The sequence below is a fragment of the endosymbiont of Ridgeia piscesae genome (assembly GCF_001443665.1).
In the GTDB taxonomy this organism is placed as follows: domain Bacteria; phylum Pseudomonadota; class Gammaproteobacteria; order Chromatiales; family Chromatiaceae; genus Endoriftia; species Endoriftia persephonae.
Genome location: NZ_KQ557137.1, coordinates 1 through 57671 on the forward strand (window position 1 = coordinate 1; position 57671 = coordinate 57671).

At 60.5% G+C, this 57671-nt stretch carries 47 protein-coding genes, 5 tRNA genes and 1 riboswitch (1 of these 53 running past the window's edge); of the genes, 17 read left to right on the plus strand and 35 right to left on the minus strand.

Annotated features, from left to right (window positions below):
• From Ga0074115_RS15860 to Ga0074115_RS11375, 17 genes are all read right to left on the minus strand, one after another.
• The coding region (locus Ga0074115_RS15860) for a GTP-binding protein (RefSeq protein WP_001978617.1) at nt 1–95 on the minus strand (95 nt) is incomplete at its 3' end.
• Between the two features lie 21 nt (nt 96–116).
• Nucleotides 117–2210 (minus strand): elongation factor G, encoded by a 2094-nt coding sequence (gene fusA / locus Ga0074115_RS11300; RefSeq protein ID WP_057956235.1) that lies wholly within the window; start codon nt 2208–2210, stop codon nt 117–119.
• A 42-nt stretch (nt 2211–2252) separates the two neighbouring features.
• A complete protein-coding gene (rpsG, locus tag Ga0074115_RS11305; RefSeq protein ID WP_060528529.1) occupies nt 2253–2723 on the minus strand; it encodes a 30S ribosomal protein S7 in 471 nt (156 codons plus the stop codon).
• Nucleotides 2724–2752: 29 nt separating this feature from the next.
• Entirely contained in the window at nt 2753–3127 is a 375-nt protein-coding gene (rpsL, locus tag Ga0074115_RS11310; protein WP_005965391.1) for a 30S ribosomal protein S12, read from the minus strand.
• Between the two features lie 272 nt (nt 3128–3399).
• Nucleotides 3400–7614, minus strand: coding sequence for a DNA-directed RNA polymerase subunit beta' (gene rpoC, locus Ga0074115_RS11315; protein ID WP_060528530.1), 4215 nt, complete (start codon nt 7612–7614; stop codon nt 3400–3402).
• 15 nt (nt 7615–7629) lie between these two features.
• Nucleotides 7630–11706: a DNA-directed RNA polymerase subunit beta gene (rpoB, locus tag Ga0074115_RS11320; protein ID WP_005965394.1), complete on the minus strand. Its 4077-nt coding sequence runs from the start codon at nt 11704–11706 to the stop codon at nt 7630–7632.
• A 195-nt stretch (nt 11707–11901) separates the two neighbouring features.
• The gene (gene rplL / locus Ga0074115_RS11325; protein WP_005965396.1) at nt 11902–12276 is read right to left on the minus strand and encodes a 50S ribosomal protein L7/L12; all 375 of its coding nucleotides are present in this window, start codon (nt 12274–12276) and stop codon (nt 11902–11904) included.
• A gap of 52 nt (nt 12277–12328) precedes the next feature.
• Nucleotides 12329–12856, minus strand: a complete 528-nt coding sequence (gene rplJ / locus Ga0074115_RS11330; RefSeq protein WP_006475793.1) for a 50S ribosomal protein L10 — start codon at nt 12854–12856, stop codon at nt 12329–12331.
• A gap of 240 nt (nt 12857–13096) precedes the next feature.
• Nucleotides 13097–13792 carry a 50S ribosomal protein L1 gene (rplA, locus tag Ga0074115_RS11335; protein WP_060528531.1) on the minus strand — a complete coding sequence of 232 codons (696 nt, stop codon included), beginning with the start codon at nt 13790–13792 and terminating at the stop codon, nt 13097–13099.
• Between the two features lie 3 nt (nt 13793–13795).
• Entirely contained in the window at nt 13796–14227 is a 432-nt protein-coding gene (gene rplK / locus Ga0074115_RS11340; protein ID WP_057956236.1) for a 50S ribosomal protein L11, read from the minus strand.
• A gap of 158 nt (nt 14228–14385) precedes the next feature.
• Complete coding sequence (nusG, locus tag Ga0074115_RS11345) at nt 14386–14919, minus strand: transcription termination/antitermination protein NusG (RefSeq protein ID WP_060528532.1); 534 nt, start codon at nt 14917–14919, stop codon at nt 14386–14388.
• A gap of 2 nt (nt 14920–14921) precedes the next feature.
• Nucleotides 14922–15260 (minus strand): preprotein translocase subunit SecE, encoded by a 339-nt coding sequence (gene secE, locus Ga0074115_RS11350; protein ID WP_232433061.1) that lies wholly within the window; start codon nt 15258–15260, stop codon nt 14922–14924.
• Between the two features lie 70 nt (nt 15261–15330).
• Nucleotides 15331–15406: transfer RNA gene (locus Ga0074115_RS11355), tRNA-Trp, on the minus strand.
• 51 nt (nt 15407–15457) lie between these two features.
• Entirely contained in the window at nt 15458–16648 is a 1191-nt protein-coding gene (gene tuf, locus Ga0074115_RS11360) for an elongation factor Tu (protein WP_060528534.1), read from the minus strand.
• Nucleotides 16649–16714: 66 nt separating this feature from the next.
• A tRNA-Thr gene (locus Ga0074115_RS11365) sits at nt 16715–16790 on the minus strand.
• Between the two features lie 41 nt (nt 16791–16831).
• A tRNA-Gly gene (locus Ga0074115_RS11370) sits at nt 16832–16905 on the minus strand.
• 50 nt (nt 16906–16955) lie between these two features.
• Nucleotides 16956–17040 (minus strand) — tRNA-Tyr (locus tag Ga0074115_RS11375).
• 256 nt (nt 17041–17296) lie between these two features.
• Between Ga0074115_RS11375 and Ga0074115_RS11380 the strand changes: the two genes are divergently transcribed.
• From Ga0074115_RS11380 to Ga0074115_RS11425, 10 genes are all read left to right on the plus strand, one after another.
• Nucleotides 17297–19075, plus strand: a complete 1779-nt coding sequence (locus tag Ga0074115_RS11380) for a tetratricopeptide repeat protein (RefSeq protein WP_198295071.1) — start codon at nt 17297–17299, stop codon at nt 19073–19075.
• Complete coding sequence (ispE, locus tag Ga0074115_RS11385) at nt 19072–19926, plus strand: 4-(cytidine 5'-diphospho)-2-C-methyl-D-erythritol kinase (protein WP_057956151.1); 855 nt, start codon at nt 19072–19074, stop codon at nt 19924–19926. Before Ga0074115_RS11380 ends, ispE begins: the two co-directional genes overlap by 4 nt.
• Nucleotide 19927: 1 nt before the next feature.
• Nucleotides 19928–20002 (plus strand) — tRNA-Gln (locus Ga0074115_RS11390).
• Nucleotides 20003–20105: 103 nt separating this feature from the next.
• Nucleotides 20106–21059 (plus strand): ribose-phosphate diphosphokinase, encoded by a 954-nt coding sequence (locus Ga0074115_RS11395; protein WP_005966635.1) that lies wholly within the window; start codon nt 20106–20108, stop codon nt 21057–21059.
• A 146-nt stretch (nt 21060–21205) separates the two neighbouring features.
• Entirely contained in the window at nt 21206–21817 is a 612-nt protein-coding gene (locus tag Ga0074115_RS11400) for a 50S ribosomal protein L25/general stress protein Ctc (protein ID WP_060528545.1), read from the plus strand.
• A 48-nt stretch (nt 21818–21865) separates the two neighbouring features.
• Nucleotides 21866–22459, plus strand: a complete 594-nt coding sequence (pth, locus tag Ga0074115_RS11405) for an aminoacyl-tRNA hydrolase (RefSeq protein WP_057956167.1) — start codon at nt 21866–21868, stop codon at nt 22457–22459.
• Nucleotides 22460–22557: 98 nt separating this feature from the next.
• On the plus strand, nt 22558–23313 hold the full coding sequence (locus Ga0074115_RS11410) for an outer membrane lipoprotein-sorting protein (protein WP_057956154.1): 756 nt from the start codon (nt 22558–22560) through the stop codon (nt 23311–23313).
• 15 nt (nt 23314–23328) lie between these two features.
• A complete protein-coding gene (locus Ga0074115_RS11415) occupies nt 23329–24573 on the plus strand; it encodes an ABC transporter permease (RefSeq protein WP_060528535.1) in 1245 nt (414 codons plus the stop codon).
• Entirely contained in the window at nt 24566–25816 is a 1251-nt protein-coding gene (locus Ga0074115_RS11420; RefSeq protein WP_057956156.1) for an ABC transporter permease, read from the plus strand. The genes Ga0074115_RS11415 and Ga0074115_RS11420 overlap by 8 nt, the downstream gene beginning before the upstream one ends.
• A 4-nt stretch (nt 25817–25820) precedes the next feature.
• Entirely contained in the window at nt 25821–26663 is an 843-nt protein-coding gene (locus tag Ga0074115_RS11425; protein WP_006475785.1) for an ABC transporter ATP-binding protein, read from the plus strand.
• Nucleotides 26664–26876: 213 nt separating this feature from the next.
• On the opposite strand, the gene Ga0074115_RS11430 is transcribed toward Ga0074115_RS11425, so the two are convergent.
• Both Ga0074115_RS11430 and thiC read right to left on the minus strand, forming a co-directional pair.
• Nucleotides 26877–27653, minus strand: coding sequence for a Crp/Fnr family transcriptional regulator (locus tag Ga0074115_RS11430; RefSeq protein ID WP_057956158.1), 777 nt, complete (start codon nt 27651–27653; stop codon nt 26877–26879).
• Nucleotides 27654–27791: 138 nt separating this feature from the next.
• Nucleotides 27792–29681 carry a phosphomethylpyrimidine synthase ThiC gene (gene thiC / locus Ga0074115_RS11435; protein WP_060528536.1) on the minus strand — a complete coding sequence of 630 codons (1890 nt, stop codon included), beginning with the start codon at nt 29679–29681 and terminating at the stop codon, nt 27792–27794.
• 36 nt (nt 29682–29717) lie between these two features.
• Nucleotides 29718–29811: riboswitch (TPP riboswitch) on the minus strand.
• Nucleotides 29812–30148: 337 nt separating this feature from the next.
• Here thiC and Ga0074115_RS11440 point away from each other — a divergent pair.
• Nucleotides 30149–30817 (plus strand): protein-L-isoaspartate O-methyltransferase family protein, encoded by a 669-nt coding sequence (locus Ga0074115_RS11440; RefSeq protein WP_057956160.1) that lies wholly within the window; start codon nt 30149–30151, stop codon nt 30815–30817.
• A gap of 66 nt (nt 30818–30883) precedes the next feature.
• Entirely contained in the window at nt 30884–31462 is a 579-nt protein-coding gene (locus Ga0074115_RS11445; protein ID WP_060528537.1) for an isochorismatase family protein, read from the plus strand.
• Here the strand turns inward: Ga0074115_RS11445 and waaA are convergent.
• The 4 genes from waaA to hldE all read right to left on the minus strand — a co-directional run bounded on the left by waaA (nt 31459) and on the right by hldE (nt 36294).
• Complete coding sequence (waaA, locus tag Ga0074115_RS11450; protein WP_057956162.1) at nt 31459–32733, minus strand: lipid IV(A) 3-deoxy-D-manno-octulosonic acid transferase; 1275 nt, start codon at nt 32731–32733, stop codon at nt 31459–31461. The genes Ga0074115_RS11445 and waaA overlap by 4 nt on opposite strands.
• On the minus strand, nt 32733–33515 hold the full coding sequence (locus Ga0074115_RS11455) for an aldo/keto reductase (RefSeq protein WP_057956163.1): 783 nt from the start codon (nt 33513–33515) through the stop codon (nt 32733–32735). The genes waaA and Ga0074115_RS11455 overlap by 1 nt, the downstream gene beginning before the upstream one ends.
• Entirely contained in the window at nt 33506–34684 is a 1179-nt protein-coding gene (locus Ga0074115_RS11460; RefSeq protein ID WP_060528538.1) for an FAD-dependent oxidoreductase, read from the minus strand. The genes Ga0074115_RS11455 and Ga0074115_RS11460 overlap by 10 nt, the downstream gene beginning before the upstream one ends.
• A 185-nt stretch (nt 34685–34869) precedes the next feature.
• Nucleotides 34870–36294: a bifunctional D-glycero-beta-D-manno-heptose-7-phosphate kinase/D-glycero-beta-D-manno-heptose 1-phosphate adenylyltransferase HldE gene (gene hldE, locus Ga0074115_RS11465; RefSeq protein WP_198295072.1), complete on the minus strand. Its 1425-nt coding sequence runs from the start codon at nt 36292–36294 to the stop codon at nt 34870–34872.
• A 125-nt stretch (nt 36295–36419) separates the two neighbouring features.
• Here hldE and msbA point away from each other — a divergent pair, with 125 nt between their 5' ends.
• Nucleotides 36420–38159 (plus strand): lipid A export permease/ATP-binding protein MsbA, encoded by a 1740-nt coding sequence (gene msbA, locus Ga0074115_RS11470; RefSeq protein ID WP_060528539.1) that lies wholly within the window; start codon nt 36420–36422, stop codon nt 38157–38159.
• On the opposite strand, the gene Ga0074115_RS11475 is transcribed toward msbA, so the two are convergent.
• The 10 genes from Ga0074115_RS11475 to Ga0074115_RS11520 all read right to left on the minus strand — a co-directional run bounded on the left by Ga0074115_RS11475 (nt 38156) and on the right by Ga0074115_RS11520 (nt 49559).
• Nucleotides 38156–39298 (minus strand): glycosyltransferase family 9 protein, encoded by a 1143-nt coding sequence (locus Ga0074115_RS11475; protein WP_232433062.1) that lies wholly within the window; start codon nt 39296–39298, stop codon nt 38156–38158. The genes msbA and Ga0074115_RS11475 overlap by 4 nt on opposite strands.
• Nucleotides 39291–40130, minus strand: coding sequence for a glycosyltransferase family 2 protein (locus Ga0074115_RS11480; protein WP_232433063.1), 840 nt, complete (start codon nt 40128–40130; stop codon nt 39291–39293). The genes Ga0074115_RS11475 and Ga0074115_RS11480 overlap by 8 nt, the downstream gene beginning before the upstream one ends.
• A complete protein-coding gene (locus Ga0074115_RS17180; protein WP_082626930.1) occupies nt 40127–42094 on the minus strand; it encodes an O-antigen ligase family protein in 1968 nt (655 codons plus the stop codon). The genes Ga0074115_RS11480 and Ga0074115_RS17180 overlap by 4 nt, the downstream gene beginning before the upstream one ends.
• 5 nt (nt 42095–42099) lie before the next feature.
• Complete coding sequence (locus Ga0074115_RS11490) at nt 42100–42966, minus strand: glycosyltransferase family protein (RefSeq protein WP_057957110.1); 867 nt, start codon at nt 42964–42966, stop codon at nt 42100–42102.
• Nucleotides 42967–42979: 13 nt separating this feature from the next.
• A complete protein-coding gene (gene waaC, locus Ga0074115_RS11495; RefSeq protein WP_057957109.1) occupies nt 42980–44014 on the minus strand; it encodes a lipopolysaccharide heptosyltransferase I in 1035 nt (344 codons plus the stop codon).
• Nucleotides 44011–45033, minus strand: a complete 1023-nt coding sequence (waaF, locus tag Ga0074115_RS11500) for a lipopolysaccharide heptosyltransferase II (RefSeq protein WP_060528540.1) — start codon at nt 45031–45033, stop codon at nt 44011–44013. Before waaF ends, waaC begins: the two co-directional genes overlap by 4 nt.
• Before the next feature lie 15 nt (nt 45034–45048).
• On the minus strand, nt 45049–45237 hold the full coding sequence (locus Ga0074115_RS11505) for a zinc-finger domain-containing protein (RefSeq protein WP_057957108.1): 189 nt from the start codon (nt 45235–45237) through the stop codon (nt 45049–45051).
• 27 nt (nt 45238–45264) lie between these two features.
• Nucleotides 45265–46188, minus strand: a complete 924-nt coding sequence (locus Ga0074115_RS11510; RefSeq protein WP_060528546.1) for a branched-chain amino acid transaminase — start codon at nt 46186–46188, stop codon at nt 45265–45267.
• Between the two features lie 23 nt (nt 46189–46211).
• Entirely contained in the window at nt 46212–49058 is a 2847-nt protein-coding gene (glnE, locus tag Ga0074115_RS11515) for a bifunctional [glutamate--ammonia ligase]-adenylyl-L-tyrosine phosphorylase/[glutamate--ammonia-ligase] adenylyltransferase (RefSeq protein WP_060528541.1), read from the minus strand.
• A gap of 84 nt (nt 49059–49142) precedes the next feature.
• Nucleotides 49143–49559, minus strand: coding sequence for a hypothetical protein (locus Ga0074115_RS11520; RefSeq protein ID WP_005960851.1), 417 nt, complete (start codon nt 49557–49559; stop codon nt 49143–49145).
• A 271-nt stretch (nt 49560–49830) separates the two neighbouring features.
• Between Ga0074115_RS11520 and Ga0074115_RS11525 the strand changes: the two genes are divergently transcribed.
• Complete coding sequence (locus tag Ga0074115_RS11525; RefSeq protein WP_087959774.1) at nt 49831–51876, plus strand: right-handed parallel beta-helix repeat-containing protein; 2046 nt, start codon at nt 49831–49833, stop codon at nt 51874–51876.
• 166 nt (nt 51877–52042) lie between these two features.
• The gene (locus tag Ga0074115_RS11530) at nt 52043–53755 is read left to right on the plus strand and encodes a right-handed parallel beta-helix repeat-containing protein (RefSeq protein WP_060528542.1); all 1713 of its coding nucleotides are present in this window, start codon (nt 52043–52045) and stop codon (nt 53753–53755) included.
• A 149-nt stretch (nt 53756–53904) separates the two neighbouring features.
• Here the strand turns inward: Ga0074115_RS11530 and groL are convergent, their stop codons facing one another.
• On the minus strand, nt 53905–55560 hold the full coding sequence (gene groL, locus Ga0074115_RS11535; protein WP_060528543.1) for a chaperonin GroEL: 1656 nt from the start codon (nt 55558–55560) through the stop codon (nt 53905–53907).
• Nucleotides 55561–55641: 81 nt separating this feature from the next.
• The gene (gene groES, locus Ga0074115_RS11540) at nt 55642–55932 is read right to left on the minus strand and encodes a co-chaperone GroES (RefSeq protein ID WP_005960857.1); all 291 of its coding nucleotides are present in this window, start codon (nt 55930–55932) and stop codon (nt 55642–55644) included.
• Nucleotides 55933–56231: 299 nt separating this feature from the next.
• On the opposite strand from groES, the gene Ga0074115_RS11545 reads away from it, so the two are divergent.
• Nucleotides 56232–57062: an ABC transporter substrate-binding protein gene (locus Ga0074115_RS11545; protein ID WP_057956951.1), complete on the plus strand. Its 831-nt coding sequence runs from the start codon at nt 56232–56234 to the stop codon at nt 57060–57062.
• Nucleotides 57059–57671: the 5' portion of a FecCD family ABC transporter permease gene (locus tag Ga0074115_RS11550; RefSeq protein WP_057956952.1), read on the plus strand. Its footprint extends 383 nt past the window's final position; 613 of the gene's 996 nt are visible here — the first part of the coding sequence; it begins with the start codon at nt 57059–57061; its stop codon lies beyond the right edge, outside the window. The genes Ga0074115_RS11545 and Ga0074115_RS11550 overlap by 4 nt, the downstream gene beginning before the upstream one ends.

Genomic DNA, 57671 nt, shown 5'->3' on the forward strand with positions numbered 1-57671 from the left:
ATCGCTGCAGTCAAGGTGGTCTTACCGTGGTCAACGTGACCAATGGTGCCCACATTAACGTGCGGCTTTGTGCGTTCGAATTTTTCCTTGGACACAGTTCTTACCCCTATACCCGGTTACTGTTTCTTAATCACGGCGTCGGCGACGTTAGCCGGCACCTCTGCATACTTGGCGAATTCCATACTGTAGGTCGCCCGCCCCTGGGTGGCTGAGCGCAGGTCGGTCGCATAACCGAACATCTCGCCCAACGGCACCTCGGCCTTGATCTGTTTGCCGGCGGCCCCATCCTCCATGCCATGAACGATGCCACGACGACTATTGAGATCGCCCATTACATCACCCATGTACTCTTCCGGCGTCACCACCTCAACCTGCATGACCGGCTCTAGCAGTACAGGCTTGGCATTTTGCACCGCTTCACGCAGGCACATCGAGCCGGCAATCTTAAACGCCATCTCGCTGGAGTCAACGTCGTGATAGGATCCGTCATACAAGGTGACTTTGATGTCGACCATCGGATAGCCGGCTATTACACCATTCTCCATCGCCTCTTGCACGCCTTTATCGACGGCCGGAATGTATTCACGCGGCACCGAACCACCGACGATCTCGCTCACAAACTCGTAGCCAGCGCCAGACTCACGCGGCTCGACACGCAGATAGACATGGCCATATTGCCCACGTCCGCCCGACTGCCGCACGAACTTGCCCTCCTGCTCGACCGCGCTGCGAATGGTTTCGCGATAAGCGACCTGCGGCGCACCAACATTTGCTTCGACCTTGAACTCGCGCTTCATGCGATCGACGATGATGTCGAGGTGCAGCTCACCCATCCCAGCAATGATCGTCTGGCCCGACTCTTCATCGGTGGAGACGCGAAACGAGGGATCTTCCTGCGCCAACTTCGACAGCGCGACCCCCATCTTCTCTTGGTCTGCCTTGGTGCGGGGCTCCACGGCCACCGCGATCACCGGCTCAGGAAACTCCATGCGCTCCAGAGTGACCACCTGCTTGAGATCACACAGGGTATCGCCAGTGGTAACCTGCTTGAGGCCTACTGCTGCCGCAATATCGCCTGCGCGCACCTCTTTTATCTCCTCACGGGAGTTGGCGTGCATCTGCAGGATGCGGCCGATGCGTTCCTTCTTTCCCTTTACCGGATTGAAGACGCTATCACCAGACTTCAACACCCCAGAATAGACCCGAAAAAAGGTCAGCGACCCAACAAATGGATCGGTTGCAATCTTGAAGGCTAGCGCCGCAAACGGCTCATCATCCGATGCGTGGCGCTCTTCCTCGGTCTCGCCATCATCCAACACACCACGAATAGCTGGCACGTCGACCGGCGAGGGCATCAACTCGATTACTTTATCGAGCACTGCCTGAACACCTTTGTTCTTAAATGCGGACCCCAGCGTGACTGGAACAATCTCTAGATTTAGGGTGCGCAGTCGCAACCCTTCAATGACATCCGCTTCAGAGAGATCACCCTGCTCCAGGTACCTCTCCGTCAACTCTTCGTTGGCCTCAGCAGCCGCCTCGACCATCCGCTCGCGACACTCATTGCAGGTATCGATGAGATCATCCGGAATCGCCTCATAGGTGAAATCCACACCCATGTTATCTTCGCTCCAGACAATCGACTTCATCTTAATCAGGTCGACCAGACCTTCGAAGCCCTCTTCCGCCCCGATCGGCACCTGGATCGGCACCGGATTCGCGCCAAGGCGCTTTCCAAGTTGCCCGACGACACGAAAGAAGTCTGCCCCCATGCGATCCATCTTGTTGACGAACGCCATCCGGGGTACGTGGTATTTATTCGCCTGCCGCCAGACCGTCTCTGACTGCGGCTCCACCCCGCCGACCGCGCAGAGCACAAACACCGCGCCGTCCAGCACCCTCAAAGAACGCTCCACCTCAATGGTGAAATCAACGTGCCCGGGGGTATCAATAATGTTAATGCGGTGCTCATCAAACTGCCGAGCCATACCGCGCCAGAAGCAGGTAGTGGCTGCAGAGGTGATGGTTATCCCGCGCTCCTGCTCCTGCTCCATCCAGTCCATTGTGGCCGCGCCATCATGCACTTCACCGATCTTGTGCGAAACACCGGTGTAGTATAGGACGCGTTCGGTCGTCGTCGTCTTACCAGCATCAATGTGCGCCATGATGCCAATATTGCGATAACGCTCGATTGGAGTTTTCCGTGCCACAATAAGACCTGTTTGTAAAAGAGCGAGCAGAAAAAGTTCTGCTTACCAGCGATAGTGCGAGAACGCCTTGTTTGCCTCAGCCATACGATGAGTGTCATCGCGCTTCTTCACCGCGGCACCCTTGTTTTCAGAGGCATCCACCAACTCCCCTGCGAGACGCCGAGCCATCGACTTCTCAGAGCGCTTGCGTGCCGCATCGATCAACCAACGCATCGCCAGCGAATTGCGTCGACTCGGACGCACCTCCACCGGAACCTGGTAGGTCGCACCACCAACACGGCGGGACTTAACCTCAACCGCAGGACGAACATTCTCCAGCGCCATCTCCAGCACATCCAGAGGCTCACCACTACGCTTCTCAGACATCTGATCGAGCGCACCGTAGAGAATCTTCTCGGCGACCGATTTCTTGCCATCAACCATCACCATGTTGATGAACTTCGCCAGCAGTTCACTTCCGAACTTTGGATCAGGAAGGGTCTCGCGTTTGGCTGCTACTCGTCTTCTTGGCATTGCTCTATCTCAACTCAAAATTCAGCTGTTTAGCTCTTGGGCCGCTTGGCACCATACTTGGAACGACCCTGACGCCGACTCTCAACACCGGAGGTATCGAGACTGCCGCGCACCACGTGATAACGCACACCGGGAAGGTCCTTCACACGACCACCACGAATCAGCACCACCGAGTGCTCCTGCAGGTTGTGACCCTCACCACCGATGTAGGTGGTTACCTCGTAGCCATTGGTGAGGCGCACACGAGCCACCTTACGCAGTGCCGAGTTCGGCTTTTTCGGCGTAGTGGTATAAACACGTGTACACACACCACGGCGCTGCGGACACGCCTCCAGGGCCGGCACATTACTCTTCTGGACTTTCCGTTTTCTGGGCTTACGCACCAGCTGGTTAATCGTCGCCATCTACTCCGTCTCCAAGGACGTTGACACTTGCATATCACACAAAACAAAGGAGAAGCCGACACCCACCGGCCGCATTCACAGCACCGGAACGATCGAATTCTCTGGCAATTAACTTCGCCCCAACCACCGCACCCGCGATGACTTAGCGCGTCAGAAGCGACAGGTCGGCATAGGCCGACCTGTCACAAAGACGGCGCATTCTATGCACCGTTCGCACGCTTGTCAAGCTTCAGCAAAGAAAGCCTGCCCAAGCCGGCCAAAAGAGGTGCTGATTACTCCACTTCCGGGGTGTTCAGCGCCTCCTTAAAGGCCTGCTCCACCTCTTCCGCCACCAACTCAGGCTTAATCTCCTCCTCCATCGCCACCTCCATCCGCTTACGACGGCGATCCTTGTGATAGGAGAGGCCGGTACCTGCCGGAATCAAACGGCCGACAATGACGTTCTCCTTAAGCCCATTAAGGCTATCGCTGGAGCCACGCACCGCCGCCTCAGTTAGCACTCGCGTGGTCTCCTGGAAGGAGGCCGCCGAGATGAAGGACTCGGTTGCCAGCGAAGCCTTGGTGATGCCCAGCAGGAGCGGCTCATAGAGCGCTGGATGCTTGCCATCTTTACGCAGCTGCTCCGCCTCCTCCAACAGAGAAGCCTTCTCCACCTGCTCGCCCTTGAGGTATTTGCTGTCGCCCGAACTGACGACCTCGACCTTACGCAGCATCTGGCGGATGATCACTTCGATGTGCTTGTCGTTGATCTTCACGCCCTGCAGCCGGTAGACGTCCTGAATCTCCTTGACCAGATATTCGGCAAGGTCAGTTACGCCCTTCAAGCGCAGGATGTCGTGCGAATTGAGCTCGCCATCGGAGATCACATCGCCCTTCACCACATGCTCACCTTCAAACACGTTGACGTGCCGCCATTTCGGAATCAGCTCTTCATGCTGTTCGCCTTCCGAATCGGTCACCACCAAACGCTGCTTGCCCTTGGTGTCCTTACCAAAACTGACGGTACCGGTAGCTTCGGCGAGGATCGCCTGATCCTTCGGCTTGCGCGCCTCGAACAGATCTGCAACACGCGGCAAACCACCAGTGATATCACGGGTCTTGGAGGACTCCTGCGGGATACGCGCCAACACGTCACCAACGCCCACTGCGGCACCATCCTGCACACCGACAATCGCCTCAGACGGCAGAAAGTAGTGGGCAGGGATATCGGTGCCAGCGATATTCAGGTCATTGCCTTCGGCATCAACCAGTTTGACCATCGGACGGATATCCTTGCCCGCCGCAGGCCGCTGTTTTGGATCTATGACCACCAGCGAGCTAAGGCCCGTGACATCGTCCACCTGACTCTGCACGGTGACGCCGTCGACGAAGTCGACAAACACCAGGGTGCCCTCCACCTCGGTAATAACCGGGTGAGTATGCGGATCCCAGTTGGCGACGATCTGACCGCCTTCCACCGGCGACTCGTCGGCCACCTGCAGGGTTGCACCGTAGGGCACCTTGTAGCGCTCGCGCTCACGCCCTACCTCATCAACTACGGTCAGCTCACCGGAGCGTGATGTCGCCACCAAGTGCCCTGCCGCATGCTTGACCGTCTTGATGTTGTGCAGCCGCACAGTACCGCCGGTCTTCACCTGAATATTGTTGACTGCCGCAGAACGTGACGCGGCGCCACCGATATGGAAGGTACGCATGGTCAGCTGGGTGCCGGGCTCGCCGATCGACTGGGCAGCAATAACACCAACCGCCTCACCCTGATTCACCCGATGACCTCGCGCCAGATCTCGACCATAACACTGGGCACAGACACCGACCCGGGCCTTGCAGGTGATGGCAGAACGCACCACTACCTGGTCAATACCAACCCGCTCCAGGGTATCAACCCACTCCTCATCGAGCAGTGTGCCGGCTTCGCAGACCAGCTCATCGCTGCCGGGGCGGTAAAGATCGACGGCGGTTACGCGTCCGAGGATACGCTCGCGCAACGGTTCGACCACGTCACCACCTTCGATGATCGGCTGCATCACCAGCCCCTCTTCAGTGCCGCAATCTTCCTCCAGCACCACCATGTCCTGCGCCACATCGACCAGTCGACGCGTCAGGTAACCGGAGTTAGCCGTCTTCAGCGCGGTGTCGGCCAGACCCTTACGTGCGCCATGGGTGGAGATGAAGTACTGCAGTACGTCGAGCCCCTCACGGAAGTTGGCGGTGATCGGTGTCTCAATGATCGAGCCGTCGGGCTTGGCCATCAGGCCTCGCATACCCGCCAGCTGGCGAATCTGGGCAGCGGAACCACGCGCGCCAGAATCCGCCATCATGTAGACCGAGTTGAAGGAGTCCTGTTCAACCTCGTTGCCCTCATGATCGGTGACCTTCCGCTTGCCGAGCTTAGCCATCATCGCCTTGGCCACCTGGTCATTAGTGTGGGACCAGATATCCACCACCTTGTTGTAGCGCTCGCCGTTGGTCACCAGACCGGAGATGTACTGATTCTCGATCTCCTTGACCTCCTCCTCCGCCCGCGCCAGGATCTCGGTCTTCTCCTCCGGCACCACCATATCGTTGGCGCAGAAAGAGACCGCAGCCCGAGTCGCAAAACGGAAACCCATGTACATCAACTGGTCGGCGAACACCACGGTGTCTTTCAGACCGAGGCGACGATAGGAGGCATTGATCAGGTTAGAGATCGCCTTCTTACCCATCGGCTGATCCACCAGCGAGAAGGGCAGCCCGTCGGGCACGATCTCAAATACGATAGCCCGACCAACCGTGCTATCGATGATCGAATATTTTTCACGGCGACTGCCATCCTCGCCGATCTCGACCTCACGGATGCGCACCTTGACCCGCGCCTGCAAGTCGGCCTGGCCAGCATCGTAGGCACGCTTGGCCTCTTCGATATCGGCGAAGGCCATGCCCTCGCCCTTGGCGTTGACCCGCTCGCGGGTCATGAAGTAGAGCCCCAGCACCACGTCCTGAGAAGGCACGATGATCGGGTCGCCGTTGGCCGGAGAGAGAATGTTGTTGGTCGCCATCATCAGGCTGCGCGCCTCGAGCTGCGCCTCCAGCGAGAGTGGCACATGCACCGCCATCTGGTCGCCATCAAAGTCAGCATTGAAGGCGGTGCAAACCAGCGGATGCAGGTTGATCGCCTTACCCTCCACCAGCACCGGCTCAAACGCCTGGATGCCGAGACGGTGCAAGGTTGGTGCGCGATTAAGCATCACCGGGTGCTCGCGGATCACCTCTTCGAGGATATCCCAGACCTCGGTGGTACCGCGTTCCACCAGCTTCTTCGCTGCCTTGATGGTGGTAGCCAGGCCACGCAGCTGCAGCTTGGAGAAGATAAACGGCTTGAACAGTTCCAGCGCCATCTTCTTCGGCAGGCCGCACTGGTGCAGCTTGAGGGTTGGGCCGACCACGATGACCGAACGCCCGGAATAATCGACACGTTTACCCAACAGATTCTGACGAAAGCGCCCCTGCTTACCCTTGATCATGTCGGCCAGCGACTTCAGCGGGCGACGGTTGGTGCCGGTAATGGCGCGTCCGCGGCGACCGTTGTCGAGCAGCGCATCCACCGACTCCTGCAACATGCGCTTCTCGTTGCGCACGATGATATCGGGGGCATTCAGATCAAGCAGCCGCTTCAGACGGTTGTTGCGGTTGATCACCCGACGGTAGAGATCGTTTAGATCGGAGGTGGCAAACCGACCACCATCCAGCGGCACCAGCGGACGCAGTTCCGGCGGCAACACCGGCAGCACAGTCATCACCATCCACTCGGGGCGATTGCCAGACTGATTGAGCGACTCCAGCAGCTTCAGCCGCTTGGTAAACTTCTTGATCTTGGTCTCGGAATTGGTGCCCTCGATATCCTCCCGCAGACGCTTGATCTCCTCCGGGATGTCGATGGTCTTGAGCAACTCATAGACCGCCTCGGCGCCCATGCGCGCATCAAATTCATCACCATTCTCTTCAAGCGCCTCCAGATACTGCTCATCGGTTAGCAGCTGACTGCGCTCCAACGGCGTCATGCCGGGGTCAACCACGACGAACGACTCAAAGTAGAGCACCCGCTCGATATCGCGCAGCGTCATGTCCATCAGCAGGCCGATGCGCGACGGCAACGACTTGAGGAACCAGATGTGCGCCACCGGACTGGCCAGTTCGATGTGACCCATGCGCTCGCGGCGCACCTTGGCCAGGGTCACTTCAACGCCGCACTTCTCGCACACCACGCCACGGTGCTTGAGACGCTTGTACTTGCCGCACAGGCACTCATAGTCACTCACCGGGCCGAAGATCTTGGCGCAGAACAGGCCATCGCGCTCCGGTTTGAAGGTACGGTAGTTGATGGTCTCTGGCTTCTTTACTTCGCCATAGGACCAGGACCGGATCATGTCAGGGGAGGCCAAACCGATGCGAATCGCATCGAATTCCTCAGTCTGCCCCTGCTGCTTCAGAATGTTCAGAAGATCTTTCAAGGTAGTGACTCCGTATTAGTCCTGTTCCAGTTCAATGTTAATGGCGAGGGAGCGGATCTCCTTGACCAACACATTGAACGATTCCGGCATCCCCGCTTCCATCTGATGATTGCCGTCGACAATATTCTTATACATGCGGGTACGGCCATTAACGTCGTCGGACTTGACCGTGAGCATCTCCTGCAGGGTGTAGGCGGCGCCATAGGCTTCCAACGCCCAGACCTCCATCTCACCGAAGCGCTGACCACCGAACTGCGCCTTACCACCCAGTGGCTGCTGAGTAACCAGGCTGTAGGGGCCTGTGGAGCGGGCATGCATCTTGTCGTCCACCAGATGGTTGAGCTTCAGCATGTACATGTAACCAACCGTGACCTGACGCTCGAAGGCGTCGCCGGTACGACCATCGAACAGGGTCAGCTGACCGCTCTGCGGCAGTCCACCCAGCTCCAGCATGTGGTGGATTTCAGACTCGTGGGCACCATCGAAGACCGGTGTGGCCATCGGCACGCCTTCGCGGAGGTTGCCACATAGCGTCACCACCTCTTCATCGGTGAGGGAGTCGAGATCTTCACGCTTGCCGCTGGTGTTGTAGACCTTATCGAGGAACTCACGCAGCTCGGCGACCTTCGCCTGGGCCTGCAGCATCGCGCCGATCTTGCGCCCGACCCCCTTGGCGGCGAAGCCGAGATGGGTCTCCAGCACCTGACCAACGTTCATGCGCGAGGGTACACCCAGCGGATTGAGCACGATATCGACCGGCTCGCCGTGCTCATCGAACGGCATATCCTCCACCGGCACCACGTTAGAGATAACACCCTTGTTACCATGGCGCCCCGCCATCTTGTCACCGGGCTGAATGCGGCGCTTCAGTGCCACATAGACCTTGACCATCTTCAGCACGCCGGGAGCGAGATCATCGCCGGAAGTGAGCTTGCGCTTCTTCTCCTCGAATTTTTCACGGAACAGCTCACGCTGCGCCTTGATCTGTTCTGCGATCGCTTCAAGCTGCGCCACCGCCTCTTCATTGCGCAGACGGATCTCCAACCACTTGTCGCGATCCAGATCAGCGAGGTAGGACTTGGTGACCTTGGCCCCCGCCTTGAGCTGGTTCGGGCCACCCTCGGCGATCTTGCCAAGCAGCATCCGCTCAACACGCTGGAAGGTATCCTCCTCCATGATGCGCAGTTGGTCGTCAAGATCCTTGCGTACACTCGCCATTTCCATCTCTTCGATAGACAGGGCGCGGGCGTCCTTCTCCACTCCATCACGGGTGAAGACCTGCACATCGATAACCGTACCAACCACGCCGGAAGAAACGCGCAGGGAGGTGTCCTTCACGTCTGAGGCCTTCTCGCCAAAGATCGCCCGCAACAGCTTCTCTTCCGGGGTCAGCTGACTCTCGCCCTTGGGCGTGACCTTGCCGACCAGGATGTCACCCTCTTTCACCTCGGCGCCGATGTAGACGATGCCCGACTCATCCAGCTTGGAGAGTGCCGCCTCGCCCACATTGGGGATATCACCAGTGATCTCCTCCGGACCCAGCTTGGTGTCGCGGGCCATGCAGGTGAGCTCTTCAATATGGATCGAGGTAAAGCGATCCTCTTCGACAACTCGCTCGGAGATCAAGATCGAGTCCTCGAAATTGTAGCCGTTCCAGGGCATGAAGGCGACGCGCAGGTTCTGGCCCAGCGCCAGCTCGCCCATGTCGGTGGAGGGGCCGTCGGCCAACACGTCACCGCGGGCGATCGTGTTGCCCACTTTCACCAATGGCCGCTGGTTGATGCAGGTGTTCTGGTTGGAGCGGGTGTACTTGGTGAGGTTGTAAATATCGACACCCGACTCACCCGCCTCAGTCTCGTCATCGTTGACCCGCACCACGATGCGCGCTGCATCGACAGTCTCAATCTCACCACCACGCTTGGCCACCACGGTCACACCGGAATCGACCGCCACGGTGCGCTCCATACCGGTACCCACCAAGGGTTTTTCTGCACGCAGGGTCGGCACCGCCTGGCGCTGCATGTTGGAGCCCATCAAGGCGCGGTTGGCATCATCGTGCTCCAGAAACGGAATCATCGAGGCCGCCACCGAGACGATCTGCTTGGGAGAGACGTCGATGTACTGCACCTTGTCCGCAACAGAGAGGGTGAACTCATTCTGATGACGGGAAGAGACCAGATCATCGGTCAGATTGCCCTCTGCATCGGTCGATGCGCTGGCCTGAGCGATGACATAACGCCCCTCTTCGATAGCCGAGAGGTAGTCGATCTGATCGGTCACCTTGCCGCCCACCACCTTGCGGTAAGGGGTCTCGAGAAAACCGTATTTATTGGTTCGGGCATAGACCGCCAACGAGTTGATCAAACCGATGTTGGGGCCTTCCGGAGTCTCGATCGGGCAGACTCGGCCGTAGTGGGTCGGGTGCACGTCGCGAACTTCGAAGCCGGCACGCTCGCGGGCCAAGCCACCCGGCCCCAGTGCCGAGACACGCCTTTTGTGGGTGACCTCGGAGAGCGGGTTGTTCTGATCCATAAACTGGGAGAGCTGGCTGGAACCGAAGAACTCTTTGACCGCTGCCGAGACCGGCTTGGCATTAATCAGCTCCTGCGGCATCAAGCCTTCCGACTCCGCCTGGGTCAGGCGCTCCTTGACTGCACGCTCAACGCGCACCAAGCCAACACGGAACTGGTTCTCCGCCATCTCGCCAACACAACGAATACGGCGGTTGCCGAGGTGATCGATGTCATCCACCACACCATTACCGTTGCGGATGTTGATCAGCTCCTTCAGCACATCGCTGATATCTTCTTTCGACAACACGCCTTCACCCACCGACTCCTCGCGGCCCAGGCGACGGTTAAATTTCATGCGGCCTACTGCGGAGAGATCGTAGCGTTCGGCGGTGAAAAAGAGATTATTGAACAGATTCTGCGCCGCCTCTTTGGTCGGCGGCTCACCCGGACGCATCATCCGGTAGATCTCCACCTGTGCCTCCAGTTCGTTACTGGTGGAATCGATACGCAAAGTATCGGAGATGAAAGGGCCATGATCGAGGTCGTTGGTGAAGATGGTCTGGATCTTCTTCACGCCCTTCTCGACCAGCAGATCCATCATCTCATCGGTGATCTCAGTATTGGCGTCGGCGAGTAGCTCACCTGTCTCCTTGTCGACCACATTATGGGCCAGGGTGCGCCCGACCATGTATTCGCGAGTCACATCGAGCTTGCTGACACCAGCCTTATCTAGCTGGCGGATATGACGTGCAGTGATACGACGCCCCGCTTCCACGATGACCTCATCACCCACCTTGATATCGAAGGAGACAGTCTCACCGCGCAGCCGCTCGGGCACCAGATTAACTTTCACTGTGCGCTTGGTCAGGCTGAAGGTGTCGGTCTCGAAAAACATCCCGAGTATCTGCTCGGTGTCGTAACCCAGGGCGCGCAGCAGTACCGTCGCAGGCAGCTTGCGGCGACGATCGATACGAACGAAGACGTTGTCTTTCGGGTCGAACTCAAAGTCGAGCCAGGAACCACGATAGGGGATCACCCGAGCAGAAAACAGCAGCTTACCCGAGGAGTGGGTCTTACCCTTGTCGTGATCGAAGAAGACACCCGGGGAGCGGTGCAACTGAGAGACGATAACCCGCTCGGTACCGTTGATGACAAAGGTACCCGTGTCGGTCATCAGGGGCATTTCACCCATGTAGACCTCTTGCTCGCGGATATCCTTGACCACATTGGAACCCGCCGGCGCCTCCTTATCGTAGATCACCAGCCGAACAAGAACCCGAAGAGGGGCAGCATAGGTGGTGCCGCGCAGTTGACACTCGCGGACATCGAAGACCGGCTCACCCAAACGGTAGTTCACATACTCCAGCACTGCATTGCCAGAGTAACTGACAATCGGTAATACTGATTTGAAAGCGGCATGCAAGCCAACATCCTTACGCTTTTCCAGCGGTACACCCTGCTGGAGAAAGTCACGGAAGGATTCGATCTGCGTCGCAAGCAGAAACGGGACGTCGAGAATACTAGTGCGCTTACCGAAGTCTTTGCGGATACGCTTTTTCTCGGTGAAAGAATAGGCCATGCTGCCGCCCTCAGTGTCTTAGGCTAAATGAATGATGCGATACCGGGCTCATGATCCGACTGAGCTCATATTGGCATTCGCCTGTTTGACTTCCTGTCGACCCTGCGTTGAGGATCACGCCGACAAGCGGGAAAAGGCCGGTGGCATTACACCACCAGCCCTTGCCCGGCTCGTTGCAGACTAATACAAGCAGAATTATTTAATCTCTGCCGTGGCGCCTGCCTCTTCAATCTGCTTAACTGCTTCTTCAGCCTCCTCCTTGGAGACGGCTTCCTTCAGCGTGGTTGGCACGCCTTCTACAGCTGCTTTCGCTTCCTTCAGACCCAGACCGGTCATAGCACGCACAGCCTTGATCACAGCAATTTTGTTGCCGCCGAAGTCGGTCAGCACCACGTCGAACTCGGTCTTCTCTTCGGCTGCGGCAGCCTCACCAGCTGCAGCGGGGGCAGCTGCAACAGCGGCAGCGGCAGTCACGCCGAACTTCTCTTCCATCGCTTCGATCAGCGAAACGACGTCCATCACGGACATCTCGGCAATAGCCTCTAGGATCTCTTCTTTAGAAACGGCCATTGGTTAACTCCTAAAATTGAATAGCACAAAAGTTGTAATAACGATAAGTCGATCAGGCCGCCTCTTTGGCGTCCTTGATTGCCGCAACAGTCCGGACCAGCTTGCCGGGCACCTCTTTCATGGTGCGGGCCAGCTTCTCTACCGGAGCCTTCATGACCGCCATCAGCATGCTGATAGCCTGGTCGTAGGTCGGCATCTTGGCGAGGGTCTCCAGCTCAGAGGCAGCCAACAACTGACCACCGATGGAAACCAGCTTCACCTCAAGACGCGCATGCTCCTTGGCAAAGTCCTTAATGACGCGAGCTGCAGCACCCGGATCCTCCTGCGAGAAGGCAAGGACTAACGGACCCGTCAGACCTTCCTGCATGCATTCGAACTCGGTACCTTCCACTGCACGCTTTGCGAGACTGTTCTTGACCACGCGAAGGTAGACACCATTGTCGCGCGCCTGTTTGCGCAACTCGGTCATCTCTTCGACGGTCAGGCCCCGGTACTCTGCGGCAACAGCGGACAAGGCACTGTTTGCTACGTCATTGACCTCGGCGACGATGACTTTTTTCTGCTCGAGATTGAGTGCCAAAGTCGTCACCTCCTGACAACTAGGAGCAGCTAACCGCTCCTGTTTACACATAAACGATGCTTAACACATCGCACTTAAACGCGCACCATCATCAGGAGAAATCCTGATTCGGGGTGCTCCGCCTGCGCAGGCTTTGATTAAGCACCTTGCGGCACACCTGCGGTCTTTGACGGCACCGCTTTCGCGGCACCCCAAAGCTTGCTGTGAGGCGCCCGCACTGCGAACGCCTCGCCAAACCAATTAGAAAGTCAGACTGGCCTGGTCCACCGTCACCCCCGGCCCCATGGTCGAGGAGACGGCAATCTTCTTCATGTAGACACCCTTGGCGGCGATTGGCTTAGCTTTCACCAAGTCACCCAGCAGCGCCTCAAGGTTCTGCTTCAGCTTATCGCCATCAAAATCTACCTTGCCGATCGTGCAGTGGATGATTCCCGCTTTATCGGTGCGGTAACGCACCTGACCCGCCTTGGCGTTGTTCACGGCCTCAGCAACATTTGGGGTCACGGTTCCAACCTTCGGGTTTGGCATCAGACCGCGCGGACCGAGGATCTGACCCAACTGACCGACCACGCGCATCGCGTCGGGACTGGCCACCACCACGTCGAAATCCATCATGCCGCCCTTGATCTGCTCTGCCAGGTCTTCCATACCGACAATATCGGCACCCGCCTCTTTGGCGGCATCTGCATTGGCGCCCTGGGTGAATACAGCAACCCGCACTGTCTTACCGGTACCATGGGGCAACACTGTGGAACCACGCACTACCTGGTCGGACTTACGCGGATCGACACCCAGATTGACGCTGACATCGACGGCCTCTTTAAACTTGACCGAGGAGACCTCTTGCAGCAGGGAGAACGCCTCATCTGCAGCATAGAGCCTGCCGACCTCAACCTTCTCACGAATCATCTTCGCGCGCTTGCTTAACTTTGCCATGAGTTAGACCCCCTCCACATCAAGACCCATCGCACGGGCACTACCGGCGATGGTACGCACGGCCGCATCCATATCCGACGCGGTCAGATCCGACATCTTGGTCTTGGCGATCTCTTCAAGCTGCTCGCGATTCACCTTACCAACCTTGACGCTATTTGGGGTGGCGCTGCCTTTGGCGAGCCCCGCAGCCTTCTTCAACAGCACGGATGCCGGTGGCGTTTTAGTGATAAAGGTAAAGGAACGGTCATTATAGACCGTGATCACCACGGGGATCGGCATCCCCTTTTCCATGGACTGAGTCTTGGCGTTAAACGCCTTACAGAATTCCATGATGTTAACGCCGTGCTGGCCCAGAGCCGGACCAACCGGAGGACTCGGGTTTGCCTCACCTGCGGCAACCTGAAGCTTGATATAAGCTTCGATTTTTTTAGCCATGATTTACCTCACTATGGGTGCAAGCGCCCGGAACTCTCATCCAGGCTCCCCTACATAAATTTTGAGTAGTGAATTTCGCGCGCGGACCCGTCATGAGTTGCAGCGAGGCTGCCGCCCAACTCGCAACCATGCCCCACAACACAAAACCCGAAAAGACGTCAGCCCTTTTCGACCTGCCCGAACTCCAAATCCACAGGAGTGGAGCGCCCAAAGATCAGAACAGAAACCTTGAGGCGGCTTTTTTCGTAGTCGACTTCCTCAACCACGCCACTGAAATCATTGAAGGGACCATCAACAACACGCACCACCTCACCCGGCTCAAACAGCACCTTCGGACGTGGCTTCTCGACCCCTTCCTGCACACGCTGCAGAATCGCATCGGCTTCCTTGTCGGTGATTGGCGCCGGGCGATCGCCGGTACCGCCAATAAACCCCAGAACCTTTGGCACATCTTTGACCAGATGCCAGGTCTCGTCGGTCATCTCCATCTGTACCAACACATAACCTGGAAAGAACTTCCGCTCACTCTTGCGCTGCTGCCCGGCGCGCATCTCCACCACCTCTTCGGTGGGCACGAGAACCTCGCCAAACTTGCCTTCCATTCCAAAACGAGCGACGCGCTCCTTCAGCGAACGCTGAACCTGCGCTTCGAACCCAGAATAGGCATGCACCACATACCAACGCATCGCCATGATCAGCCTCCGGTGAGGGTGCGCAACACCCAACCCAGCATCATGTCAAACATCCAGAGCACAAAACCCATAATCAGCACCATCACGAAGACAATCAGGGTTGTCTGCACTGTCTCCTGACGACTTGGCCAGACCACCCTACGAACTTCGACCTTGGAATCTGAGGCGAACTGCCAGACGGTGCGCCCCACCGCAGTCTGATAGGCGATCGCTACCGCACCCCCCACCACGAGCAGCATCCCAAGCACACGCAGCAACTGAGAATGGGCATCGAAATAGTAAAAACCAAGGATCGCCGCAACGATAAGAGCAGCTGCCAGCAGCAGCTTGACCGTATCCATCGAGGAACCTTCAGCAGGAGAACTGGCGTTCGTATTCAACAGGTAAGACCCACAAGATATGCCATAAAAATGGCAGGCCAGGAGGGACTCGAACCCCCAACCTGCGGTTTTGGAGACCGCTGCTCTACCAATTGAGCCACTGGCCTAGAAACAGATGACCGGACGACCCTGTCCAGCCCTCCTAAAGACCAAAGCAATTACTCAATGATCTTCGAAACCACGCCGGCACCCACGGTACGACCACCCTCACGGATAGCGAAACGCAGGCCCTCTTCCATTGCGATCGGCGCGATCAATTTTACCGTCATCTTGACGTTGTCACCCGGCATCACCATCTCCACGCCCTCGGGAAGGTCGCAGGCACCGGTCACGTCGGTAGTACGGAAGTAGAACTGCGGACGGTAGTTGGCAAAGAAGGGGGTGTGACGACCACCTTCATCCTTGCTCAACACGTACACCTCACACTCGAAGTGGGTGTGCGGGGTGATGGTACCCGGATGTGCCAACACCTGGCCGCGCTCAACATCTTCACGCTTGGTGCCACGCAGCAGCACACCCACGTTGTCGCCAGCCTCTCCCTGATCCAGCAGCTTACGGAACATCTCAACGCCGGTGCAGGTGGTCTTCGCGGTCTCTTTGATTCCGACGATCTCAACCTCTTCACCCACCTTGACCACGCCGCGCTCAACACGACCGGTTACCACGGTACCTCGACCGGAGATGGAAAAAACATCTTCGATGGGCATCAGGAAGGCGCCGTCAATCGCACGCTCCGGCTCGGGGATGTAAGTATCCAGCGCCTCGACCAACTTGGCAATGGAGCCAGCGCCGATATCGGACTCATCACCTTCCAGCGCCTTCAGCGCGGAACCAATGATCACAGGTGTGTCATCGCCGGGGAAGTCGTAGCTGTCCAGCAGCTCACGGATCTCCATCTCAACCAGCTCTAGCAACTCTTCATCGTCGACCATATCGGCCTTGTTCATATAGACGATGATGTAGGGCACACCAACCTGACGAGAGAGCAGGATGTGCTCACGAGTCTGCGGCATCGGGCCGTCTGAGGCAGAGACCACCAGGATTGCGCCGTCCATCTGCGCCGCGCCAGTGATCATATTCTTTACATAGTCAGCATGGCCGGGGCAGTCCACATGGGCGTAATGGCGATTCTCAGACTCGTACTCCACATGCGAGGTAGCAATGGTGATGCCGCGCTCACGCTCTTCCGGGGCGTTGTCGATCTGATCGAAGGCGCGCTGCTCGCCACCAAACTTCTTCGCCTGCACCAGCGTGATCGCTGCAGTCAAGGTGGTCTTACCGTGGTCAACGTGACCAATGGTGCCCACATTAACGTGCGGCTTTGTGCGTTCGAATTTTTCCTTGGACATGGGCTCTCTCCACGCTCTACTTTCTTAAAGACAAATTCGCGCGCTTACGCACGCCGTTACCAAATATGGAGCCCAGAAGCAGATTTGAACTGCCGACCTCACCCTTACCAAGGGTGTGCTCTACCAACTGAGCTATCTGGGCAAATTGATCGATCTGCCACATCTGGCAAACCAGCTCACACTTGGAGCGGGTGATGGGAATCGAACCCACGTAGTCAGCTTGGAAGGCTGAAGTTCTACCATTGAACTACACCCGCACTGCCAACCGGGCATGACGTCCGCCAAGCCGATTCAACATCAAAAAATCTGGTGGAGGGGGGAGGATTCGAACCTCCGAAGGCGGAGCCGTCAGATTTACAGTCTGATCCCTTTGGCCACTCGGGAACCCCTCCAAACGCGAGCCGGGCATCCTATTCCGCAAAAAACGCAATGTCAAGCTGCCTGCAGCGGCAGATCGAATCCCAGCAAACGAGCCGCGCATTATAATGGATATTTCCTCCCTGTCACCCTATTTTTTTGTCGGTTTAAAAAAACCTTTGTCAAGCCCCATACAAGCCGAGCCCCCACTTCGATTTTTTTCACTTGCAGCAAACGGCCAATCCCTATTTACTAGCTTGAAACAGGCGCTCAAGGAATCTGCAAAAACCGATGTCGATTCGTGTAACCAGCATAGTGCTGACACTCATCCTGACTGGCTGCGCAAGCGGCCCCGTGCCGCCGACCGGCGCGGCCACCACCACGCCCAGCGAGCCCACCACCACGCCCAGCGAGCCCACCATCCCGTCCGCCCCAGCCCCCCAACCCGGTGAGGCGAGACTCACTCCTGACCTCATTTACGACACCCTGGTAGGAGAGATCGCCAACCAACGCGGTGACAGCCAGACTGCATTCCAGCATGCTTACCGGGCGGCACTTCAGTCTCGAAACCCGGGAATGGCCCAACGCGCCAGCCGCCTTGCTCTGCTATCGAATCAACACCAGAACACTGAGAAGGCCCTGACGCTCTGGATCGAACTCGAACCCGACTCACTCAAGGCGCATCAGATCGCCGCTCTGCTGCATGCAAAACACAACGCTGACTCGAAAACTCTGTTTCACCTGAAGCGCGTTGCCGAACTGGCCAACCAACAGGGTAAATTCGGCTATCTGCAGGCCGCCGCAATCGCAGAGAAGAGCAACACCCCCGGCAAGGCGCTTGCACTGATGCAACAGATCACCGCCGGACAACAACAGAATCCTGCAGCACTCTACGCCCTCGCAGTGACCGCAAACCACGCTAAACGCCACGACATCGCCGAACAACAGGTCCGCACAGCCCTCAACCTCAAGCCCGGCTGGCCGCAGGCTCGGCTGCTACTGGCTCGTACCCTGATCCTGCAAGGCAATCCAGATGCAGGGTTAAATGAACTCAAGGCAGCCGTTGCCGACAACCCATCGGACAAAAAGCTGCGCACCACACTAGCCCGCACCCTGCTGGAACAGAATCAGACCGAACAGGCCCGTGCGCACTTTATCAAGCTCCATCAGCAGTCACCGGAGAACGCCGACATCGGCTACGCCTTGGGCGTGCTTTCGACCCAGCTCAAACACTACGACGAGGCCAAGGAGTATTTCACCAGCCTCATCGAGCACGGTCAGAAAAAAGACGATGCCCATTACTATCTGGGCTTGATCAACGAGATCCAGGAACAGCACGACAACGCCATCAGCCACTATCAACAGGTCAGCGGCGGCGGCAACCAAATTGACGCCCGCATCCGCACCGCACGACTGCTGACCAACAAAGGCGAGATCAAACGCGCCCGCGAGCTACTGCAACGACTACGCCTGCGCACCCCGCAACATCAACTTCGAATCAACCTGATCGAGGCGGAGCTGCTACGCAGCACCGGCGACTTTGCATCCGCGATGGAAATCTACAACACCGCACTGAAAGCGGATCCTGATAACCTCGATCTACTCTACGCACGCGGCATCAATGCTGCCGATCTGGGTGCGATCGAACAGATGGAACGGGATCTGCAACGCATTCTCGATAAGGATCCCAATCACGCCGACGCCCTCAATGCGCTGGGCTATACACTGGCTGACAAAACCAAACGCCTGCACGAGGCCAAGCGCTACATCGAACGCGCACTGGCGCTGCAACCGGACAATCCAGCGATCCTCGACAGTATCGGCTGGGTCGAGTACCGCATGGGCAATGTCGAGCAGGCGCGCCACCATCTCGAACAGGCCGCGCAACAGAGTAAGGACGCCGAGATAGCCGCCCACCTCGGCGAAGTACTCTGGCAACTTGGCCAGCATCGCGAGGCATTGCAGATCTGGCAGGAGGCAATGCAGCGGGAGCCCCGCAACCGCTTCATCCGCCCAGTACGCAAGCGCCTTACCGGCAGCGAACAGGGACGCCTCCCGCAGAGCAAATGAGCGCCAATGATTCCCAGGGCCTCTGGCCGGCGCCGGCCAAGCTGAACCTGATGCTGCGCGTGGTGGGCCGGCGCGCCGATGGCTACCACGAATTGCAGACAGTATTTCAGTTTCTCGACCTGACCGACCAGCTGCACTTCATTCCCACCGATGACGGCAGCATCGTCCTGCACACCCCTCTCCCCGGCGTCGCTCCCGAGCACGACCTGACAGTCCGCGCCGCTCACCTGCTACAACAAACCAGTCAGTGCCGGCTTGGAGCAGAGATCCACATCGACAAGCGACTGCCGATGGGCGGCGGCCTAGGCGGCGGCAGCTCCGATGCCGCCACCACCCTGGTCGCGCTCAACCAACTATGGAACATCAACCTGTCCCAACAGGAGCTGGCCCAGCTCGGCCTCTCGCTGGGGGCCGATGTCCCCATCTTCATCCACGGCCACGCCGCCTGGGCCGAGGGCATTGGCGAAACTCTCAGCGACATGGAACTCAACTGCCCCTGGTATCTGATCGTGCATCCTGGCTGCCATGTCTCCACCGCCGAAGTCTTCAGTGCCGCCGATTTGACACGCAACTCACCCCACATCAAAATAGCCGACTTCCTGGGGGGCGACAGAGCGAACGACTGTCTCCCGGTGGTGGCAAAACACCATCCACAGGTCGCCGATGCGCTGGCCTGGCTGGGTGAGATCACAACCGCCCGTATGACAGGAACCGGTGCCTGCATCTATGGCGAATTTAACAGCCAGGCAGAGGCAGAGAGCGCATGCTCGCGGCTGCCGGAACGATTTCAGGGTTTTGTCGCGCGGGGGCTCAACCGCTCCCCGCTGTTCGACAGGATCGATTCGAGTTAATTGGGGCGTCGCCAAGTGGCTAGGCACCGGGTTTTGATCCCGGCATACGTAGGTTCGAGTCCTACCGCCCCAGCCAAATCTAATAGGGCTGCCTGTCAGAGTCGCCTCTCACAGACGCCCAGGGCGCCGGCTCCACCCGGTCAACCACACTAGCAACAGACCGATATCGGGGGTCCGCTGTGCCTACCAGTGCCATGATGGTTTTTTCCGGAAACGCCAACCCAAGCCTCTCCAGTGAGATCGCCAGCCACCTGAACATGCCGCTCGGCAAGGCCCAAATCGGGCGTTTCAGTGACGGCGAGGTAATGGCCGAGATCCAAGAGAACGTGCGCGGCCGGGACGTGTTTATCGTCCAGCCCACCTCAGCGCCAACCAACGAAAACCTGATGGAACTGCTGGTGATGATCGACGCGATGCGTCTCTCATCGGCCAATCGCATCACCGCTGTCATCCCTTACTTCGGCTACGCCCGCCAGGATCGCCGCCCCCGCTCCTCCCGGGTCCCGATCACCGCCCGCCTTGCCGCCAAGATGATCAGCACAGCCGGTGCCGATCGGGTGCTCACGGTCGATCTGCACGCAGATCAGATTCAGGGCTTTTTCGACATCCCGGTAGACAACGTCTACGCCTCACCGATCCTGCTCAGCGATGTCTGGCGCCAGCGCCACCCGGACCTGATGGTGGTCTCCCCCGATGTCGGCGGCGTGGTGCGCGCCCGGGCGCTGGCCAAGCGACTCGACGACGCCGATCTGGCGATCATCGACAAACGCCGCCCACGCCCCAACGAGGCCAAGGTGATGAACATCATCGGCGAAGTGGAGGGGCGCAGCTGTGTGCTGATCGACGACCTGGTCGACACCGCTGGCACCCTCTGCCAAGCCGCCCAAGCCCTCAAGGAGCATGGTGCCGCCAAGGTCGTCGCCTACTGCACTCATCCGGTACTCTCCGGCCCGGCGGTGGACAACATCAGCAACTCGGTACTCGACGAGCTGGTGGTGACCAACACCATCCCGCTCTCGGATGCGGCCGCGGCCTGCGACAGGATCCGTCAGGTCAGCATCGGCGAGCTGCTGGCCGAGACTATGCGCCGCATCAGCGGCGAGGAGTCGGTCAGCTCGCTGTTTGTCGACTAATCCACATCTCAAGTCACCAGCACGACCACTGGCAAATCCCTGCAATCCTGATAGAATCGCGCGTTCGCCGGAATTCCGGCGTGACAGGCGCCGTCTTGGTCGCGGGGCAGCGCAATCCAATCAAAATGATTAATCAGGAGATTGACATGTCCGTCAGTTTTGAAATTACTGCACAGCCCAGGAGCGATACAGGGAAAGGTGCGAGCCGCCGCCTGCGCCGCACCGGCATGGTCCCCGGCATCATCTACGGCGGCCACCAGGAACCCTCCATGATCTCGCTGGCCCACAACGAGCTGATCCTGCACCTGGATCATGAGGCCTTCTACTCCCACATCCTCAACCTGAAGGTTGGTGACGCCACTGAGCAGGTGGTGCTGAAGGATCTGCAGCGCCACCCGGCCAAGCCGTTCATCATGCACATCGACTTCCAGCGCATCAGCGCCGGCGAGAAGATCCGCATGCAAGTGCCGCTGCACTTCACCAACCAAGAATCCGCACCCGGCACCAAAGCGGGTGGCCAGGCCTCCCACATGCTCAGTGATGTGGAGATCACCTGCCTGCCAAAGGATCTGCCCGAGTTCATCGAAGTCGACATGGGCGAGATGAACGTTGGCGATGCCATCCACCTCTCCGAGCTGAAACTGCCCGCTGGTGTGGAGCTGCCCTCCAGTGAGCATGAGGACACCATCGTGGTCAACATCCATAGCGGCCACACCGCAACTGACGAGGATGAGACTGAAGAGGGCGCTGCAGAGTAAACCTGCCGCCCTGTGGGGCAGGCTCTGCCTGCCCCGCTCCAACCGTTTATGCCCCCCATCAACGCCCACCCCATCAAACTCATCGTCGGACTCGGAAACCCGGGTGGCGACTACGCTGAGACCCGCCACAACGCCGGCTTCTGGTTCGTCGAACAACTCGCCAGGCGCTACAACGGCAACTTTCGCGCTGAATCGCGCCACCATGGCCAGCTCTGCCGCATCAGCGTCAGCGGACGTGACTGCCGGCTGTTGATGCCATCTACCTTCATGAATCGCAGCGGTCAGTCGGTGTCGAGTCTTGCCAGCTACTTCAAGATCGCCCCGGAAGAGATCCTGGTCGCCCATGACGAACTCGATCTACCCACCGGCCAGGCCCGCCTCAAGCGCGGCGGCGGCCACGCCGGGCATAACGGTCTACGCGACATCATGAGCGCCATCGGCAGCCGTGACTTCCTGCGCCTGCGCATCGGCATCGACCGCCCCCAGCAGAAGGGACCGGTCACTAACTATGTACTGGGGCGCCCCTCCAAACAGCAGCGCAGCGAGATCGAGGATGCCATCGACAAGGCCGCCGACTGCCTCGAGCTCCTGATTCAAGGCGAGTTGCCACAGGCGATGAACCGACTCCACAGCAGCCGCTAACGGCAGGATCATAAAGTCGGCTTATAATAGCCAAGCAGACTATTCTTATATTGCGCGGCCAAGCGGCCACACAACCGTTCTGATCTGGAGACCTGGCGATGACCTACAGCCGTATCCTGCTAACTGCACTTCTACTCCTTCTCTGCTGGCCGCTAGCTGCAGAACAGAGCGACCCGGAGGCGATCGCGCTGCTGCAGAAGAGCGAGGCACTGATGCGCTCCAGCGGCACTATCGCCCAATATAAGCTCGAGATCATCCGCCCCGATTGGCAGCGCACCATGGAGTTTGTCAGCCACGACGACTATCCCAACAACCGTTTCCGCATGGAGATACTCTCGCCACGCAAGACCAAGGGCACGGTATTTTTAAAGATCGGCGACCAGCTCTCGATGTTTCTCCCTAAGTTACGCCGTCAGATCGCCATCTCCCCGGCGATGATGCACGACGCCTGGATGGGTTCTGACTTCAACAACCAGGATCTACTCGAAGCCAACTCGTTGATCGATGACTACACCCATCACATCACTGCACGCCAGGGTGAAGGCAAAACAGCGCTCATCACCATCACCTCTCTGCCCAAACCCAACGCCAAGGTCAGCTGGAGCAAGCTGCAGCAGCAGATCCGCGGCGACGGCATCCCGGTCTCCATCACCTACGGCTGCAATGACCCCACAGGCGGTCGGCAGCTAAAGTTTGAAGCGGTGCAGAAACTTGGTGGCCGCAACATCCCCACCCGCATGATCATGCAGCCACAAGACCAGCCTGGCAGGCGCACCGTCATCACCATCAAATCAGCATCCTTCAACCAACCCCTGGATGAGGCGTTGTTTGCCCCACAGGCAAAGAAAAAATAGTCGATACTCCTGCTCATGGGGAACACTGCAAGCTCGGCCAACCGACTGATTCTTGCTGTCGCACTGCGCAGCCTGAGCGACAATCTGCGCCGCACCCTGCTCACGGTGGGAGCGATCGCAACCGGCCTCGCCTCGTTGATCTTCCTCTGGGGCTTTAACGATGGCCTGCACCACAACATGCTGCAGAACTTTCAGGAGTCGATCATCGGCAGCCTGCAAATCCACCGCCAAGGATTCTTTGAAAACCCCAAGCTATCACTCCATCTGCGCCATCCCGATCAGGTCACTCAAACCCTCAACCGACTCGGTGCGAACACATGGAGCCCACGTCTGGAGAGCTTCGCCCTAGCCGCCTCTGACACCACCACCGAAGGGGTGATGCTGATCGGCATGGACCCAGTGCACGAACCCCGTGTCACCAAGCTGAAAGAACGTATCGGCGAGGGGCGTTTCCTACAGCCTGGCGATGCGTTTGTCTGCATCCTCGGCGCCACCACCGCGCGCAATCTCAAGATCGGGCTGGGCGACTCCCTGGTACTACTCGGCTACGACCGCTTTGGTGCGCTGGTGGCGGAGGAGTTCCGTCTGATTGGCATCATCACCAGCGGTGAGATGGGGCTCGACCGTGGCATGGCGCTCACCAGCCTAAGCGCACTGCAGGAGATGCTCGACTTCCCCGGTGGTGTTACAGACCTGGTGGTCAGGGTTCCGGAAGAGCGCCTCGATTCGTTGAAGGCGGATCTTCTGCTGACACTAGCCGATCAGGACCTGGAGGTGATGGCCTGGAGCGACATGTTTCCGGTGATGCAGGAGTGGATCACCCTGCACAACGGCTTCCTCTACCTGTTCCTCGGCGTTGTGTTGTTCATTGTGCTGGCCGGTGAACTCAATACCCTGTTGCTGTCGATGCTTGAACGCACCCGCGAATTTGGCATCTTCATGGCGATCGGCACCCAGCCCCGTCAGCTCACCCTGATGATCCTCAGCGAGGCGCTGGCGATCGGCCTGCTTGGCATCTTCTGCGGCATTCTGCTCGGTATTGCGATTGTGCTGCTCACCCAACACACCGGCATCGATCTGTCGCTGCTGCTGGGCTCCACCACCCGCTTCTATGTCGACCCGTTGATCTACCCGAATCTCAACCTGCAACATCTCGGCATCACCACCCTGGCGATCCTGCTCACCTCCCTGCTGGCGGGCATCTACCCCGCGCGGCGAGTCAGCCGACTGCAACCCGCCGAGGCGCTGCGCCATGTCTGACGCAACCAGGCTCCCCGCCCGCCTCTATCTGCAGCTGAGTCTGCGCAATCTCTGGCGCAATCCGCGGCGCACCCTCATCACCCTCTCCGTGATGATCTTCGGCATCGCCACCCTGACCCTGCTCGGCGCGCTCAACGATGGCTGGCTCGAGCAGATGCGTACCAACTTCATCCTTAGTTTCACCGGCCATGTGCAAGTGCATGCACAGGGTTTCGAGGCATCGCAGAACCTGGCTGATCACATCGAGCTGCCTGAGGAGGTGACTAGCCTGATGTCGAGCATCATCGAGGTCCAGGGCTGGACCCAGCGCATCCGCAGCTCCGGGCTGATCTCACGCGGCGGCAACAGTGCCGGCGTGCAGATCATGGCCATCGACCCCGAACAGGAGACCTGGGTCACCCACATGCACGAGTCTGTAGTGCAGGGGCGCTGGCTCAATCCAGGTATGGCCCACGATCTACTGCTTGGCGCAACCGTGGCACAGAATATCGGCGCAAAACTGGGCGACCGGGTGGTGCTGATGTCACAGACTGCCAGCGGCAAGATGGTCTCAGAGATCTTCTTCCTGCGTGGCGTCATCGAGTCGGGCGCACCGCAGATCGACCGCACCCTGGCACTGATCCCGCTCGATTCGACGCAACTCTGGCTCGGCATGCCGGGAGTGGTCACCGACATCGTTATCCGCGCCCAGCAACACCAGGATACCGACCGCATCCGGCGCATCCTACGCCAGCTTCTCTCGGAGCAGGACTACGAAATCCTCACCTGGAAGGCTCTCGATCCAATGGTCCGCCAGTGGCTCGACTTTAGTGATGCCTACGGGCTGGTGATCATCCTGGTCGTGGCACTGCTGGTGCTGGTGGAGATCCTCAACACCATGCTGATCGCCCTGCATGAACGACAGAAGGAGCTGGCGATCATGCTCGCAGTGGGCACCCGTCGCCGGCAGATCTTTGCCATGCTGCTGTTGGAGGCGGTAATGCTGATCCTGTTCGGTAGCCTGCTCGGTTATCTGGTCGGTGGCGCGGTGGTGTTTGCACTGGCCGATCAGGGGGTCGACCTCTCCGCCTATGCCAATGCCTTCCAGTTTTTCTATATGGACCCGGTCATCGTGCCGAACCTGAGCGCCGAGAGCACCCGGCGTATCCTCGGCACCACCCTGATTGCTTCACTGGTGGCCGGCATCTATCCCGCCTGGCAGGCCACTCGCATCCAGCTCAGCCAATCTCTAAGAATCCAGTAAGCCCATGCAAGAAAACAAAAGCAACAACATCATCGAGGCCAAAGATATCTACAAGTGCTACTGGGTCGGCACCATGCCCTATCCTGCCCTCAACGGTATCAACCTACACATCAAGCCCGGCGAGTTTACGGTACTGGCGGGACGCTCCGGTTCGGGCAAGAGCACCCTGCTCAACCTGATCGGCGCACTGGAGTCTGCAGACCGGGGGCAGATTCTCATCGACGGAAAGAACATCCTTGCCCAACCCGAACAGCAGCGCAGCCAGTTCCGGCTGCGAAACATCGGCTTTGTGTTCCAGTCTTACAATCTGGTGCGGGTGCTCAGCGCACGGGAGAATGTCGCCTATGTCTGTCAGCTGCAGGGCAAGAGCCGCAAGCAGAGCGAGGCGATCGCCAACCACTGGCTAAACGAGGTCGGTATAGAGCATCTTGGCTATCGTCGCCCAGACCAGCTCTCCGGCGGCCAACAACAGCGGGTTGCAGTTGCCCGGGCGCTGGCCAGCGAACCTCGCATCGTACTGGCGGATGAACCCACCGCGAATCTCGACTCCAGCACCGGGCGGGATCTGATCCAGTTAATGCAGGGGCTAAATCAGAAGTTGGGTACGACCTTCCTGATCTCCTCCCACGATCCGGACGTGATACAGGCCGCCGGACGCCTGATTAAGCTGGCCGACGGGCGGGTGGTGAATGCCGACCAACCACAGTCGAGCCAGCCTGTCAGCATCACCAGCGCCTGCCCGATGCAAAACTTGCCGCTGCGGGAGCGCCTGCGCGGCTTCTTCCGCAAAAAGAACAACCGGGCAACAAAAAAACGGCAACGCCCAATTGGACGCCGCCGCTCCTGATAGCCTCACCATCAAATCCACTGGCGGCGCGACCGCTACGCTCGGAGGCGCTGCTCGGCGAAGGCGATCCGCTTTGACTCCTTCAGGTGTTTGGGAAGAAAATTGAGCTTCTTCTTGGGATATTGGGGGGCAATGTAAAAACTCATAGTGGGATGATCTGATTTTTACTCTGACTCCAAATTTGTAAATTTTAGACGGGACAACTTCTCCGTGTTACCTGCACACTTGCTGCAGGATTGCCTTGATATCTAGAAACTCTATCTTCTTTGTATGGTTTCGAATAATGCCGTCACTCTGGAGCTTGGTCAGCACCCGGCTGAGGGATTCAGGCCGCAAACCCAGATAACTGGCGATATCTCCTTTTGACATGGGCAGATCCACGCTGCCTGTATTGTCGTTTTTCTTAATGATCTTCTTTTCGCAAAGCATCTGCAGAAAAAATAGCAGACGCTTTTCACCACTCACATAGCGCCCATGCACGATGGTCTCGTTCGTGTAGCGAATCTTCTGCCCCAGAATGATCAATAGCTTCCGTTGTAGCCTCGGCACGAACGAACAAAGCGACTCAAGCTGATTAAAAGGGAGTTCACAAACCAAAGTCCGCTCCAATGCGATGGCATCGTGGCCATATTGCTGGGCACCGATCGACTCCAGGCCCACCAGGTCGTCCCGAAAAAAGAAACCATCCACCAATTTCGCACCCTCGAAAGAGGCGGTTTCGATCTTGGCAGCACCCGACTGAATGACAAACAAGGACTTGAATTTGCCCTCTACCCTGAAGATGGCCTCTCCGGGCTGGAAAGGACCCAGGGTGCGAGTAATCTTACGTAGCCCCAGCAGCTGCTCTTCACTGAGTCCCTCCCCCAGGCAGCGATGCCTCGCTTCACACTTAGAACAATCCAATTCAGATTGATGCTTAGCGGCTTGTCCTTGCGGCGATGCTGCCTGACCATCCCCGCCTCCTTCACTGGTCGTTATGTTTTTTTCCATTTTTTCTGAGGATGCAATTTAAAATAAAAGGGGTCGGAGTCAAACCGGATAACACGCGCCACCTAGCCGTAACGCAGTAGTACGGTTTGACTCCGACCCCTTGGTGTCGTCCTTGGTGCCTTGGTGAGGAGGCGTGGGTCAGATCTCTTTATATATCTCGCTGCCCTGCTGCTTAAACTCCACCGACTTCTCATTCATACCCTGCTTCAACGCGTCGATCTCTGAAATCCCCTGTTTGGCGGCAAATTCGCGCACCTCCTGGGTGATCTTCATGGAGCAGAAATGGGGGCCGCACATGGAGCAGAAATGCGCCACCTTGTGGGAGTCGTGGGGCATGGTCTCGTCATGGAAGTCGCGAGCCTTTTCCGGATCGAGGCCGAGGGCGAACTGATCCTCCCAGCGGAACTCGAAGCGCGCCTTGGACATAGCGTTGTCCTGTAGCTGGACGCCGGGAAACCCCTTGGCCAGGTCGGCGGCGTGGGCCGCCACCTTGTAGGTAATGATGCCTTCCCGCACGTCTTCTTTATTCGGCAGGCCCAGATGCTCTTTGGGCGTAACGTAGCAGAGCATAGCGGTGCCATACCAACCGATCTGTGCCGCACCGATGCCTGAGCTGAAGTGATCGTAGCCGGGGGAGATATCGGTGACCAGCGGGCCGAGGGTATAAAACGGCGCCTCGAAACAGTCGGCCAACTCCTTGTCCATGTTCTTTTTGATCATCTGCATCGGCACATGGCCAGGGCCTTCGATCATCACCTGCACGTCATGTTTCCAGGCGATCTTTGTGAGCTCCCCCAGGGCCTCCAGCTCACCGAACTGGGCGGCGTCGTTAGCATCAGCCAGGCAGCCGGGGCGCAGGCCGTCACCCAGAGAGAAGGCGACGTCGTAGGCCTTCATGATCTCGCAGATATCTTCGAAGTGGGTGTAGAGAAAATTCTCCTCATGATGGGCCAGACACCACTTGGCGAGGATCGAGCCGCCACGGGAGACGATACCGGTGACGCGATCAGCCGTCAGCGGCACGTGACGCAACAGCACGCCAGCATGAATGGTGAAGTAGTCGACGCCCTGCTCCGCCTGCTCGATCAGGGTATCGCGCATGATCTCCCAGGTGAGATCCTCGGACTTGCCGTTAACCTTCTCCAGCGCCTGATAGATGGGCACGGTGCCGATCGGCATGGGGCTATTGCGCAGGATCCACTCACGGGTCTCGTGGATGTTTTTGCCGGTGGAGAGGTCCATCAGGGTATCGCCGCCCCAACGGGCGGACCAGGCCATCTTCTCCACCTCCTCGTCGATGGACGAGCTGACGGCGCTGTTACCGATGTTGGTATTGATCTTCACCCGGAAGTTGCGACCAATGATCATCGGCTCCATCTCCGGGTGGTTGATGTTGGCGGGAATGATGGCACGCCCGGCGGCGATCTCGGAGCGCACAAACTCCGGGGTAATCTCATCAGGGATCTGCGCGCCCATCGGCTCACCGGCGTGCTGGCGTAGCAGTTTGGCGTAGCGTGGATCGGCCTTCATCTCCTGCAGACGGCAGTTCTCGCGGATCGCCACGAACTCCATCTCCGGAGTGATGATGCCCTGGCGAGCGTAGTGCATCTGGGTGACGTTCTGGCCCGGCTTGGCACGACGCGGGGCGCGGATGTGCTCGAAGCGCAGACCGGCCAATTCCGGATCGCCCTGGCGGGCGCGACCGTATTCAGAGCTGGGGCCCTCCAGCTGTTCGGTGTCATTCCGCTCATCGATCCAGCCAGAGCGCAGGTCGGGCATGCCCTTCATCAGGTCGATCTTCTGCTCCGGGTCAGTAAAAGGACCAGAGGTGTCGTAGACGGTAATCGGCGGGTTCTCTTCCGCACCGAAACTGGCGGCGGTGGGATCCTGCTCGATCTCGCGCATCGGCACGCGGATATCGGGGCGCGAACCCTCGACATAGATCTTCTTCGACTTGAGGAAGGGACGGGTCACCTCTTCGGAGAGGTTGGCGGTCTTTTTGATAAAATCTTCTGGGATGGCGCTCATGGTGGCTGCTCTCAAGATACAGAGGGAAGCGAGCGCTGTCGGTGCGTTCAGCTTCCCTACGCCGGCATTAACCGGATCAGGTGGTAAGGGTCTCTCTCAGCCTGAAAATCAGGCGCCCCTAGCTGGTTGTCTCACTGTGTGGGGGGTTGTTTACTGCGCCGACCATGGCGCCACGTTGATTGGGGCTTATCACCCCTCCGCTGCAATCCCGGAACAGTATATAGATGGCGCCATGCAATGCAATTCCGTCCCAACTTAAAGCCAATAAACATCACGGGGTTATCAACCGCCACGATCATCATGCAGGGAAACCGTCCACCAGTTATTCAGATCCACAGCCCCCTGCTCCACCACCTCGGAGTCTAGCCTCCTCTCCACCGCCGTACCCCTCCGCCTTGCCTGAAACAGGCAAAATCCGTAGGCTTGTTTAGCACAGTCAATTCAATATTAGGCACAAGGTTTTACCAATGATCGAGAGCAGTATCGAACGGGCCCGCTTCAATATGATCGAGCAGCAGATCCGGCCCTGGGAGGTTCTCTCCCCGGCGGCACTGGAGACCCTGCAGACGCTACCCCGCGAGGCTTTCGCGCCGGCGGCCTACCGCGGCCTGGCATTTGCCGATTGCGAGATCCCGCTCGGCCACGGCGAGGCGATGCTCTTCCCGCGTATCGAAGGCAAGGCGCTGCAGTCGCTCGACATCCAGCCCTCTGATCTGGTCTATGAGGTCGGCACCGGCAGCGGTTTTCTCACCGCCTGTCTGGCGAAGCTCGCGCGGCAAGTGGTCAGCATCGACATCCATGCCGACTTCACCGAGCAGGCAGCCGCCCGCCTCGACGAGATGGGCATCCACAACGTCTCGCTGAGCACCGGCAATGCGCTGCAGACCCCGTCGATCAAAGGTCCGTTTGACGCCATCCTGGTCTCCGGCTCGGTCCCCACCAGTGAGCAGGCAGAGATCTTCCGCTCCCAGCTGAAGCCCGGCGGACGTTTGTTTATTGCGGTCGGTGAGGCACCGGTGATGGAGCTGCTGCTAATTACCCGAGAATCGGAGCGCGCGTTCCGTGAAGAGGCTATCCTCGAGACTGAACTGAAGGCGTTGCAGGGAGCCGCGCCAGCGAAGTCATTTGAGTTCTGAATCCAAGCGCCGGGAGCCGATTCTCTGCGCATTGCGCCTGACCATTTCGACAAAACGAGATGCGCGATGAATCTGCACAAAGTAAGACTACCGCTTGCCCATGCAAAAAGCTCCCAGCTGCTGATCATCAATGTGCAAGAGAAGCTGGCGAAGGCGATGTACACGCCGCATCGCGAGCAGATGCTAATCAACATCAACCGCCTGAGCCAGGCGGCCCAGATACTGGAGATCCCAGTGGTGCTCTCGGAGCACTACGCCAAGGGCCTTGGACGCACCCTGCCTGAGATCACCCAGCACCTTGCCCCCGAGGTGGATGCCAAAGACAAGCTCGCCTTCTCCTGCTGCACCGCCCCCGGCTTCGAGGAAGAGCTTGAGCGCGCCGAAGAGCGCAAGCAGATCATCATCGTTGGCCTGGAATCCCACATCTGTGTACTGCAGACGGCATCCGGCCTGCAGCAGTGGGGGTATCAGGTGTTTGTGGTGGAAGACGCTATCGCCTCCCGCTCATCCAATAACCGCCGCAACGCCATCGAACGCTTGCGTGGTGGCGAGGTCATCATCAGCAATGCGGAATCGGTCGCCTATGAGTGGCTGAGTGACGCCGGCCACGCCCACTTCAAAGCGGTCACACAACTTTTTCGTTAGCGCCACCCGCCGGCCAACAGCTGATCGACCTGCTGCAGCAGCCGCTGCAGCGCACCACGATTGGCCTCCACCAGCTCCCGGCCCCGCTCACCCACCACGCTGCGCTGACTGGCATCTCCCAGCCAGCTCAGCAACAGGGCGACCAGCCCGGCGACATCCTGCACTTGGCGGGCCGCACCCTGGGCCAGAAACAGCTCACTGATCTCGGCAAAGTTGAACACATGCGGGCCAAACACCACCGGCACCCCCTGGGCCGCCGCCTCGAGGATGTTATGCCCACCCACCGGCACCAAACTGCCCCCTATGAAGGCCAGATCAGCAGCACCGAGAAACAACGGCAGTTCCCCCATGCTGTCGCCGAGAAACACCGCCGTGCTCCCGCTGCAGGGACGCTGCTGCGAACGGCGCACCATCGCCATCCGACTGACGCTCACCAGTTCGGCGACCCGCTCGAAACGTTCCGGATGACGCGGCACCAGCACCAGCAGCGCATTCGGCAGACGCTCACGAATCTGCGCGTGGGCCTCAAGGATCGGTCCCTCCTCACCCTCGTGGGTGCTGGCAGCGATCCACACCGGTCGCTCCTGCCCCCACTCGCGGCGCAGCACATCGACCTGCTCACGCAGGCTCGCCGGCAGACGCAGATCAAACTTGACACTGCCGCTCACTAGCAACCGCTCGGAGACAGCACCCAGGCCGATGAAGCGTTCTGCGTCCCGCTCACCCTGGGCGGCGATCAGATCGATCCGCTGCAGGGTCTGCCGAGTCAGACCAGACAGTCGCTGATAGCGGCGCGCCGAACGAGCCGAGAGACGCGCATTCGCCAGCAGTGAAGGCACTCCCCGCCGCTGACATTCATGCAGCAGATTGGGCCAGATCTCGGTCTCCATCAGGATCAGGATACGCGGTCGCAGGGCGCGAAAAAAACGCCGCACCACCAGCGGCACATCCAGTGGGGCATAGATGTGGTGCACCTCACCGCCAAACAGCTCATCAACCCGCCTGGCACCGGTGGGGGTGGTGGTAGTGACCACCAGCGGCATCTGCGGATAGCGCAGCAGCAGCTCACGGATCAGCGGCTGGGCGGCCTGCACCTCGCCCACCGAGACCGCGTGCAGCCAGATCGAATCCTGCTGCAGGGTCAGCGGCAGTGAACCAAACCGCTCCAGCCAGCGCTGCCGGTAGGCCGGCGCGCGCAGGCTGCGCCAGAAGAGCCGCAGCACCACCAGCGGCAGCAGCAGATAGACCAGCAAAGTGTAGAGGCCGCGCATCAGCGACCAGCCAGGACGGCCTCAATCGCCGTCACGTTTGAACGCAGATGTGCCGGATTGATGGTGCCGATGATCATGCTGCTGACGCCGGGCTGGTCGAAGATGAACGCCATCGAGCGAAGAACTCCCTCAGCTCCCTGCAGGTGGCCACTCATCAGCCCCTTTTTCACCAGCACCCCCTTGCCCGCATCAGCCGCCGCCTGCAGCACCGGCAGCTCTTCGTTGTAATCGAGATTACAGGTCGCCATCACCAGATCGCACTTCTGCACCACTTGCAGCCCGCCCTCAATGGTCTTGCTCGACATACCGATGGCGCGCAGCTTGCCCTCCTGTTTGAGTTGGCGCAGGGTATCCAACACTGGCTCCTGTTCAAGGATTCGCAGATCCTCACCCTGGGAGTGGATCAGCACCAGATCCAGATAGTCGGTTCTCAAGCGCCGCAGACTGCGCTCCACGCTGGCGCGGGTATGCTCGGCGGAAAAATCGAAGCGCGACTCGCCCGCCTCGAAGATCTCCCCCACCTTGGTGGCAATCACCCAGTCGTGACGGCTGCCAGGCAGCAGCTCGCCGAGGCGCTGCTCGCTATTGCCGTAGGCCGGGGCGGTATCGATCAGGTTGATGCCCAGATCGCGGCTCAGCGCCAGCAGCTCCCGCACCGCCCGGTCATCCGGGATCTCGAACCGACTCGGGTACTTCACCTGTTGGTTGCGGCCAAACTTCACCGTGCCCAGCCCCAGCGGGCTGACCTGGATGCCGGTCGTGCCAAGCGGTCTCAGCTCCATTGTGCGTGTTCCCAGGGCAGTGCCGCCCGTTGTGGGGCGGGCCAGTCGGGCACCACCTCTGGTAGATTTGGTTCGATGCCGGCGCTGCGCAACTGCGCCTCCACCCGACGCGCCAGCAGCGGCGCAAAGGCCAGCTTGGTGGGCCAGCCGACCAGCACACCATCCCGTTCCTCCAGATAAGGATTATCGGGGCGCTTGCCGTCAGGCTGGCGGGGTTCGGCGCGATCCACGTTCAGCGTCGCCCACTGCACGCCTCTCAGATCGACCCAAGGGAGCAGCTCCTGCAGCTCCTGTTGCGCCGCGGCTATCTGCGCATCGGCATCGCGGCCAACGCCATTTTCGGCGATATCGCCTCCCAGGTACCAGATCCGCACGCCATCCGCCACTGGGTAGCTGGTGATCGTCAGGCGCGGATTGGCGCTGGCGCCGAGACAGTGGGCATAGAGCTGCGGCAGTGCACCACGCAGCATCACCATCTGCAGCGGGCGACGCTGCATCGCCGGGGTGTCGCGGCCGAGCCGGCGCAGCAGTGTCTGGTTACCGGCACCGGCACTGAGCAGGATGCGCCGGGAGCGGATCTCCAGCTGACGGCCATCCTCGCCCTGCAGCCTTAAATGGTTTTCAGAACAGAACTCGACCACTTCTGGCCCCGCCAGCTGCAGACAACAGTCGCCGTGTTGACGTTGCAGCTCCATAATCAAGGAAGCGATGTCGAGCACCGGCTCATCGAGCTGGTAGACGCTGCCGTGGAACGCTGGGTCACGAAACAGTGCGGGACGATCTTCCCCCTGCACCTCGCTGATCCGGCTCTGCATCACCTTGCCGGCGAAGAAACCCGCCATCCGCGAGAGCATGCCATTCGACCAGAGGTGCTGATGCGAGGCGAGTAGCCGTACCCGGCTCAGATCGATCTCGCCACGGCCAGCTAGGCAGTCACGCCAGATCTGTGGCATCTCGCGAATCGCCTGGGAGGAGCCAGTCAGCTTGCCGGCCAGTGCGTACTTTGTGCCACCATGGATGATCCCCTGGGAGGCCATCGTCTGCACCCCGCCGAGGTACCCCGACTCCAGCAACAGACAGGCGTAGCCGGCCTGGCGCAGGCGGCTCAGGGTCCAGAGACCGGCGATGCCGCCGCCGAAGATGACGATGTCGGTTTCGACTGTTTTCACTTTGATTTTCACCGCGTCGCAACAACTGGCTTGCAGTCGCAGAGCGCTAGTGTCCGTCCGGAAACGCGCATGTTAAACGCAAAGGTCGCAAAGAATTAATTACCTATTAATTCAATCGATTAGGTTATCTGCGACCTCTGTCCTTCCGGGTGCTCTGCGTCTATTCCCGAGCTTCTAAATGCAGACTAGCTCTCCCGGATCGACTCCACTATCCGTGTCGTCGAGACACCTTCCACATAGCTCAGCACCCGCACCTCGCCCCCCGCCTCGCGGGTGCAGGCTGCGCCGGGGATCTTGTCCGGATCATTGTCGCCGCCTTTTACCAAAAAATCAGGCTTGAGGCGGCAGATCAACCGCTCTGGGGTCTCTTCACTGAACGGCACCACCCAATCGACACAGGCCAGCGCTGCCAGCACATGCATGCGGTGCTCGAGGCCGTTCACCGGCCGATTCTCGCCCTTCAGCTGGCGCACCGTTTCGTCCACGTTGACCGCCACCACCAGTCGGTCGCCGAGGCGGCTTGCCTCCTCCAGATAGGTGACATGACCGGGGTGGAGGATGTCGAAACAGCCGTTCGTGACAACGATGCTCTCGCCCTGGATGCGGGCGAGGCCGATCAGCCGCAGCAACCCATCCTCATTGACCACGCCGCGATGAGTCGCCTGATGCTCGAGCATCGCCGCCTTGAGTTCGTCCACCGTCACCGAGGCGGTGCCGAGTTTCCCGACCACCACCCCGGCGGCCACGTTGGAGATGTGGGTCGCCAACTCCAGGCTGAGCCCGGCCCCCAAGCCCGCCGCCAACACTGAGATCACGGTGTCGCCGGCACCGGTAACATCGAACACCTCGCGAGCATGGGTCGGCATGTGTCGGGGTTCCAGGTCGCGCTGCAGCAGGCTCATCCCCTGCTCACCACGGGTGATCAGTAGCGCCTGCAGATCATGCTGTCGGATCAGCGCCTGGCCCTTGCTGACGATCTCCTCCTGATCCCGGCAGGGGCCGACCACCGACTCGAACTCGGCCAGGTTGGGGGTCAGCAGGGTAGCGCCACGGTAGAGTGAAAAATCCTGCTGTTTTGGGTCCACCAGCACCGGCTTGCCGTGCTGCCTGGCCAGCTCGATCAGCCCCTGGATATCCTGCAGGGTGCCCTTGGCGTAGTCAGAGAGCAGCAGTAGATCGACCTCTTCGATCACTGCGCGGCAGGCCTCCAGCAGCAGCTCGCTGCCGGCGGCCGGGAAGTCATCCTCAAAGTCTAGGCGAATCAACTGCTGGTGACGGCTGACCACCCGCAGCTTGGTGATGGTGGGAAGGCCATCCAGATATTCGAAACGGCAGTCGACCCCGGCGGCATCAAGGATATCCCCCAGCATCCGACCCGGCTCGTCATCACCGATGATGCCTGCCAGCATGGCGTTGCTTCCCAATGCGGCGACATTCAGCGCCACATTGCCGGCGCCACCGGGGCGCTGTTCCTCTTCGCCCACCCGCACCACCGGCACCGGCGCCTCCGGCGAAATGCGCACCGCCTCGCCGTGCCAGTAGCGGTCGAGCATCACATCCCCCACCACCAGGATGCGGGCCTGCTCAAAGCTGGGAATTTCGATCGACATCGCTCTCGTCCGGGTCACAGGAAAAGCGCGATCATAGCATGAGCACCGCGCCAACTGGTGATCACTAGGCCGCCCCGGTAGAATTGCCGACGGATTTCTTTACACCCCGCCAGGACCGAGCCCGCATGCCCAAACTCACCAGCAAGACCCTCTATCTGCGGCTGCTCGGCTACGTCAAACCCTACCGCCGGCTGTTTGCGCTCTCGATCTTCTTCACCGTGCTGCTGGCGCTCACCGAACCGATGCTGCCGGCACTGCTCAAACCACTGCTCGACGGCAGTTTCGTGGAGAAGGATCCGCAGACGATCCGTCTGATGCCGTTCGCCCTGGTCGGCGTGTTTCTGCTGCGCGCCCTCACCAGCTATGCCAGTACCATGACCATCAACGCGGTCTCGACCCGGGTGGTGATGGACCTGCGCAACCAGATCTTTGACAAGCTACTGTGCCTGCCCAACCGCTTCTATGATGACAACCCCACCGGCACCGTGCTCTCCAAGGTCACCTTCAACGTCGAGCAGGTGGCCGCCGCCTCCACTGAGGTACTGATCGTGCTGGTGCGCGACTCGGTGGCGGTGCTCGGGCTGGTCGGCTACATGCTCTGGCTCAACTGGCGACTGACCCTGGTGGTGTTCCTGCTGGCGCCGATCATCGTGCTCATCGTGCGCCTGATCAGCAAGCGTCTACGCCGCCTCAGCCACTCGATCCAGAGCTCGATGGGGGAGATGACCCATGTGCTGGAGGAGGCGATCCAGGGCAACCAGGTGATCAAACTGTTCGGTGGCCAGGCCTACGAGTCGGGCCGTTTCCGCGAGATCAGCAACTGGGTGCGGCGCTACCACATGAAACGCGTCGCCGCCGCCTCGATCAGCTCACCCGCCGGCCAGATGGTAATGGTGCTGGGACTCGCCGGGATGCTCTATTTTGCCTCGATCCAATCGCTCAACGACCAGCTCAGCGTCGGCTCCTTTGTCTCCTTCATCGCCGCCATTGTGATGCTGCTGTCACCGCTGAAAAAGCTGATCCGCATCAACGAGCAACTACAGCAGGGGCTGGCGGCGGCAGAGAGTGTGTTTGACCTGGTCGATGAGCCGAGCGAGGCAGACCAGGGGCAGCGACCGATCGAACGCCTCAGCGGCCAGATCCACTTTGAGAGGATCCACTTCAGCTACCAGGGCGCAAGTGAGCCGGCCCTGCGCGACATCGACCTGAAGATCGCGACCGGCGAGACCGTTGCCCTAGTCGGCCCCTCCGGCAGTGGCAAGAGCACCCTGGCGAGCCTGCTGCCGCGTTTCTATGAGCTGAATCAGGGCCGGATTCTGCTCGACGGCATCGACTGCCGTGAGATGCCACTGGCACAGCTGCGCAACAACATCGCCCTGGTGAGCCAGGATGTCACCCTGTTCAACGACACGGTAGAGGCCAACATCGCCTACGGGTTGATGCGCGGCACCCCCCGCGACAAGGTGCTGGAGGCGGCCCGCGCCGCCCACGCCATCGAGTTCATCGAACAGATGCCAGACGGCATCGAGACCCTGATCGGCGAAGATGGCACCCGCCTCTCCGGCGGCCAGCGCCAACGCCTCGCCATCGCCCGCGCGCTGCTCAAGGATGCGCCGATCCTGATCCTCGACGAGGCCACCTCGGCACTCGACAACGAATCGGAGCGCTACATCCAGGAGGCACTGCAGACCCTCACACAGAACCGCACCACTCTGATCATCGCCCACCGCCTCTCTACCATCGAGAGCGCCGACCGGATCCTGGTGATGGAGCAGGGCCGCATCATCGAGCAGGGCGACCACACCAGCCTGATGGCCCGCAACGGGGTCTATCGCACACTTTACGACACCCAGTTCGCCAGTTAGTCGAGGATCAACTCACCAACCAGCAGCGCATCCACTGCGGCGATTACCCGCTGCGCCGGCAGCTGATCAAGGCAAAGGCTAGCACTGCCCTTGTGACGCTCGCACCCCTCCTCCCGGCAGGGCACGCAGGCCTCCGCATAGTGCGGCTGCAGCAGGCTCACATTGGCCACCCGCTGCGCTGTTTCGGAATACATCTTGAATGGCGGCTGAGTATCGGCATAACCGCTCGGCCAGGGGCCCCACTTGACCGGGTTGCTCGGACCGAACAGCGCCAGAGTTGGCGTACCGCAGGCGGCAGCCAAGTGGGTCAGGGCGGTATCCGGGCCGACAAACAATGATGCGTGACGCATCAATGCCGCCAGCTCGCCGAAGCCAAAGCCCGCCGGGATTGCCAACGCCGACTCCGGCAGCGTTGCCGCCAGTCGCTCGCAGAAGCTACGCTCCTCCGGGTCTGGCCCGCCGGTGATCAGCAGTTTCAGACCACGCCCAGCAAGATGCGTGAGCAGCGCCTGCCAGCCCGCCTCGGTCCAGCGCTTGTAGCGCCACATGGGAAAAGGATGGAGCAGCACAAACGCATGTCGGCCAAGGAATCCGCCCAGCTCACCGAAGGGGTCACTCGCAGCGACGGGCGGTACCAGCTGGTGCAGCGGCGCGATGCCCAGCACCCGCGCCAGCATCAGATTCTGCTCAACGGTGTGGGTCTGGACATTATCGAGCAGGGCCCAGCCCTGGTTGATCCAGCGTTTCCAACGGCTCTTGGGCAGCAGGTCAGGGATTAGGCTGAGCCGCCTGGGCGCTGCCAGGAACGCATAGACATTCGGCCGATCCCCCGCCAGCGTCGAGACTGCCAGCTCGTAGCGGCGAAAGATACGCCGCCACAGCGCCCGGTACTGGGCGAAGTCGGGGTGCTCCTCGATCTCGATCACCTGATTCAGATCGGGATTGCCCTGCAGCATCTGGCCCTTGTTTTTGTAGACCAAGACATCGATCACCGCCTCCGGCCAGGCACGGCGCATCGAACGCAACAGCGGCGTCGCCAGCAGCACATCGCCGATCTGCCGGGTAGCGATCAGCAGCACTCGCTTAGGTGGTTTAGTGAGAGGCCGCTGCAGCGGCTTGAATGCAGGCAGCTCAGCCACCACCCACCTCCAGCGTCGGATTCAGGTAACGACTCACCCCCTGCTCGGCATAGGCACTGCGCTCACCCAATAGGGTTGCCTCCAGCCGCTGGCGGTTCTGCGTCTCCATGGCACGGGGATTCTCGATATGCCAGAGATGCAACACTGGCAGGGCAAAACGGCCATCCTTGTGATAGTGGCCACTGGCGATCAGCCGTGCCGCCAGATCAGCATCCTCATGTCCCCAGCCCTGGAACGACTCATCGAACCCGTTCACTGCGAGAAAATCCTCCTGCCAGAGTGCCAGATTACAGCTCCGCGCCCCCTGCCAGCGCCGTGCCCAGCGTTTGCGGAAGCGCGCCTCACCGATCCGCAGCAGCGGTAGCAGGCGATTGACCCCGCCGCTAAGGCGGGCGGTGAGCCACTGCCTGGCGCTCCAGTCCGGCGGCCAGAGCTCGCCGTCGAGCACCCGCCGACTGAGGCTGGAATTCAGCAGCAGGCGGTTGCCGGCGACAAACCAGCCCGGCTCGGCGAGGCCCAGCTGGCGCTCGACAAAATGGGGGAAGGCGATGCAGTCGTGGTCGAGAAAGATCAGATAGTCGCCGCTGGCTCGGGCCACTGCACGGTTACGGATCGCCGCCGCACGAAACCCCTGATCCGGCTGCCAGACGTGATGCAGCGGACAGGGCGCGCTCACTGCCAGCTGCGCGATCTGCTCACGGGTCTGAGGCCCTGAGCCATCATCGGCGACGATGATCTCATCCGGCAGCCGGCTCTGCCGAAACAGGCTCTGCACAACACAGGCGAGCGCCTCCGGCCACTGGTAGCTGGTGACGATCAGGCTCACTCTCACCGACGCCGCCCCAGGTAATAGAGTTTGAGGTATTTGTAGTAGACCCCCTCGGCATTGGAGATCGCCAGCATCAACCCCTCGCGGCCATCGAGAAAGCCGGCACGCAAGATATAACCGCGCAGGAAGCTCCAGAGACCACGCAGCAGCGCCTTGCCGACCCCACCCCGCTTGCCCTGTTGCAGCATCCGCTCGGCGCTGGCGCTGGAGTAACGGTTGACCTTCTCCAGCACCTGCTCCAGGTTGTCGAAACTCTGGTGGGTAAGCGGGTTCTCCAGACGCCCCGCTGGTGGCACGAACAGCAGACGTTCATGGACCAGATCATCGCTGAAGCGCGCCTTGCCGCGACGGAACAGCCGTGCCACATAGTCGGGCCACCAGCCACCGTGGCGCATCTGCCGGCCACAGTAGGAGGAGAGCCGAGGAATCTTGTAGACTGCCGGGGTCTCATCAGCCAACACCAGCAGTTGGTGGATCTCCGCCTGCAGCGCCTCGGGCACCTGCTCATCCGCATCAATCGACAGCACCCAGTCGCCACTGGCCTTGTCGAGCACTCGGTTTTTCTGCACGCCAAAGCCTTGCCAGTCGCGGTTCACAAACACCTTGTCGGTGTATTCTCGACAGATCGCCAGAGTCTCGTCACTACTGCCGGAGTCGAGCACCAGGATCTCGTCGGCCCAGCTCACCGACTCCAGGCAGGCACGGATCCGCGCCGCCTCGTTACGGGTGATGATGATCACGCTGAGGGAGGCGGGCGTACCCTCGCACAGCGCCTGGGCGGTGGCCTCTCTGGTCCTGGCAAACAGGATCCCGGCAAGGATCACATAGAACTTGCCCTCACCATGGTCCATCAGGAAGGAGTTAAAGAGGCAGCCCAACGCCATCGCCAACACCAGCGCCTGAGCCGGCCTCCGCTGTTCCGGCCGCATCAAACCGGCAAAACGCCACTGCAGTAGAAAAAACAGCAACAGTGCGCCCATCCCCAGTAGCCCCAGCTGCACCCCCAGATTGAGATATTCGTTATGGGGATTGTCGGTCAGCGGCACCCCCTTGGCGTTGGCGTGCTGCTGGTACTCGTGGATAAAGCTGCCGGTACCGGTACCGATCAGGGGATGCTTCAGGATCAGTTCGATGGAGTTTTCATAGTAGGAGAGGCGCAGACCGGTGGAGCTCTCTGCTGCCCCTCCCTCAAAGTAACTGCTGGCATTATCCAGCAGCGCCTGCATCCGTGGCCGAAAACCGTCGGAAAACTGCATCGCCGCAGCTCCCAGCGCCAGTGTCAACAGCGCTCCGACCAACAGGCCGCGCCAGCGCCAATGGTGCCAGGTAGCCAACACCACCATCACAAACAACACCAGCTGCCCGGTGCGCCCCGGCACCATCACCAGGATGTTGTAGAGCATCAGCAGCAAGATGCCGCCCCACAATAGGCGCCGGGCAGGCTGACGCATAAACAGATCGAACACCAGATAGGCAGTGAAGGCCATAAAGAAGTTGTGCGCGATACGCCCCTTGAATGGCGCAAACTCCTGCTCTGGCTTGCCCTCCGGCCAGAACCCCAGTAGCTGCGCATAGGAGAGCAGCAGCACCAACAGCATCGCCAGCACAAAAGCCATCAACGCCCGCTGCTGCCATTTTGGCTCATTCAACACCGACACTAGCAGCGCGATATAGATCAGCTTGTGATAGGCGCCCCAACCTTCAAGCGCCTCACCAAGGCCCACACTCGAATAGCTCACCCCCAGACCCAACAGGGCAAACAGCCCCAACGCCATCAGCGCCACCGGATTCTGCCGAACCCGCTGCCACTTGTTGGCGAAGTCGCCGCCAGCGATCCAGAACAGCAGGAATAGCCCCATCGTGATACCCACCCAGGCGGTGGGCAGCGGGATGGCAAAGGCCGCCGCCACCACCATCCCGCGGGCCAGCTCATCGCTCTGCTGCTGCCATTGGGGGCGTGCGCTCATCTACCTCAATCCCTGACCAGCTTGTAGTGCTTCTTGCTCAACTCCAGCCCGAACCAGCGCTCCAGGCGCATCGCCCGACGGTGTTTTAGTTCGCGGCGGGTTGGCCGGTAGTCAGGATCAGGGACAAAGCTCTGCTGCGCATCCCGCGCCAGCCAGTCGGCCATCACCGCCGGGTGAGCTCCCTGAAACCGCGCCAGCGCCTGAGGGTCAATGGCGTAGCCTTCAAACTTAGGCGGCTGATGGCCCCAGTAGCGACTCACCTGATTGATCTTCTCGCGCATCCGCTCGCTGCTGCGCACATGGCCGTAGTGGTAGATCGGCGCATTCGCCAACGCAGCCCGCGGATAGCGGCCCTGCTTGTTTCGATCCATCACCACAAAAAACAGCCCATCGGGGGAGTAGCTGCGAATCGAGTTGCGGATGATCCGCGGTGCGCGCCGATACCAGCCCGGACTGACTGCCAGCCACTCCGGGCTGCCGTAGAAGTGGTGGTAGTCGAACACCAGCGCCTCCACCTCCGGGTCATCCAGGTGACGCTGCATGCTGGCGAGGATGCTATCCAGATCATCCTCATGCAGCACCTCATCCCCCTCCAGATAGAAGGCCCAGTCGCCACTGCAATTGAAGTGCGCGATCATCTTCTGCTGGGCATAGACATAGCCGCGGTCCTGCATCGCCTCGTTCCACTGAGTATCGATGATACGGATCTTGTCGCTGCCGATCGCCTCGATCTGCTCACGGGTACCGTCATCACTCTGCCCCACCGCCACCACAAACTCGTCGCAGATCGGCAACACTGAACGAATGCTCTCGATGAAGGGATAGCCCAACAGCACGCCGTTGCGCAGAAAGGTAAAGCCGCTGACTCGCATGGTCACTCTTCGCTCACTCTGGATCAGGAAGCGACTGTGCCATGTTCGCCTGCAGTTGCGCAAAGACCTGCGGCGGCGGCAGGGTTTGAAAGCAGAGCGGCTCGCCCAGATCCGACAGCGGGCAGCGGCGCCTCAGACAGGGTGCACACTTCATCGCCGCCTGGAGATTCTGTTGGCGCGCGCCAATCAACCCGGTCAGGCCCGCTGCGGTGGGACCAAACAGCACGACGCTTGGCACCCCCAATGCCCCAGCCAGATGGGCCAGGCCGGTATCGACCGAGACCACCCCAGCCGCTCCGGCGAGCAACGCCGCCAATTCACTCAGCTGTAGGCGCGGCATCAGCTTGGCGCTGGCGCTACTCTTGACCAGGCGCAGGCCACGCTCCCGCTCCGCCGGGCTGCCCCAGGAGAGCTGCACCTTAAAACCCGCCTCGGCGGCCAACCCGATCAGCTCCCGCCACTGGGCCTCGGGGTAGTGTTTGCTCTGCCAGGTGGTGCCGTGCAGAAAGAAGAGGTAGGGCGGTGCTGCGGGATCGGCCTGCTGAAAGCGCGAGACGATGCCAAAATCGGCCGCGCTCTCTGGCAGAGGATAGCCAAGGGCGGCAGCAAATAGCTGGCGCAGCCGGGCTACCGCGTGTTGCCCCTTGGCTACGCTGAAACAGCGGTCGTAGCCGAGGAAGGCGAGAGGCTCCCGCGCCGAATCAACATCCAGGCCGACCACCTCACCCCGCGCCTGCACTGCCAGCAGGGCGCTCTTCAGCAACCCCTGAGCATCGATCACCAGATCATACTCGCGCTCACGCAAGAGCGTGCGGAAGCGCCGCCACTCGCCACTGCGCCAGGCCTTGAGCGGCGCTTTACGCCAGCGCCGCAGCGCCACCGGGATCACCTGCTCCACCGCCGGGTGCCAGGCGGGGATCTCGCCGAAGCCCTCCTCCACCAGCCAGTCGAAGCGGATACCGGGGATCGCCCGCTGCGCATCGCTGAGCGCCGGCAAGCTGTGGATCAGATCTCCCAGGGAGGAGGTCTTGACCAGCAGCACCCTCATCGGGGCAGCGCCTCCAGCGCATCGATCACCGACTCTGCCGGCAGCCTGTTCAGGCAGTCGAGATGGCCTTTTGGGCATTCACGCTGAAAGCAGGGGCTACAGTCGAGGCCCAACCGCACCACCTTGGAACGGGAATTCAGCGGCGGCGTGAAACCGGGGTCGGTGGAGCCATAGACCGCCACCAGACGGCGATCCAACGCGGCTGCGACATGCATCAACCCAGAGTCGTTGCTCACCACCGCATCGGCCAGGGAGAGCAGATCCACCGCCTGCGCCAGGGTGGTACGCCCGGCCAGATCGACACAGGCCCCGTCGCTCAACCGATCGATCTCGGCGCAAACAGGCTGATCCTTGTCGGACCCAAACAGCCAGACCTGCCAGCCCTGGGAGAGATAGTGGTTGGCCAACTCCGCATAGTGGGCCTCGGGCCAGCGCTTGGAGGGACCAAACTCGGCACCAGGGCAGAGCGCCAGCAGTGGCCGTTCGCCTTTCTTCAGTCCCAGCGCCTGCAGCGCCCGCTGGCGCTCGGCGGGGTCGACCTGCAACGCCGGGGGCTCAATCTCCGGCAGCTCACGCTCCCCGGCGGGCTGGGCCAGCGCCACGAAGCGCTGCACCGTCATACGCCAGTGCTGTTTGTCGAGCCGACGGGCATCGTTAAGCAGGCCGTAGCGCAGCTCACCGATCCAACCGGTGCGTAGAGGGATCCTGGCCCAGAAGGGGACCAGCGCCGATTTGAGGGAGTTGGGGAGGAGGATCGCCTGAGAGTAACCACGATTGCGCAGCGAACGGCCGAGCCGCCAACGCTCAGCCAGACCGAGCCGGCCATGGCCGAGCGGCATCTCGATCGCCGCATCCACCTCTGGCATGCGTGCCAGCAGTGGCTTGCTCCAACCGGGGGCGAGCACCTCGACAGATGCTTCGGGAGCGCGCCGTTTCAGCGCCTTGAACAGGCTCTGAGCCATCACCATATCGCCGGCCCAGGAGGGGCCGACCACCAGAATGGGGGAAGCTGAGCCCAAACCGATGGCGCTGAATCAGTCGTCCAGCTGGTAGCTTGCGCCACAGTAGGGACAGACCGCGCTGCCCGTCTTCTCGATCGGCAGGTAGACCCGCGGATGCATAGCCGCCAGCGACGCGCTTTGGGGCGGGCAGCTCAGCGGCAGCTCGCTACGCTTGACCTTGATCACTTCCTGCCCGACAGGGCGTGCGTTGAATTCAGACATGGGATCTTCCTCTGGAAAAGCAGCGGGTTAGACGTACGCCAGCCACTCGGGGCGGGTCTCGCGGCGGCCGTGGACCTGGTCGAAGTACATCTTCTGCAGCCGCTCGGTGATCGGGCCGCGACTACCGGAACCGATCTGGCGGTTGTCGACCTCGCGGATCGGTGTCACCTCGGCGGCTGTGCCGGTGAAGAAGGCCTCGTCGGCGATGTAGATCTCGTCGCGGGTAATGCGACGCTCCACTACCGGCACGCCGATCTCGCCGGCCAGCTCGATCACCGTCTTGCGGGTGATGCCGTCCAGTGCGGAGGTCAGATCGGGGGTGTGCAGAACGCCGTCGCGGACGATGAAGATGTTCTCGCCGGAGCCCTCCATGACAAAACCGTTGGCATCCAGCAGCAGCGCCTCGTCGTAGCCATCGTGCAGCGCCTCCTGCAGCGCCATCATCGAGTTCATGTAGTTGCCATTGGCCTTGGCCCGACACATGGTGGCGTTGACGTGGTGACGGGTAAAAGAGCTGACGCGGATGCGGATGCCCTTGTTGATGCCGTCATCGCCCAGATAAGCGCCCCACTCCCAGGCAGCGACCATCACATGCACCTTGAGATTGTCGGCGCGCAGCCCCATGCCCTCGGAGCCATAAAAACACATCGGACGGACATAGGCGGAATCCAGATTATTTTCGCGCACCGCCGCCCGCTGCGCCGCGTTAAGGGTGTCGCGATCGAAGGGCATCCGCATCCCCAGGATATGGGCGGAGTTGAACAGCCGTTCGGTGTGCTCCTCAAGCCGGAAAATGGCGGTGCCCTGTTCAGCGTGGTAGGCCCGCACCCCTTCGAACACGCCCATGCCGTAGTGCAGGGTGTGGGTCAGTACGTGGGTCTTTGCCTCGCGCCAAGGCACCATCTCACCGTCAAGCCAGATGACCCCATCGCGATCCGCCATTGTTCCTATCATCAACTACGCCTCGAATGCTTCTACTCTGCCATCAGGTCGGCCCACGCCTCCCTGACCATGGCGCGCTCTTCTGTCAGCTGATCATCGACGATCAGCGCCGCTTGATCCTGGAGCGCGTTGCGGTGATAGACCGCACGGAAAACCTTGTAGGCGCCAGTCATCAACTCCGCGGTGTCGCCGGCCAGCAGACCAAGCCGCGACAACGTCTCCAGCAACCGGACATTGTCGGTCCACTCCAGCAGTTCGGGGTGTTGATGCGCCCACCGAAGGACCGCATATTGAACCATAAATTCAATATCGACGATACCGCCCCGCCCCTGCTTCAGATCGAACTGGGCGGCACTGCTTTTATCCAGGCTCTGGCGCATCTTCTCGCGCATTTCCAGCACCTCGGCGCGCAGCCGCTGCACCTCCCGCGGCTGGCCGAGGATATGCCGACGAACCGCCTCAAAGCGTGCCTTCGCCTTCGGGTCACCGGCCACCGGGCGGGCGCGAATCAGCGCTTGGTGCTCCCAGGTCCAGGCCTTCTCCTGCTGATAACTCTCGAAGGTCCGCATCGAGCTGACCATCATCCCGGAGTTGCCGTTGGGCCGCAGCCGCATGTCCACCTCGTAGAGGATGCCGGAGGGGGTGCGGGTGGTGAAGAGGTGGATCATGCGCTGCGCCAGGCGCGCATAGAAAACCTCCACCGGGATCGACTTTGCGCCGTCGGTCTCGGCAAACTGATCGTCGATGGCGTGCAGAAAGAGCATATCGAGATCGGAACTGTAGCCCAGCTCGATGCCGCCGAGCTTGCCGTAGCCGATCACCACGAAGCTGCTCTCGCCGGCCGCCAGCCCCTTCGGTGCTCCGTAGCGTTGCACCATCACAGCCCAGGCCTGCTCGACCACCCGCACGATGCTGGTCTCGGCGATCTCGGTCAGATAGTCGCTGACCACCATCAGCGGAACCTGTCCCGTGATATCCGCCGCCGCCACCCGCAGCATGTTGCTCTGGGTAAACTGGCGCAGCCGCTCCATCTGCTGCTCCAAATCGTCCTTCTCGATCCCGGCGAGCTGGACCTCCAGCTCCTGCTCCAGCTCCCGGCGCTTGAGCGGCGAGTAGAGCCGACGCGGATCGAGCAGCTCATCCAGCAGGATCGGATGTCGTGACAACAGCCGGGTGATCCAGGGGCTGACGCCACTCAGCCGCACCAGCTGCGACAGCCCCAGCGGGCTCTCCACCAACAGCGCCAGATAGGCGGTGCGGCGCACGATCGACTCGAGCAGATCAAGCAGCCGTTGCAGGGTCTGATCCGGATTCTCCTGCTGCCCCGCCGCCTCCAGCAGCAACGGCATCAGCTCGCCGAGGCGGGCGCGACCGCGCGTGCCCAGGCCACGACAGGCGGCACAGCCGTGAAACCGCTGCAGCCGCCGGTGGGTCTCGACCACCTCGTTGAAGCCAGCCTCGGCCAGCGCCGCCTGGGCCTCCTCCGGCTCCATACTCTCGTCCCAGACGCCGCTCAGCGGCTGGCTGTCGCTCTCTACCTCGGCCTGCGGCGCGGCAAATACCTTGTCGAAATGGCCCTGCACCCGCTGCCGATGGCGCGCCAGCGCCGCGGCAAACGGCTCCCAGCTGTCGAAGCCCATGGCCCGGGCCAAACGCAGCCGCAACCCTTCATCCGTTGGCAGCAGGTGGGTCTGGCGGTCCGCCCAGGCCTGGATACGGTTCTCCACCAAACGCAAGAACGCATAGGCCTCAGCCAGCTCACGCACCACATATTCGGGCAGGTACTCTTTCTGCTGCAGCCGCTTCAGCACCGATAGGATTGGCCGGATCTGCAGCTCGGAATCCCGCCCGCCGCGGATCAACTGAAACGCCTGGCCGATGAACTCGATCTCGCGGATGCCGCCAGCCCCCAGCTTGATGTTGGCGTCCATACCCTTCTTGTGCAGCTCGGCGCTGATCATGCGCTTCATCTTACGCAGCGACTCGATGGCGCCAAAGTCGAGGTAGCGACGGTAGACAAACGGGCGCAGTAGCGCCATCAATACCTCACCCGCCGCCGGATCACCCGCCACCAAACGCGCCTTGATCATGGCGTAGCGCTCCCACTCCCGCGCCTGGGAGTGGTAGTAGTTCTCCATGGCATCAAAGTGCATCGCCAGCGGACCAACACTGCCAAAGGGACGCAGGCGGGTGTCGACGCGGAATACAAAACCGTCTGGGTTGACGGTATCGAGCGCCTGCACCAGACGCTGGCAGAGGCGAATGAAGAACTGCTCGTTGCTGCGCGGCCGCGGGCCATCGGTCTCGCCTGGCTCCGGGTAAGCAAAGATCAGATCGATATCGGAGGAGAGATTGAGTTCGCGTGCGCCCAGCTTACCCATGCCGAGCACCAGCAAGGACTGGGCCTCGCCTGCGGCGTTGCGCGGCGTACCCATCTCCCGGCAGGTCCAATCGTAGAGCAGCACCAGACTCTGCTGGATGGTGATGTCGGCCAGTTCGGAGAGGTCTTCCAGGGTCTCACCCAGCGGCGCCCAACCGGCAATGTCGCGGCAGATGATGCGCACCATCTGCTGGCGGCGGAACTGGCGCAGGATCTTGTGCAGGGCGGTTTCGTCGCTGGCATCCGCCAGTCGCCCTGCTAGCTGACCTGCCATCTCGCCAGCGGTGTAGCTCGACTGCAGCTGACCACTATTAAGCAGCCCCGGCAGCAGCCCCGGATCCCGCTTGCAACTCTGCGCCACATAACCGCTCGCCCCCCAGACCCGCTTCAGGTCTGCCACCAGGGCTGCAGTATCGGGCACCCGCTCGCCGGCATCGGCCAGCGTCTCGCACCAGGCGGACCACTCCACCTCCACACTCTCGGCAATTGCGTCGGACATACCAGTCCCTAATTTGGCCACTCTGGGGAAAGAGGGAACAGCTTACTGCCCTACCATGAGCGACTCAATCAGACTGATGATCGGTTATGGAACGAGCTGCACCCCATGCTGCATCAGCCAGTCTCGGTCGAGTTCCCAACTCACCCGTTCGACCGCCGGGTCGGCCAGCACCATGTCTCGGGCTTTGGTCTGGATTCGCGCCAGCTCACGCTGTGCCTGCTGAAAGCGCGGGCCGCTGGTCTGGCGGGATGTGAGATCGTCAAACAGTAGGTGCAGAATCCGCTCCACCGGAACCTCAGTGGAGCGCGGCGTACTCATCACCGCCTTGCGTCCATCGAGCCGTACCACCCGGAAACGGTAGCTGAAGCTATTCAGCTCCGGATCAGCTGCGAGACGCTGGTTCAATTCGCTGACTTTCGGGCTTTCATAGCCGAACAACAGCGCCAGACCGAGCACCAGCAAAACCAAAAAGACCACGTAGTTGCGAGTTCCTCTGTCCATCTCTCTTCACCAACAGGTAATACGGGTTACTAATGGTAACAACGCCATAGCCACCACGACTTTGCGAATCCGCAAACACCGCCATTCAACGCCGCACAATCCCCCTCGTGGCGGACCGGGTTCCCACCCAGGCCGAAAGCGGTTCACATTTTGTAAGATTTCCCGACAGTCAGGCGCTCCTGCCCACCAGGATTGCGAAGCAGGCAAGGACTTTGTTTCCCGCAACCCCCTATTCTAGCCCGCAACATCAGCAATCTCAGAAAGGCCGTTCATGAACAACCGCAACCTGCTACTTCTGCTTCTCTCCACTTCACTTTCGGGGCTACTGCTCTCCGCCTGTGACGACAGCAGTACAGTGGTAAGCAGCACCACTGCCAACACCAGTAGCAGTTCAAGCGGCAGTTCTAGCGGTAGTTCGATCGCCATCAGCACTACCACAGGTTTCACCTCTGACACTGGCAGCAGCGATTTAGGTTCAACCACCACCTCGACCACAACCGCCAACCGGGCACCCGAAATCTCCGGCACCCCGCCGAGCCGCATCGAGGAGAACAGCAGCTACAGCTTTACTTCGGCGGCCAGCGACCCGGATGGCGATCCCCTGACCTTCAGCGTCAGCGGCCTGCCGGCTTGGGCCCGCTTCGATGCTGCCACCGGCACCATCAGCGGCTCCCCGCATGCAGGTGATCTCGGCCATCATAGCGGCATTCGGGTGCATGTCAGCGACGGCACCCACCAGGTCTCACTGCCGGCGTTTGAGATTACCGTGGATCAGGCCGCAGTCATCGCTACCGGTAACCGCCTCTTCGTCGATAACCAGATCAGCAGCTCAAGCTGCAACGACTACGCCCCCGAGAGCCGCAGCTGTGGCGGCGGCAGCGACACCGTCTATGTGCGCGAGGGCCGCTTTAAAGAGCAGCTGAAGGTGCGCAACTCCGGCACTGAAGGCAACTTTGTCACCTTCCGCAACTACCAGTCGGAGACGGTCACCATCACCGGCGCCACGCTGGCCCCGGCGATCGACCTGACCGACCGGGAGTATGTGGTGATCCAGGGCTTCAATGTGGACAAGGTCGGACGCTGGCTCTACTTCCTCGAGGCCCACAACAACATCGTGCGCGACAACCACTTCAGCCAGGCCTATGACTCGGCCGGCTCCAAGGCGGGCATCTTCTTCTTCCACGCCAGCCACAACCGTTTCATCAACAACACCCTGGAAGATAACGAGGACGATGCACTCTCGCTGGTCGATTCGGAGCGCAATCTGGTGGAGGGCAACAGTATCATCAACGCCTTCCACTCCCTGTGGGATATCCGCTGCGGCAACTACAACGTACTGCGCAACAACTACTTCTACAACGAACGGCAGAAGGATGGCGAAGTCTACGACTGCGACGGCCAAGTCAAGACCTACAAATACAATGCCACCAAGCGCAACCTGATCGAGGGCAACGAGTTCGACTACACAGCCAACTCCGGCAACAAGTCGCCCTTTTCTGGCATCCAGTATGGCGGCCAGGACGGCATCATCCGCCACAACCGCTTCCACGACACCACCGGCCCCGCCCTTCGCCTGGCACTCTACGGCACCGAGGCCAACCATGTCACCGGCAACCGGGTCTATCAGAACGTTATGCACAGCTCCGACTTTGCCGGCGTCTGGATCCAACCGAAGCACAGCGTGAGCGACAACATCTTCAAGAACAACATCCTCGGCGGCAGCAGCTTCGTCAACAACGACAACCGCTGGAGCTGGTGGAACAATGAATTGAAAGGCGAACCGGTGCAGCTCTACCTGAGCCGCGATTCAGGCTACCTGTTCGACACCAACGCCTTTGCCCACGCCAACCCCGATCAGCCCTACCTAATCACCTACGGCAACGGCTTTCGCGAATCCGGCATCGATCCACAACGTTCTGTCGCTTGGTGGAACAGCAACGAACCCGGCAAGTTCCGCAATAATATGGTTGCGCAGCCGGCGTTTGTTGACGACGGGGGGCGTGACTTCCACCTCAAGGCAGGCAGTCCGATGATCGATGCCGGTACTTTTCTCACCCGGACCGCCAGCGCCGGCAGCGGCACCACCATGCGGGTCACGGATGCCGCCTACTTCTACGACGGCTTCGGCATCCCCGGCGAACGGGGCGACGAGATCCAACTGGAGGGGGAGAGCACCACCGCAACCATCCTGGCGGTGGACTACGCCAGCAACACCCTGACCCTCGACCGCTCTCTGAGCTGGAGCAGCGGTCAGGGGGTGAGCCTAAAGTACAACGGCAATGCACCGGATATCGGCGCCTTCGAGTCCGAAGGCTAGATCCTGCCAATGGGGCGCCAACCCAATACTGACGGCGGGCATGGCCCGCCTTATACAGCTGCCAAACAGTCGGCCACTCCACCAGGCGTTCGAACAAAACAAGGATTTCCTTTTCCTCCAAGCCCTACAATAGAGTGTCACCTCAGCACTCTCAGAAAGGGCATTCATGGACAACCGCAACCTGCTTCCTCTGCTTCTCTCCATTTCGCTTTCGGGGCTGACGTCCTCCGCCTATAGCGGTAACCCCAACCCATCCACACCGCCCATACTTGGGATCAGTGCGGACCAGACAACGGCCATCAGCAACGGCAACCGCCTGTTCGTCGACAACCAGATCGGCAAGTCGAGCTGCACCGACTACACTCCGGAGAGCCGCAGCTGTAGCGGCGGCAGCGACACCGCCTATAACTCCTTCGGCGGCGCAAGCAGAGCGGCCCATGCCGGCGACACCGTCTATGTCCGCGAGGGCCGCTTCAAGGAGCAGCTGAAGGTGCGCAACTCCGGCACTGAGGGCAACTTTGTCACCTTCCGCAACTACCAGTTGGAGACGGTCATCATCACCGGTAAAAAGCTGAAGCCGGCGATCGACCTGAGCAACCGGGAATATGTAGTGATCCAAGGCTTCAATGTCGAGAAGGTAGGACGCTGGCTCTACTTCCTGGAGGCCCACAACAACATCGTGCGCGACAACCACTTCAGCCAGGCCTACGACAGGGCCGGCTCCAAGTCAGGCATCTTCTTCTTCCACGCCAGCCACAACCGCTTCATCAACAACACCCTGAAAAGCAACGCGGACGACGCACTCTCGCTGGTCGACTCAGAGCGCAACCTGGTAGAGGGCAACTCCATCCACAACGCCCACCATGCGCTGTGGGATATCCGCTGTGGCAACTACAACGTGCTACGCAACAACTACTTCTACAATGAGCGGCAGAAGGGCGGCGAGGTCTACGACTGCGATGGTCAGGTAAAGACGCGCAAGTATGACGCCACCCGGCGCAACCTGATCGAGGCCAACGAGTTCGCCTACACCGCCAACTCCGGCAACAAGTCCCCCTTCTCCGGCATCCAGTACGCCGGTCAGCAGGGGATCATCCGCCACAACCGCTTCCACGACACCACCGGCCCCGGCCTGCGCATGGCGCTCTACGGCAAGGAGGCCCGGCACAACTGGGGCAACCGGGTCTACAACAACCTGTTCTACGGCTCCCAGTTCGCCGGCATCTGGCTACAGCGCAGCCGCAAAGGCGGCCAGTTCGAAGACAACCGTTTCAAGAACAACCTGCTCGGCGGCAGCCGCTTCGTCAACAACGACCGCCGCTGGGACTGGTGGAACCAGACCCTCAAGGGCAAGCCGGTGCAGCTCTACCTCGACCGCCGCGACGGCTACCGGTTCGACCACACCGCCTTCGTCAGCGCCACCGGCGATAGCCCCTACCTGGCGATCTACGGCAACGGCAACCGCGGCCCGGAGAAGCCTCAGCTGACCATCGCCCAGATGAACGCCCAGGAGCCAAATTTTCAGCACGGCCTGATGATCGCCGACGCCCGCTTCATCGACCCGGCCAACCACGACTACCGCCTGCGGGAGGACAGCCCGCTGATCGATGCCGGTACTTTTCTCACCCAGACCAGCAGCCCCGGCAGCGGCACCGAGATGAAGGTGAAAGATGCCGCCTATTTCTACGACGGCTTCGGCATCCCCGGCGAACAGGGCGACCAGATCCAGCTCGATGGCGATACCCAAAGCGCACGGATCATCAGCATCGACTACGCGACAAACGCCCTGCGCCTCGACCAGCCCCTCAGCTGGCGCAAGGATCAAGGGGTGAGCCTGAAATACAACGGCAAGGCACCGGATATCGGTGCATACGAATAGGGCGTCCCCACGGGCGCCAACCCAACGCTGCCGGCGGGCACAGCCCGCCCTATAATCTGCCGTTTACGGCACGAGCGGTGCTACAGGCACAAAAAAGCCCCGCAGCTTTCGCTGCGGGGCTTCTCCAGACTAAGGCTGGATGGGGGGGCTTACATCATGCCGCCCATGCCTCCCATTCCGCCCATACCACCCATGCCGCCCATATCGGGTGCAGCAGCTAGCTCATCCTTTGCCTCTTCGGCCACCATGCACTCGGTGGTGATCATCAGACCAGCCACGGAGGCGGCATTCTGCAGCGCGAAACGAGTCACCTTGGTGGGATCGAGGATACCCATCTCGATCATGTCACCGTAGGTGTCGTTAGCGGCGTTGAAGCCGAAGTTACCTTCGCCCTCGCCCACCTTGTTCAGCACCACTGACGGCTCGCCACCAGCGTTGGCAACGATCTGGCGCAGCGGCTCTTCCATGGAGCGGCAGGCGATGGTGATGCCCACATCCTGATCATGGTTGTCGCCCTTGAGCGCCTTGACCGCCTGCAGAGCACGTACCAGGGCAACACCGCCGCCGGGCACCACACCCTCTTCCACCGCGGCACGGGTGGCGTGCAGGGCGTCTTCGACGCGAGCCTTCTTCTCTTTCATCTCGACCTCGGTGGCAGCACCAACCTTGATCACGGCCACACCGCCGGCCAGCTTGGCGACACGCTCCTGCAGCTTCTCGCGGTCGTAGTCGGAGCTGGTCTCTTCGATCTGAGCGCGGATCTGCTCGACCCGGGCCTTGATGTCGTTCTCGGCGCCGGCGCCATCGATGAGGGTGGTCTCGTCCTTGGTGATGACGATCTTCTTGGCGGTGCCCAGCTCGCTCAGGCCAGCCTTCTCCAGGCTCAGACCCACCTCTTCAGAGATCACGGTGCCACCGGTGAGGATCGCAATATCCTGCAGCATCGCCTTGCGGCGATCACCAAAACCGGGGGCCTTGACGGCGGCAACCTTGACGATGCCGCGGAGGTTGTTAACGACCAGGGTCGCCAGTGCCTCACCATCCACATCTTCGGCGACGATCAACAGCGGCTTGCCCGCTTTGGCCACACCTTCCAGCACCGGGAGCAGGTCGCGAATGTTGGAGATCTTCTTGTCGTGCAGCAGCACGTAGGGGTCTTCCAACTCGGCGGTCATGCTCTGCTGGTTGTTGACGAAGTAGGGGGAGAGGTAGCCGCGGTCGAACTGCATGCCTTCTACCACATCCAGCTCGTTGTCGAGGGCGGAACCCTCTTCCACAGTGATCACGCCTTCCTTGCCCACCTTCTGCATCGCCTCGGCGATGATGTTGCCGATGTTCTCATCGGAGTTGGCGGAGATGGTACCGACCTGGGCGATCTCTTTGTCGTCAGAGCAGGGTCTGGAGATCGACTTCAGCTCCTTGACTGCGGCAGAGACAGCGCTATCGACACCGCGCTTCAGGTCCATCGGGTTCATCCCGGCGGCAACCGCCTTCAGACCTTCGCGAACGATCGCCTGGGCCAGTACGGTGGCAGTGGTGGTGCCGTCACCGGCCACGTCGGAGGTCTGGGAGGAGACCTCTTTCACCATCTGCGCACCCATGTTTTCGAACTTGTCGGAGAGTTCGATCTCTTTGGCGACAGAAACGCCATCTTTGGTCACGGTGGGGGCGCCGTAAGACTTCTCAAACACCACGTTGCGGCCTTTGGGGCCGAGGGTGGTCTTGACGGCATTGGCGAGGATATTGACGCCATTCATCATGCGGACGCGGGCGTCATCACCGAACTTAACTTCTTTTGCGGACATTGAGTAGTTCCTTGATTAAAGATTGATAGGGGAGCGTGGAGCGGCCGCCAGCGGCGCTCGACACGTGCCTGATAGCTGGCTTTAGCCTTCGATGACACCCATGATGTCTTCTTCGCGCATCACCAGTACCTCTTCACCATCGACCTTGACCTCGGTGCCGGAGTATTTACCAAACAGCACCTTGTCGCCGACCTTCACATCCAGCGGGGTGACCTCGCCATTGTTGTTGATCTTGCCTTTGCCAACCGCAAGGATCTCGCCCTGCATGGGCTTTTCGGTGGCAGCATCGGGCAGCACGATACCGCCAGGGCTAGTGCGCTCTTCTTCCATACGACGAACGATCACACGATCGTGCAACGGACGAATATTCATCGAGTGTATTCTCCTGATTGGGTTTCAATGGTTGGATTTCTAATTATCCGAGGCAAGCGCTGTTAGCACTCGCCTCGACTGAGTGCTAATAATAGGGACAAAAAACGGAGAGTCAAGGGAACAAGTCCAGCATTGGCCGCGACTGGCAAAACCACTCATCCGGCGGGCGGGAGCCGTGGATGGATCTGGGCACTTGGACAAACAATACAGCGGCTCAAGGGCGATCGGTTATGATACCAGCCTCACCCACTTGCGCGGCACTCGGCAGAAATCTCTGACTCCCTAACGACCGATATCCATTGCACCAATCAGCCCCCTTCACCACCCTGCTCTGGCTGCTGCTGACAGTCTGTACCTACGCCTTTGGCGCAGCGCCCGAGCGGGTGGTTTCGATCAATCTCTGCAGCGACCAGCTGCTGGTGCTGCTGGCCGAGCCGGAGCAGATCGCCTCGGTGAGCCACCTGGCCAGTCGCCCGGAAAACTCCTTTGTCGCCGAGGCAGCCAAGCAACTGCCGCAAAACCATGCACGCATCGAAGAACTGCTCACGCTACGCCCCGATCTGCTCCTCGCCAGCCCCTACAGCGATCCGCACCTGCTACAGGCGCTGCGCCGCTTCGGTCTGCGGGTGGAGGTGATCCCGACAGCCAATGACCTGGCGGCGATCCAACAGAACATTCAAAAGATGGGGCAACTGCTCGGCCAGCAGGCACGCGCGCAGCAGATGATCGACGAGATGCAGCAACGGCTGGCGGACCTCGATATCAGTCACGATGGCGCCCCCCCCGGCGCCATCTTTTATCAACCCCGCGGATACACCGCCGGACTCGGCACTCTGCAGCACAGCGCCCTGCTGCTGGCCGGCTGGCGCAACCTGGCAGCGAAAGCGGACATTAAAGGCTTTCAGCCCATCGATCTGGAGCGCCTGCTGCTGGCACAGCCCAAACGCATCTTCACCTCACCGGTCTCCAGCGAGCATGCATCCCGTGCCGAACGCCTGTTGCAGCACCCCGCGCTCCGCGCCCTGCGCCCGGAGGAGCCGTTTGCGGTGGTCGATTTCAAACACTGGATCTGTGGTGGGCCGATGTTTGTCGATGCGGTAGAGGCTCTCCACCGGGAGCGACAACTGTGAACGCCAATCTCCAACCAGAGAAACGCTGGCTGCTGCCACTGCTGGCGGCCAGCAGCGGGCTGCTGTTTCTGCTCTCCCTCACCATCGGCGCACAATCGATCCCCCTCAGCCAAGCCCTCGCCGAGATGGTCACGGATCAGGGCGGAGTCTATGGCCTGATCCTCACCGAGGTGCGCCTGCCACGCAGCCTGATCGCGCTGGTCGCCGGCGCCACTCTGGGGCTCTGCGGCGCCGCCATGCAGGGGCTGCTGCGCAATCCACTGGCCAGCCCCGGCCTGATCGGCAGCGCCAGTGGCGCGGCGCTCGGCGCGGTAGTGCTGCTCTATTTCGGCCTCTCCAGCATCTTCCCGCTGGGCGGCATCGTCGGGGCGCTGGCGGCGACCGGGCTAGTCTGGCTGCTGGCGGGGCGTAGCGCCAGCATCCTCACCCTGATCCTTGCCGGGATGGCGGTCAACGCGCTGGCACTGGCGCTGATCTCGCTGCTGCTCAACCTCGCCCCCAGCCCCTATGCGGTGCAGGAGATCGTGCTCTGGATGATGGGCTCGCTGGCCAACACCAGCCTTGACGACCTCTGGCTGCTGTTGCCCGGCACCCTGCTCGGCTGGCTGC

Coding starts and splice junctions, on each gene's coding strand:
- Ga0074115_RS11445 (WP_060528537.1), top strand. CDS start 30,884: ATGAATCTGCACAAAGTAAGACTACCGCTTGCCCATGCAAAAAGCTCC.
- Ga0074115_RS11505 (WP_057957108.1), bottom strand. CDS start 45,237: ATGTCTGAATTCAACGCACGCCCTGTCGGGCAGGAAGTGATCAAGGTC.
- Ga0074115_RS17180 (WP_082626930.1), bottom strand. CDS start 42,094: ATGAGCGCACGCCCCCAATGGCAGCAGCAGAGCGATGAGCTGGCCCGC.
- rpsL (WP_005965391.1), bottom strand. CDS start 3,127: ATGGCGACGATTAACCAGCTGGTGCGTAAGCCCAGAAAACGGAAAGTC.
- rpoB (WP_005965394.1), bottom strand. CDS start 11,706: ATGGCCTATTCTTTCACCGAGAAAAAGCGTATCCGCAAAGACTTCGGT.
- waaA (WP_057956162.1), bottom strand. CDS start 32,733: ATGCGCGGCCTCTACACTTTGCTGGTCTATCTGCTGCTGCCGCTGGTG.
- hldE (WP_198295072.1), bottom strand. CDS start 36,294: ATGTCGATCGAAATTCCCAGCTTTGAGCAGGCCCGCATCCTGGTGGTG.
- Ga0074115_RS11410 (WP_057956154.1), top strand. CDS start 22,558: ATGACCTACAGCCGTATCCTGCTAACTGCACTTCTACTCCTTCTCTGC.
- Ga0074115_RS11400 (WP_060528545.1), top strand. CDS start 21,206: ATGTCCGTCAGTTTTGAAATTACTGCACAGCCCAGGAGCGATACAGGG.
- Ga0074115_RS11425 (WP_006475785.1), top strand. CDS start 25,821: ATGCAAGAAAACAAAAGCAACAACATCATCGAGGCCAAAGATATCTAC.
- tuf (WP_060528534.1), bottom strand. CDS start 16,648: ATGTCCAAGGAAAAATTCGAACGCACAAAGCCGCACGTTAATGTGGGC.
- ispE (WP_057956151.1), top strand. CDS start 19,072: ATGAGCGCCAATGATTCCCAGGGCCTCTGGCCGGCGCCGGCCAAGCTG.
- waaC (WP_057957109.1), bottom strand. CDS start 44,014: ATGAGGGTGCTGCTGGTCAAGACCTCCTCCCTGGGAGATCTGATCCAC.
- glnE (WP_060528541.1), bottom strand. CDS start 49,058: ATGTCCGACGCAATTGCCGAGAGTGTGGAGGTGGAGTGGTCCGCCTGG.
- Ga0074115_RS11420 (WP_057956156.1), top strand. CDS start 24,566: ATGTCTGACGCAACCAGGCTCCCCGCCCGCCTCTATCTGCAGCTGAGT.
- Ga0074115_RS11530 (WP_060528542.1), top strand. CDS start 52,043: ATGGACAACCGCAACCTGCTTCCTCTGCTTCTCTCCATTTCGCTTTCG.
- Ga0074115_RS11380 (WP_198295071.1), top strand. CDS start 17,297: ATGTCGATTCGTGTAACCAGCATAGTGCTGACACTCATCCTGACTGGC.
- rplA (WP_060528531.1), bottom strand. CDS start 13,792: ATGGCAAAGTTAAGCAAGCGCGCGAAGATGATTCGTGAGAAGGTTGAG.
- groES (WP_005960857.1), bottom strand. CDS start 55,932: ATGAATATTCGTCCGTTGCACGATCGTGTGATCGTTCGTCGTATGGAA.
- thiC (WP_060528536.1), bottom strand. CDS start 29,681: ATGAGCGCCATCCCAGAAGATTTTATCAAAAAGACCGCCAACCTCTCC.
- Ga0074115_RS11525 (WP_087959774.1), top strand. CDS start 49,831: ATGAACAACCGCAACCTGCTACTTCTGCTTCTCTCCACTTCACTTTCG.
- groL (WP_060528543.1), bottom strand. CDS start 55,560: ATGTCCGCAAAAGAAGTTAAGTTCGGTGATGACGCCCGCGTCCGCATG.
- rplL (WP_005965396.1), bottom strand. CDS start 12,276: ATGGCCGTTTCTAAAGAAGAGATCCTAGAGGCTATTGCCGAGATGTCC.
- Ga0074115_RS11455 (WP_057956163.1), bottom strand. CDS start 33,515: ATGGAGCTGAGACCGCTTGGCACGACCGGCATCCAGGTCAGCCCGCTG.
- Ga0074115_RS11430 (WP_057956158.1), bottom strand. CDS start 27,653: ATGGAAAAAAACATAACGACCAGTGAAGGAGGCGGGGATGGTCAGGCA.
- rplK (WP_057956236.1), bottom strand. CDS start 14,227: ATGGCTAAAAAAATCGAAGCTTATATCAAGCTTCAGGTTGCCGCAGGT.
- Ga0074115_RS11415 (WP_060528535.1), top strand. CDS start 23,329: ATGGGGAACACTGCAAGCTCGGCCAACCGACTGATTCTTGCTGTCGCA.
- secE (WP_232433061.1), bottom strand. CDS start 15,260: ATGGATACGGTCAAGCTGCTGCTGGCAGCTGCTCTTATCGTTGCGGCG.
- rpsG (WP_060528529.1), bottom strand. CDS start 2,723: ATGCCAAGAAGACGAGTAGCAGCCAAACGCGAGACCCTTCCTGATCCA.
- msbA (WP_060528539.1), top strand. CDS start 36,420: ATGCCCAAACTCACCAGCAAGACCCTCTATCTGCGGCTGCTCGGCTAC.
- Ga0074115_RS11490 (WP_057957110.1), bottom strand. CDS start 42,966: ATGCGAGTCAGCGGCTTTACCTTTCTGCGCAACGGCGTGCTGTTGGGC.
- pth (WP_057956167.1), top strand. CDS start 21,866: ATGCCCCCCATCAACGCCCACCCCATCAAACTCATCGTCGGACTCGGA.
- nusG (WP_060528532.1), bottom strand. CDS start 14,919: ATGGCGATGCGTTGGTATGTGGTGCATGCCTATTCTGGGTTCGAAGCG.
- Ga0074115_RS11440 (WP_057956160.1), top strand. CDS start 30,149: ATGATCGAGAGCAGTATCGAACGGGCCCGCTTCAATATGATCGAGCAG.
- Ga0074115_RS11520 (WP_005960851.1), bottom strand. CDS start 49,559: ATGGACAGAGGAACTCGCAACTACGTGGTCTTTTTGGTTTTGCTGGTG.